Raw genomic sequence first — 57671 nt, 5'->3', positions numbered from 1 at the left:
TCGTCGAACGGCAGACCCGGCACCGCGACGCCGCGGTAGCCGACCGAGGTGAGCACCAGGCCCGCGTCGAGCCGATCGGTCTGCCCGGTGGCGACGGCGCGAACGCGGCCGTCCGGATCGGTGACCAGCTCGGTGCGATCGATTTCCAGTCCGGTCACCCGGTCGGTGCCGAGGATCTCGGTGGGCGCGGCCAGATAGCGGAACACGATGCGTTTGCGCTCCCCCACCGGCCGGGTGCGCGCGCTGTGCAGCAGCCGCAGCTTCTGTTCGACATGGAACGGCAGTTCCGCACCGAGTTCGGGCAGCTCGCCCTCGATCACGATGTCCACGTCGCACCCGAGCAGGCCGACGAATTCCGGCACGGTGAAGGCGGATTCGAGCGGACCGCGCCGGCCGAGCACGACCACCTCCTCCACCTTGCTCTCGCGCAGCGCCCGCAACGCGTACGGCGCGATGTCGGTGCCGGTGAGCGTCGCGGGGTCGCTGGTGAGCATGCGCGCGACGTCGAGCGCGACATTGCCGTTGCCGACGATCACCGCACGCCTACCGGACAGATCGAAGGTGTGGTCGGCGTAGTCGGGATGGCCGTTGTACCAGGCGACGAAGTCGGTGGCCGACACGTTGCCCGCCAAGCCCTCACCCGGGATGCCGAGCTTGCGATCCGACGACGCTCCGACCGCGTAGATCACGGCGTGGAAGTGGTCGAGCAGCTCGGCGTGCGAAACGTGCGCGCCCACCTCGACGTTCAAGTATGTGCCGAATCCCGGCTGCGCCGAGATGACGTCGAACAGCTCGCCGACCTTGCGGGTCTTGTCGTGGTCCGGCGCGACGCCGTGCCTGGCCAGCCCGTAGGGCACCGGCAGCCGGTCGAACACCGTCACCGACACCTCCGGCTGGGTCAGCAGTTCGTCGGCGGCGTACATCGCCGACGGACCCGATCCGACGATCGCCACCCGCAGCGGCGAGCGCTCGGTGTGGATCCGCGCCGCGAGCACCGGTCGCGCCAGCAGGGGTCGCGGCCGCGCCTGCCGGTAGAAATCGGCGTTGATCTCGATGAACGGCTTCTGCTCAGCGGTCAGCTTCTTCGCTGACACGATGGCGTCGACCGGGCACGCGGTGGCGCAGGCGCCGCAGTCCACGCACGCCTGCGGGTCGACGTACAACATCTCGGCGGTCCGGAAGTCCGGTTCGTCGGGCGTGGGATGGATGCAGTTGACCGGGCAGGCGTAGACGCAGGACGCGTCGCTGCAACAGGATTGGGTGACGACGTACGGCATGCGACTCAGGCGACCTTGTTCGCGGCGCGCAGCGGTTCGGACCGGTACCGGGTGCTCGGACCGTCGATGCCGAGCGCCTTCCACACCGCCTTCGCGACCGGGTTCATCAGCCCGATGTCCTTGGCCAGCGCGCGCACGTCGCAGAAGTAGTCGCTGAAGACCTGCTTGGCCTCCTTCGAGCCGTAGAACAGCTCCTTGCGGACCTTCTCCGGAATGTCGAACTCGGCGAAGAACGAGCGCGGCGGGGTGACGATCGCGCGGCCGAGGATCCACATCACGATCGGCATGGCCAGCGAGAGGATGAACTTCTGCGCGGGCTTCGCCTCCGGCACATGGTTCTTCAGGAACTCGTGCGCGAAGGAGATGTGCCGCGCCTCTTCGGCGACGTGGATGGCCATCACGCCGCGCATGATCGGGTGCACCTCTTCACCCGAGCGCAGGATCTGCTTCTGGATGTGGTCGATCGGCTCCTCACCGGCCAGCACGGCCATGAAGAACAGGTTCGGGAACCAGGCCGCCACGGGCGCGCCCAGGTACTTGAACTTGCTGACCAGCGGGCCCATGCCCGGCACGTCCAGCCCGATCCGGTTGACCATCTCCTGGAACATCAGGGTGTGGTTGTGCTCCTCGATCATCTCGTGGGAGCAGTACCGGAACTCCGGCGAACCGTTGGGCAGGCCGAAGTTGTGGATGACCATGCCGCTGATCAGGATCGACTCGAATTGCAGCCCGACCTTGGCGATGTTCGCCTGCCGGTATTTGCCGACCGCGATCTTCTGCTCGGTCGACAGCGCCTGATACCAGGGGTGGCGGGCCACGGTGTCGGCGGACACGGGCAGGATCCAGCGCTCCTCACCGGCGTCGGCGGCGAAGTCGGGATTGTCCCAGTCGATGTCCTCGAAGGGATCGAAGTGCTTGTTGACCGATCCCTCGGAGAGCAGCAGCAGCTTCGCGGCGTACTCCTGTGCCTTCTCCAGATCGGGATCGACGGCTGGTGTCACGGCTGCGGACATCGTCGTCACTGCCTCTCCTCGATGGAACCGTTTAACTGTATCCCATAGTTACACCAACGGAGAGTCACGTCAACCCAGCAATTGCTAGGGCCGTCCGGCGATGCGCGCCCTCATCACGCGCACCGCCGGACGGCCCCTGTTCATATCGCAGGCCGTGCCGGGGCTAACTCACCAGCACCCCGTCACCGACCGCCAGGATCGAGGTCCCGAAACCGAAGACCGCCGACATACTGGTGACGACGACCACCCGGCCCAGCCTGCGCCTGGTCCGGCGCGACAGCATCAGCGCCCGCGTAGCCGCACGACGACGGACGCGGCGACGCCTGACCCTGCGCAGTTCGGCCGTCGCCTCCGCCGCGGCCGCCGCTCTGCGTCCCAGGATCGCGGCGCCGTCCGCGGTGGTCCGCTCTGGATCGGCGGCGACGATCACCGGCCTGGCCAGCTCCGCGGCCAGGACCTCGGCCACCTCCGCCGGTCGCGCCGCACCGCCGACCACCAGGACGCGGTCGACATCGGCCATGGTGACGTCGGCCACCCGCAAGCAGCGGTAGACGAGTTCGAGCGACTCCCGGACATGCCGCACGCGCAGTTCGCCCGCGATCGTGTCGGCCACCGACTCGGCGACCGAGGACGCGGACAGCCCCGGCCCGGCGTGCTCGGCGATCAGCGCGCCGAACGCGCGTCCACCGAATTCGGTGGAACGCAGCGAGACGCCGACGATCGGATTGCGCGGACAACCCGCCCCCACCCGGACCAACGTGACGTCGAGCCCGGCGCCGCCGAGGTCGTAGACGAGGGCGAGGCCGGGCGTGAGCGGACCGCGGTCGGCCTCCAGCCAGGCCGCCGCTGCCACGGGCTCGGCCACCAGCGCGGCCTGCGTGAGGTCGGCGCCGTCCAGCGCGGCACGCAACGCGTCCACCTGCTCGTCGGCGTAGCGAGCCGGATACGTGACCGCGATGCCGAGACCGCTTCCCCCGTCGGCACGGTCCTGCCGCACCTCGTCGATCATGCACTTCGCCACCGTGGCGACGAGATCCGCCGGCGCGAGCGCGCGGTTGCCTACCCGCGCCCACGTACTGGAACGCTGCGTGAGGTCGGCGAATTCGGTGACCGCGCGGCCGTGCCGTGGAATCATGCCGACCCTGGCCACGCCGGTGCTGTCGAAGGTCAGCGTGGTGCGGCGCGTGATCGTCTGCGCCCGCTGCGTTTTGCGTCGCCCCGGCGGAGCCTTGGCCGAACCTTCCTCCGCGAGAACCGAAACCGTGTTCACCGTACCGATGCTCAACCCGAGACCAACCGCCATCGCAATCCACCCGATCGCCGTGCCGATTTGCTTCGAACGCCGTTTAGGCAACCACTCCGCGATCTTCGTGCCAAGCCCGGACAACCGATTGTCCGCAAGCCGCCTGTGCCGCGCCGCACCCGTTCCCGCGATCTTCGACGCCCTCACCTGGCCGACCAGTGTTACACATGCCGTCCAGTCGGATTTCCTTGCGACACGCGGGGATCGATCGTGCCCGGTGGAAGTTTGCCGGATTCCGGCCGCCGGCCCGCATTGCGCCCAGCGTTAGCGCTCCACATGGGGAGACTCCCCTTGACAGCTCCGCCCGGCGCGATGCCGCTGATTAGCCGAGCGGGTGGGTCTGCGGACAGGAGACGACCGTGGACATCCACACCGCCTCCCGAGTCCGTCCTGGCGCCGTGATGACGGGCGCATCAGCGCACACCCGCCGGAACCCTTCCAGAGCGCGGCGGGATGGCAGCGGCCACAGCAACGTCAGGGAGTGCAGCAATCTTTCAGCGCCACACTCCTTCGCCGGCCGGGTCGATCAGCTCCCGAAACTCCTACTGCGCGGGCAGTTCCGGGATCCGAGTGGCGCGCACGTAGACCGTCTCGCCGTCCGACAGCCGCAGCGCTTCGGCGTCGCCGCGGGTGACCTGCGCGGCGAACAGGTCGCCGGTCGCGGCGTTGCGCAGTTCCACGCGGACCTCGAAGCCGAGATGCACCACGCGCTCGACCGTCGCCCTGGTGACGCCCGCGGAGTCGGCGGTGCCCTCGTGCTCGGCGAGCGCCATGCTGGGGTCACGGCCGACGCGAATGTCGTGCGGCCGCACCAGATGCCCGTTGAGCCGGGCCACCGCGCCGAGGAACGACATGACGAATTCGTTGGCAGGCCGGTCGTACACGTCCTCCGGAGTGCCGATCTGCTCGATGCGGCCGGAGTTCATCACCGCGATCCGGTCGGCGACGTCGAGCGCCTCCTCCTGGTCGTGGGTGACCAGCACGGTGGTCACGTGAACCTCTTCGTGCAGCCTGCGCAGCCAGGTCCGCAGATCGGCGCGGACCTTGGCGTCCAGCGCGCCGAACGGCTCGTCCAGCAGCAACACCTGCGGATCGACGGCCAGGGCGCGGGCCAGCGCCATGCGCTGGCGCTGACCACCCGACAGCTGGGCCGGGTAGCGGTGCTGGAAGCCGTCCAAGCCGACGATGCCGAGCAATTCGTCGACGCGCTTGTTGATCTCGTTCTTCGGGCGCTTGCGGATCTTCAGGCCGAACGCCACATTGTCGCGCACGGTCATGTGCTTGAACGCCGCGTAATGCTGGAAGACGAACCCGATGTCGCGCTTCTGCGGCGGCACGCGGGTGACATCGCGGCCCGCGATGGTGACCACGCCGGAGTCGAGCGACTCGAGTCCGGCGATCGAGCGCAGCAGCGTCGACTTGCCCGAACCCGACGGGCCGAGCAACGCGGTGAGTTCGCCGGAGGGGATCTCCAGGCTGACGTCGTCGAGGGCCGCGAACGTGCCGTAGTTCTTGTTCGCGTTGGTCACGGTGATCACTTTGCGCCCCGCTTACGTTCGAGGAGGGTCATCAGCAGAAGGGTGACGAGGGCGATGCCCATCAGCAAGGTCGCGGCGGAATACGCGCCGAAGGTGTTGTGGTCGTTGATGTACCGGCCGTGCACGAGCAACGTCAGCGTCTGCGACTTGCCCGGCAGCGCGGAGGACACCATGATCACCGCGCCGAACTCGCCGAGCGCGCGAGCCACGGTGAGCACCACACCGTAGGTCAGGCCCCACCGGATCGCGGGAAGCGTGATCCGCCAGAAGGTCTGCCACTTGGACGCGCCCAGGGTGGCCGCGGCCTGTTCCTGGTCGTCGCCGATCTCGTGCAGCACCGGCTCGACCTCGCGCACCACGAACGGCAGCGTGACGAAAATGGTGGCGATCACCATGCCGGGTAGGTTGAAGATGACCTTGAAGCCCAGGTCTTCCAGGCCGCCGAACCAGCCGCCCGCGCCCCAGAGCAGGATCAGCGAGACGCCGACCACCACGGGCGAGACCGCGAACGGCAGGTCGACGATGCCCTGAACCAGGTTGCGTCCGGGGAACTTTCCGCGCACCAGCGCGAGCGCCGTCACGATGCCGAAGATCACGTTCACCGGGACGGTGATCGCGACGATCAGGATGGACAGCTGGAACGCCGAGATCGCCGCGGGCGTGGTGATCGAGTCGACGAACGCACCGATCCCCCGCTCGAACGTGCGCCACAGGATGATGATCAGCGGCAGGACCAGCAGCACGAACAAGTAGCCCAGCGCCACTGTCCGCAACGAGATGCGGGTCAGCGGATGCAGTTTCATCTGCCCTGCTCCGTCCCGGGGGAAAGCCCGCGCCCCGGCGACCCGGGGAGCGCTGCGCGATTGTTTCTCATCGGGTCGCCTGCTCCTTGCGCGCGCTGCGTTCGGCGAGCAACCGCAGCGCCAGCAGCGTCGCGAACGAGATGGCCAGCAGCGCGACCGAAACGGCCGCCGCGTTCACCGGCCGATCGATCTCGATCTGCTTCTGAATGTACTGGGAGGCCATCTCGGTCTTGCGCGGGATCGCGCCCCCGATCAGCACCACCGAACCGTATTCGCCGATCGCGCGGGCGAAGGCCAGACCGCCGCCGCTGATGATCGCGGGTGTCAGGGCGGGCAGCACGATCCTGCGGAAAGTGGTCCAGTTGTTCGCGCCCAGCGAGAGCGCGGCCTGCTCCACCTCGCGGTCGGCCTCGATCAGCACCGGCTGCACCGAACGCACCACGAACGGCAGCGTGACGAACGCCAGCGCCACCACCAGGCCCGGCTGGGTGGCGTTGAGGTGCACGTCGATCGGGCTCTGCGGACCGTACAGCGACAGCAGCACGATGCTGGCGACGATGGTCGGCAGCGCGAACGGCAGGTCGATCAGCGCGTTGACCACGCCTTTGCCGGGAAACCGGTCGCGGACCAGCACCCAGGCGATCAGCGTGCCCATCACCACGTTGACCACCGCGACCACCACCGAGACCAGCACGGTGATGCGCAGCGAGTCCAGCGCGGCGGGCGCGGTGACGGCGTCCCAGAAACCGGACCATCCGTCCTCGAAGCTGGTGACGGTGAGCGCCGCCAGCGGCAGCAGCACGATGATGCTCAGCCACAGCACCGCGGTGGCGATGCCGAGCGGACCCACCGAGCCGGTCACGCGCAGCCACGACCAGTTCCTGCGGCGTTCCTTGCGCGCGGGTTCGGAGACGCCGGGAGCCGCCGCCTGCGCGGTCCCGGCGTTACTGCTCGTAGTCACAGTCGTCCAGTATCCCGTGTAACGGGGGTCACCCGGTCACTTGGTCGCTTGGTCATAGATCACCGCTACCGAGCCGGTGTTCGGGGTGAACAGTTCCTTGTCCACGGTCTTCCAGCCGCCGAGGTCGGCGATGGTCCACAGCTTCTGCGGAGTCGGGAAGTCCGTGGCGTGATCGGCGGCGACCTTCGGATCGACCGGGCGGAAACCGGCGGCGGCCCATGCCTTCTGCCCCTCCGCGGTGAACAGGAAGTCGCGGAAGGCGACGGCCTTCTGCGCGTTCTTGCTGTTCTTCAGCACCGCGACCGGGTTCTCGATCTTGAACGTGACCGGCGGGACGAAGTGCTCGATCGGATCGCCGTTGCGCTCGGAGAAGATCGCCTCGTTCTCGTAGCTCAGCAGAACGTCGCCGGTGCCCTGCAGGAAGGTCTCGGTCGCCTCGCGGCCGGACTTCGGCTGCACCTTCACGTGCTCCTTGGACACCAGCTTGCTCAGGTAGTCCAGGCCCGCCTGCGGGTTCTTGCCGCCGTCGCTCTTGGCCGCGTACGGCGCGAGCAGGTTCCACTTGGCCGAACCGGAGCTGAACGGGTTCGGGGTGACCACCTCGACGCCCGGCTTCAGCAGGTCGTCCCAGTCCTTGATGCCCTTGGGATTGCCCTTGCGCACGACGATCGCGACCACCGAACCGAACGGCACGCCCTTGGTGGCGTCGGCGTTCCAGCTCGCGTCGACCAGCCCGGCGTCGACCAGGCGGGTGATGTCCGGCTCGACCGAGAAGTTCACGACGTCGGCCTCGGCGCCGTCCTTCACCTTGCGGGACTGGTCACCGGAGGCGCCGTAGGACTGCTGGATCTGGACGCCCTTGCCCTGCTCGGTCTTGTTGAACTCGGGGATCACCTTGTCGAAACCGGGCTTCGGTACGGCGTAGGCGTAGAGGTTCAGGGTGCCGCCGCTGCCGTCGGAAGCGTTTCCCCCGACCGTGTCGCTGGCTCCGCCGCCGCACGCGGTCAGCGCGACCGCCGCTAGGGCGGCTAGGGCAACGGCGCTGTAGCGTCGGCGCGGCGAAAGCCAGGATTTGCGAGCCATCGGGGTGGACCTTTCTTGCGGACCGCCATTTCTCCGGTAACACATCGGTGGCGGCGACCATCTTTTCGAAGCAGCAGACCCGCCGATCGACTGATACGGCAGCGGCGCGACTAGCGGCCACAACGGGCCGTCGGGGAAGCGAAAAGCACATCTGCGAGAAGCGCGCCAGTCTGCGGACAAACGAGACGCGGACGTGCCCGGTCGCCGATCAGCGACAGTAGACGTCCGCGACCGCGAGGTCACCGACAGCAATCAACGCCAATTCATGGCGGACCTGCGGGACTGCGCTCGAAGACACGGGCAGACTGTAGCAGAGCACAAGGCGGAGTTCGAATCGAAGAGCCCAGGAAGAGGGCGGTTTCATCCGATGACCAGCAGTCCGGATCGCGTCCGAACGGCATTTCCCGGCATCAGCACGCGCACGTGGGAGCACCCCGCCGGCCGCACCGCTCTGGTTACCTCGCGGTCACTGGCGGGGTTCGACGTGGTGCTGCACACACTCCGTTCTCCGTTGCCGCGCGCGACCGCACTGCGCCGCCGGATCCAGAGCGGCGACTACGACCGCGCGCTCGTGGGCGACTACCCGCGCGTGACCAGGATCGCGCCACCCGGATCACCGACGAAATGCACCTACCGCACGAACGTCGACCAGTCCGAGGACCCGTTCATCCGCACCGTGCGCACGCTGGGCCGGGATGTCGGCGCGGCGGCGAAACCGCCGCCCACGAGGTCGATGACTCCGTCGCCGAACTCGGCAAGCGGTCCGGCGACTGGCGCGGCGGCGGCAACCGACCGTCAGCGGGTGAGCAACCAGGCGACGACGATCAGCACGAGCAGGGCGATGAGGGCGAGCTGCACCCGGGAACGAGGCATCAGCGCGCCCCGCTCTGCACGGGGGTGCGCACCTCGGCGACCGGCTCGGGTTCCAGCACCGGCGCGCCTGCCGGAGCGGGCCGCACCGGCGCGGGACGGGCGCCGTAGCGGCGATCCAGGATGCGCAGCACCGCACGCAGCACGCGATCGAGCCCGTAGGCGATGGCGAAACTGATCGGGACCATGCCCACGAGCACGACGAGGAACTGCGGGATGAACGGGAGTCCCGCCACCCACAGCTCGAAGCCGTCCCACCACCCTGCGATGCGATGCACGGCTCCAGCCTAGTCGGTACGCCGGCCGGCTCCACGAGACCGTCGGTCACATCGGCCGACCGGGGAAGCGGGCGGTGGACGACGGACGCCCATCGGCCCGAAGATGGGGTATGGCGTCCACCGATGACCTCACCCTCAACGACTCCGACGGCCTGCCGACCAACCTGGCCGAAACACATCGCCGCGGCGCCTACCCGCCGATCGATGACTACGCGTTCCTGTCCGACTGCGAGACCAGCTGCCTGGTCGCCAGCAACGGCGCGGTGGAATGGATGTGCGTGCCGCGACCGGATTCGCCGAGCATCTTCGGGGCGCTGCTCGACCGCAGCGCGGGGCACTTCCGGGTCGGGCCGTACGGCGTCAACGTGCCCGCCGCCCGCCGCTACCTGCCCGGCGGGATGATCCTGGAGACCACCTGGCAGACCGGCACCGGCTGGCTGGTCGTGCGCGACGCGCTGGTGCTCGGCCGCTGGCACAACAACGATCAACGCAGCAAGACCCACCGGCGCACCCCGATGGACTGGGATGCCGAGCACTTGCTGCTGCGCACGGTGAAATGCGTGAACGGCACCGTGGAGCTGGAGGTGAGCTGCGAGCCCGCGTTCGACTACCACCGGGCCAGCGCCCGCTGGGAGTACACCGGCAAGGTGTACGAGGAGGCGACCGCGGTGCGCGGCGACGATCCCAGCGCCGGGCCCACCCTGGTGCTCACCACCGATCTGCGTCTGGGGCTCGAGGGCCGCGAGGCGCGCGCCCGTACCAGGATGAAGGAGGGCGACGAGGTCTTCGTCGCGCTCACCTGGTCGGAACTGCCCGCGCCGCGCACCTTCGACGAGGCCGCCGAGAAGATGTGGCAGACCACCGAATGCTGGCGCCAGTGGATCACGCTCGGCAAGTTCCCCGATCACCCGTGGCGCAACTATCTGCAGCGCAGCGCGCTCACCCTCAAGGGCCTCACCTACGCGCCGACCGGCGCGCTGATGGCCGCCGCCACCACCTCTCTCCCGGAAAGTCCTGGCGGAGAACGCAATTGGGATTACCGCTACACCTGGGTGCGAGACGCCAGCTTCGCGCTGTGGGGTCTGTACACACTCGGCCTGGACCGGGAGGCCGACGACTTCTTCGCCTTCCTCAACGACGCGACGACCGGTGAGGACGGCGAGCCCGTTCCCCTGCAAGTGCTCTACGGCATCGGGGGCGAGCGGCAGCTCGACGAGATCATCCTCGATCACTTCGGCGGCTACGACCAGTCCCGTCCGGTGCGCATCGGCAACAACGCCTACAACCAGGACCAGCACGACATCTGGGGCACCATGCTCGACGCGGTGTACCTGCACGTGAAGTCGCGCCAGCAGGTGCCGGAGACGCTGTGGCCGCTGCTGGTCCGCCAGGTGCGCGCCGCCATCGAGCACTGGAAGGAGCCCGACCGCGGCATCTGGGAGGTGCGCGGCGAGCCGCAGCACTTCACCTCATCCAAGGTGATGTGCTGGGTGGCGCTGGACCGCGGCGCGAAACTCGCCGAACTGCACGGTCAGTACGAGCACGCAGAAGAGTGGTACGCGATCGCGGAGGAGATCAAGGCCGACGTCCTGGCCAACGGCGTCACCTCCGAAGGCGTGTTCACGCAGGTCTACGGCGGCGACACGCTGGACGCCTCACTGCTGCTGGTGGTGCTCACCCGCTTCCTGCCGCCCGAGGACGACCGCGTGCGCGCCACGGTGCTGGCCATCGCCGACCGGCTCACCGAGAACGGCTTGGTGCTGCGCTACCGGACCGAGACCACCGACGACGGCTTGAGCGGTACCGAGGGCGCCTTCACCATCTGCTCGTTCTGGCTGGTCTCCGCGCTGGTGGAGATCGGGGAGATCCAGCGGGCGCGGCATTTGTGCGAGCGCCTGCTCGGCTTCGCCAGCCCGCTGCGGTTGTACGCCGAGGAGATCGATCCGCGCAGTGGACGCCACCTCGGCAACTTCCCCCAGGCGTTCACCCATCTGGCGCTGATCAACGCCGTGACCCACGTGATCCGTGCCGAGAATTCCCAGCACGCGGGCCGCTTCCAGCCCGCGCACACGCCGCAGGGTCATCCGGTCTGACCGGGGGACCCGCCTACGCGGGAAGGAGGCCGTCGGCCTCCTCGCGCAGCACGCGCACTTTGCCGAGCTGCGCCTCGAGGTCGGCGATCCGCTCCGGCCTGCGGTCGCCGTATTTCCCGTAGTTCTCCTCGGCCGAGCGCAGCGCCTCGTCCGCGGCGCGCGAGACCTCGGTCGCGATGTCGGTGAAGTGGTCGCGCAGCACCCGCTGCACGGCGCGCAAGCGGTTGCGCGACTCCTTGCCGACCTGGAAGATCACGTCGTCCATCAGGCGGGCCACCGCCACCTTGGCCTCGGCCCTGCGGCGCAGCTTGCGGTTCTTGCGGTCGTCCCACAGCGCGTTCACGCCCAGCAGCACGCCCGCACCCGCCGAATACCAGTTCACCAGCGACATGCCGAGCAGGCTCGTGGCCAGACCGACCATCAGGATGCCGCCGTAGGAACCGCGCAGACCGGTCAGGAACTGCTGGGTCACCCCGGCCTGCGCGCTTTCCAGCGGCTCCAGCGGCTGCACCGCTTCGAGCACCTCACCGGGGTCGGCCAAGCGCAGGTCCGGCAGGGGCGGCGTGCGGTTGTCGGCCGGGAACTTGGCGGCCACCTGCTCGCACAGCTCCATCGAGCGGTAGTGCGCCACGGCGAAGTTCTCCTCGACCGCCTCGCAGATGCGCGCGTCCAGATCGGCGCCGAATTCCTTCCAGCGGCGCGCGGGATCGGTCTGGGCGATCTCGGCCTCGGCGTCGCGGATCAGGCTGCGCAGCCGGTGGCGCAGGTCGTGCTCGATGTCGGCCATCAGCTCCGTCGCGCCGTCGACCAGCGTGACCTGCCAGTTCGCGGTGCGCTGGCGCAGCTGGTCGGCTTCGTCGCGCGCGCGGGCGAGCTGGTCGGTGATCTCGGCGCGGCGGCGGGGGTCGCGCAGCGCCTCGACCTCGGTGCGCAGGGTCAGCGCGAGGTGATCGCAGACCAGGCGGATGTCACCGACCGCGGCTTCCAGCGCCACCGCGTCCGCGCGAGCCACCACGTAGTCGCGCAGATGGTCGATCAGCTGCGGCACGCCGGATTCGATGTCGCGCTGGTAGTCGCCGGTCGATCCGGCCTGCCGGTGCAGTTCCGCGGAGACCGGGGCCACCGCGAAGCCGAGGCCCGCCGAGTCGAGCAGTTCCCGGTTGCGCTGCTGAGTGTGCGACCAGTGCGGAAACAGGTCGATCTTGTTCAGCACGCAGATCACGGTCGGGCAGATCTGCTGGATGCGCTGCAACTCGGCGATCTGCTCCACGGTCAGCTCGGCGCCCGCGTCGCCGACGTAGAGCACGGCGTCGGCCGCGGCGATCATCGACCAGGTGGTGCGATTGTCGCCCAGCGCACCGGGCGCGTCCATGACCACGACACCGTCGGCGAGCAACGGGCTCGGCTGGGTGAACTCGGCGCGGACCACACCCTGGGCAGCCAGCGCCGGGCCGGGATCCAGCGGGTCGACCGACTGACGTTCGGTACGGCCGTACTCGGTCTGCCGCACCAGCGTCGCGGTCGGCTCCGGCCCGTACTCGACGATCACCGGGACGCTCAGATCGCTGTTCGTCGCGCTGACCGAGGCGCCGACCAGGCTGTTGACCAGCGTGCTCATGCCGTTCTTCGGAGGACCGACGACCACGAGCCGCACCCGGGGATCGCTCACCCTGGCACGGACCATGCCCAGCCTGCTGCCCAGGTCGTCGCGTCCGGAGGATCGGGCCGTCTCCCGCAGCTCGTCGAGAATCCGAATGAGCGGGGCCATCGCGTCCGGGTGTTTCACGGTCGCGGCCTTCAGCCCGGCAGCGGCAGACAACCCTCCTCCTTACTTCTCGGTGACTTTCGTTCCGGTACCCCCTGCGGCCACTCCGCGGTCGTCGGAACCTCCGCGGCCCTGCTAGAGCAGGGAGATGTCCGAGACATCGGACGCATAGTGGTGCGTATCCACTATGCCCGACTCCGGTAACAGGGCGCCCGAGAGGCTGCCCCCGGAGGACAACGCCAGTGTGGAGTGGTCGTAGGTGTAGTCGGCGACCGGGTAAGCGGAATCGGCGGGGTGGTCGAGCGCCAGCGGCGCCGAGATGCCGTGCGGCTTGGGGTCGATCACCTGCGGCTTGATCGGCGCCTGGGTGGGCACGGGGGCGGTGTACGTCGGCGCGGACGGGGCGTGCGGCTCGATGGTGGGCGCCTGCGCGGGGGCGCTGTAGGTGGGGTCCGGCGCGTCGTATGTCGGCTGCGACGGCCTGCTCACCGTCGGCACGTCACCGGTGGGCAATTCGTGGGTCGGTACGTCGTTGGTGGGATGCGTGCTGTTCGACGTGCCACCGGTGCTCGGCCGTCCGGTGACGCCACCCGGCGTGGTCACGTCGTCGTCCGGGGTGGTCGGCGCGTGCGTGGGCGCCGGGGTCTGGGTGACCGTCGGGACCTTGGTGGTGGGCACGTCCGGCGCGGTGGTGACGCCGCCGTGCGGCACCGTGGTGGCGCCGGGGAGCTTCGTGACGTCCTGATCCGGCGTCTTCGGCACGGACGGGGTGGTGACGTCGCCGGGAACGGTCGGCGTCGGCGTGGTCTTGACGATCGTGGTGGGCGCGGTGACGCTCGACGCGGGCGACTGCGTCGGGTGCGACGGCTGCGGGTCGGTGACCGGGGCGGGTTTCACCGCGGGCGTCGGCCGAATCGCGTCGAACAACGCGGGGACGGTCGCGGCGGGAGCGGTCAGCACGGACGGGCCCTCCGGCGCGGCGATCACATTCGCGATCGGAGTGGAGGCGGCGTCGGGCTGGATCGTGGTCTGCAACGGGGTGGCCGCGACCACCGGCGCCGCCGCGACCGCGGCAGGCGCGGGCGCGGGCACCGCGGCGGCAGGGGCCACCGGCGCGACCGGCGCGACCGCTGCCGCGGGAGCGACCGGCGCCGAGGCGGCCAGCGGCTGCGCGACGCTCGTTGCCGCGGGCGCGCCCGCGGCAGGCGCGGACTGCGCCACGCCGGACGCCGCCGACGATTGCGTGGCGGACGCTCCCGACGACGTGAGCCCGCCGAGCAGCCCGGAGGGGCCGTTGCTCAACGCGTTCGGCTGCGCGGCCGCGCTGTCGGTGCCGTCCGGCACATGGATGCCGTCGGCCAGCCAGTCGGTGTACTCGTCGAGCTGGTCGCCGACGTGCCCGACCCCGACGTCCACCTTCATCTCGGAGGTGAAGTAGATCCCGTTCGGGCCGAGCCCGAAATCGACCGACCACTGGGTGCCGACGAACATCCCGAGATCGCCGCCCTGACCGACACCGTCGAACGGATCGCCCGCCGCGTGCGCCGCACTCGCGCCGCCGCTGCCGGGCAGGTCGAAGACGGTGGAGCCGGGCGCGACGAAGCCGTTCGCGCCGGGCAGGCCGAAGCCGTGCCCGGCCTGGCCGAGCCCGTGGCCGGGCAGTCCGAACCCGTGCCCGCCGGGTGCGTCGGATTCACTCACGGCGTCGGACCGGACGCCGGGCAGCGAGAAACCGTGGGATCCGTGGCCCTCGGTCCCCGGAATGGACAGTCCGCTGCCGGCCTCCTCGTCCACGCCGGGAATGCCGCCGAGCCTCGGGACGCCGCCGCCGGAGTGTCCGGGCAGTTGCATCCCATGCGCCCCGGACTCGCCGGGCAGCGTCGGCAACGGCATGCCCGCGTCGGTTCCGCTGTACTCCCCGCCGAGCGTGGGCAGCGATGGCGCGGAGTCCGCGCCCGGCAGGGCGAACCCGGGCGCGGGGCCGACCGGATTGGGAGCCGGATTGCCGTGCGCCACCGGAACGTTGGAGCCGTGCGAGGAGAACGGCGCCGGCTCGACGACCGGGTCGGGGAAGGTGATCACCGGGCTCGGTTGGTCCGGATCGGGATCGGTGCTGTGCGCCCAGCCGGTGTGCCAGCTGTCGAGACGGGATTCGCCGGGCTGTGCGGGAACGCCGCCGCCGTTGGCGGCCACCAGCGCCCCGCCGGTGACATAGGCGCCCGCCCGCGCGACCCGCGCGACGCCGGTGGCCACACGGTAGGCGGTGTCGCCCGCGCGCTCGGCGCCTTCGGTGTCGTCGTCGAAGGGCAGATCCCGCGTCATAGAAGCTCCACTCTCGGTTCGTCCAGCATCCTCACCGCGCCGGTCCGAGCAAGTGAAGATCACCCAACAGTATTTCGGGAATACCAACCTGTCACATTCTCCAGGTCTGGAGACAACGCGACTGTGGTGGGCAACACAACCCTGCCATCCGGATTACCGGATCGGAAGCCCTATTTCCGGCGGCTGTCCGGACCGCACGCAGTCTCGAATAGGCACCGCCACCTGGCCTGATCGAGCACGTGCCGAGCACACGGCAGCGGAACTGATGGAGCTGTAAAGGTTGCCGGCGGAGTGCCGAAGTCACGCTTTCCACCGTCGGACTCGACAAACCAGCCGTTCGGCGATACGGACGTGCAGGGAGCGGACGCATTAACCGGACGGCTGCCGAACCCGGTCGACTCCCGCTGCGCCACTTTTCGGCTACGCCAGGGCCCGTCGGCGGGTGCACGTCCGTTACATGATTTCGCCGTGGTCAATGCCTCACTTTTCGGTCCGGCGCATCGCGTCACTGCCCAGCCGGGCGGTGGCCTGCCGGGCGCCGCCTGACCCGCGAATCTTCCGCCGCCGCGTTGCTCGGGTTCACCGCCCGGTATCGGGCCATTTCGCGCCTACACCCGCAGCCACCGTCGCGATCTCAGATTGTGGGATTAGATTGACCCCATGGCCGGACACCGAATCCTGGTCGTGGACGACGAGGTTCGCGTGCTCGCGTCGCTGCGGCGGGGACTGGAACTCTCCGATTTCGAGGTCGTCACCGCGGCCGACGGCGCCGCGGCGCTGAGCATGGTCCGCACCGCCACGCCCGACGCGATGGTGCTCGACGTCAACCTGCCCGAGCTGGACGGCGTCGGCGTGGTCACCGCGCTGCGGGCGATGGGCAACGACATCCCGATCTGTGTGCTCAGCGCCCGCACCGCGGTCAGCGACCGGATCGCCTGCCTGGAACGCGGAGCCGACGACTACCTCACCAAGCCGTTCGATCTGGGCGAGCTGGTCGCCCGGTTGAACGCGCTGCTGCGGCGCAGGCGCCGACCGGTGGACCGCCCCGACCGGGCGCGCACGGTCGGGCAGGTGCGGATCGACCCCGCCGGACGCCGGGTGCTGGTCGCGGGCGGGCCGGTGGAGCTGACCAAACGGGAATTCGATGTGCTCGCCCTGCTCGCCGAGCACATCGGGGTCGTGCTCGACCGCGAGCAGATCCTGTCCGCCGTGTGGGGCTACGACTTTCCCACCGACACCAATGTCGTCGACGTGTTCGTCAGCTACCTGCGACGCAAGCTGGAAGCGGACGGCGTACCCCGGGTGATCCACACCGTGCGCGGCGTCGGCTTCGTCCTCCGGGAGGAACCATGAGCGGATCGCCGTCGCTGCGCACGCGGGTAGCGGTCGTGTCGGGGGTGGTCGCGGCACTGGTCGCGCTCACCTTGACGATCACCTTCGCCGCCCTGCTCGGCGCCACCGGTGAGCGTCAGCTGGACGAGACCGTGTCGTCGATGGCGGTGCGGGTCGCCGGGCCGCGCGAAGCCGCTCCCGCGCAACCGGTTCCGCCGTCCGCGGCCACGTTGTCCCCCGAGCAGGCGCCCGTGGACGCCGGCAGGCCCGCCGACGCGGCGATCGCCCGGGTCGACGGGCTGCCCGGCGTGCTGGTCGCGCTCGATCCCGACCGCGACGTGGTGGAGGCGGCCATTCATCGCAGCCAGCGCGTCGGACTCGGCATCGGCGTGGCGGGCGCGTTGCTGGCCGCCCTGCTCGGCTGGTTCCTCGCCGGCTTCGCCGCACGCCCGCTACGTCGTCTGGCCGACGCCACCCACCGTATCGACACCCTGGAGGAACTGCCGCCGCTGTCCGGGCGCGGCGCGCGGGAAGCCGAGGAACTCTCCGACGCGATCACCCGCATGCTCGCCCGGCTGGAAGCCGCCCACCGTGCCACCCAGCGGGCGCTGACCGGCGCGCGCGACTTCGCCGCGGTCTGCGCGCACGAGTTGCGCACGCCGCTCACCGCGCTGCGCACCGACCTGCAAGTATTGGCCACCAAAAAGATTCCCGAACAGCAGCGCGGCGCGATCCTGTCCGAGATCCTCCTGGCCGAACGGCAGATCGAGAACACGCTGACCGACCTGGAACGTCTCGCGGTCGGCGAACTCACCGAACCGGACGTCTTCGAGCCGTTCGACCTCTGCGACACCCTGGACCGGGCGGTGCACGACGCGCGGCGCAGGCATCCGGGGGTACGGGTGGAACTCGCCGAATGCGCGCCGATCACGATGACCGGACTGCCGGGCGGGGTCATGCTCGTCGTCACCAATGCCGTCGCCAACGCCGTGCAGCACGGCGAAGCCGCGACCGTCACCGTCAGCGCACGCTCCGGCCCGCGGGACACGGTGGAGATCACCGTGGACGACGACGGTCGCGGCATTCCACAGGCGTTGCGCGGCGACGCCTTCGACCGGTTCGTCAAAGGCCCCGGCTCCCCCGGTTCCGGCCTCGGCCTCGCCCTGGTCCGCCAGCAGGCCGAACTCCACTCCGGCACAGCCGAACTCGACAGAAGTCCGCTGGGCGGCGCCCGCCTGCGCGTGCGGCTGCGCGCGGCGGGCTGACCCCTACTTCTTGTCCTTCGGCTTGTCCGACGCGGCGTCCGAGGACAGCGCGGCCACGAAGGCTTCCTGCGGGACGTCGACGCGGCCGATCGTCTTCATCCGCTTCTTGCCTTCCTTCTGCTTCTCCAGCAGCTTGCGCTTGCGGCTGATGTCACCGCCGTAGCACTTGGCCAGCACGTCCTTGCGGATGGCGCGGATGTTCTCGCGGGCGATGATCTTCGACCCGATCGCGGCCTGGATGGGCACCTCGAACTGCTGACGCGGGATCAGCTCGCGCAGCTTGGTGGTCATCTTGTGGCCGTAGGCCTGGGCGGCGTCGCGGTGCACGATCGCGCTGAACGCGTCCACCGCCTCGCCCTGCAACAGGATGTCCACCTTCACCAGCTGCGACTCCTGCTCGCCCGCCTCCTCGTAGTCCAGGCTCGCGTAACCGCGGGTGCGCGATTTCAACGAGTCGAAGAAGTCGAAGATGATCTCCGCCATCGGCATGGTGTAGCGCAGCTCGACGCGGGTCTCCGACAGGTAGTCCATGCCGCCGAGCTCGCCGCGGCGGGACTGGCACAGCTCCATGATCGAGCCGATGAACTCGCTCGGCGCGATGATGGTGCACTTCACCACCGGCTCGTAGACCTTGCGGACCTTGCCCTCCGGCCAGTACGAGGGATTGGTGACGACGTGCTCGGCGCCGTCCTCCATCTCCACCCGGTACACCACGTTCGGGGCGGTGGAGATCAGGTCGAGGTCGAACTCGCGCTGCAGGCGTTCGCGCGTGATCTCCATGTGCAGCAGGCCGAGGAAGCCGCAGCGGAAGCCGAACCCGAGCGCGACCGACGTCTCCGGCGTGTAGGTCAGGGCGGCATCGTTGAGCTGCAACTTCTCCAACGCGTCGCGCAGGTCGGGATAGTCGGAGCCGTCCACCGGGTACAGGCCGGAGTACACCATCGGGCGCGGCTCGCGATATCCGGTGAGCGGTTCGCTCGCGCCGCCGCGCGCACCGGTCACCGTGTCGCCGACCTTGGACTGGCGCACGTCCTTCACGCCGGTGATCAGGTAGCCGACCTCGCCGACGCCGAGCCCCTGGGTCGGTTTCGGCTCGGGCGAGACGATGCCGATCTCCAGCAGCTCATGGGTGGCGCCGGTGGACATCATCTTGATCTTCTCGCGCGGGGTCAGCTTGCCGTCCACCACGCGGACATAGGTGACCACGCCGCGGTAGGTGTCGTAGACCGAGTCGAAGATCATCGCGCGGGCCGGCGCGTCCGCCTCACCGACCGGCGGCGGCACCTGGGCGATCACCTGGTCCAGCAGATCGGCCACACCCTCGCCGGTCTTGCCGGAGACGCGCAGCACGTCCGACGGGTCGCAGCCGACGATGTGCGCCAGTTCGGCGGCGTAGCGCTCCGGGTCGGCGGCGGGCAGGTCGATCTTGTTCAGCACCGGGATGACCGTCAGATCCTTGTCCAGCGCCAGGTACAGGTTGGCCAGCGTCTGCGCCTCGATACCCTGCGCGGCGTCGACCAGCAGGATCGCGCCCTCGCACGCCTCCAGTGCCCGCGACACCTCGTAGGTGAAGTCGACGTGGCCGGGCGTGTCGATGAGGTGCAGCACGAAATCGGTGCCCGCGTGGTCGCCCGTCCGAGGCGTCCAGGGCAGCCGCACGTTCTGGGCCTTGATGGTGATCCCGCGCTCACGCTCGATGTCCATCCGGTCCAGATACTGCGCACGCATCTGCCGCTCCTCGACCACACCGGTCAGTTGCAGCATCCGGTCGGCCAGCGTCGACTTGCCGTGGTCGATGTGCGCGATGATGCAGAAGTTCCGGATCCGGGCAGGATCGGTGAACGTCGTGTCGGCGAAGCTGGCGGGCACTCCACTCCTCATGGGTATCGGCAAACTGCCGTCTATCGTCCCATGGTGCTGTGTTGGTTTTTGCAGCGCCTTCGGCGCTGCGTGTCCGCGGCCCCGGGGAGTCTCGCGTCCGAGCGACCGAGACTCGCGACTGCGTCGCATGCGCTTCGGTCACTCGGACGCGAGACGGGCCGCGAACGGTGCTCGTAAGACTCGCACCCTGGCGGGTCGAGAGTGTGGTCGAGCTGCGGATGCTTCGGGCGCGCTGCGCCGTCCTCCGCTGCGATCATCACGCTCGGCCTCGGCGCACCTTGCCGGCGGGCAGGGAGCCGGACATGTCCGATCGGTCCCGGATCGGCGGGCACATCCGCTTCCATAGCTCGCTCGCGGACGAATGGCCCCCGCGACACAACGAATCCCACGCGGGTGATAAGCGGCAGGTGCGCCGTTATCCTCCTGAGATGGCCCGAAGTTGGAACTCTCTCGGCAAGCAGATCGGTCTCATCGCTAAGCAACAGGGGCCCAAGATCGTCAAGCAGCAGGGTCCCCGGTTGGTCGACCGGCTGGTGGGGTCGCTGGCCCAGCGGCGCACCGCCACCGGTGTCGCGGTGCGGCCCGCCGCGTCCACGCCGGTGCCGACCGCCGAGCGGGCGCGGCAGATCGTCTACTCGCCGCAACTGGACGGGCGGGCCGACCCCGGGGAGATCGTCTGGACCTGGGTGCCGTTCGAAGAGGACCCGAGCAACGGCAAGGACCGGCCGGTGCTGGTGGTGGGCCGGGACCGGCGCACGCTGCTGGGCCTGATGCTGTCGTCGAATCCCGAACGGGCGTACGACCGCAACTGGATCGGGATCGGCAGCGGGTCCTGGGACCACGACAACCGGCCCAGCTGGGTACGGCTCGACCGGGTGCTCGACGTACCGGAGGCGGGCATCCGCCGCGAGGGCGCGATCCTGCCCCGCAAAACCTTCGATCTGGTCGCCCACCGGCTCTGCGCCGAATACTCCTGGCACTGACCGCCGATGTCGCGCGTGCTCGGGCCGACCAAGATCGCCATGCTGATCACCGACGTCGGTTTCCTGCTCTACTGGGCGATCGCGTTCGCCCACGTGATCCCGCCAGAATGGGCGTACAAGGATTACACCGACCCGATCATCAGCGACTGGAACTATTCGTTCGTCGTGCTCGACCTGGCCGCGAGCGCCACCGGCTTGGCCTGCCTGTGCCGCTCGCCCGGTCGACGCACCCTGATGACCGTGTCGCTGACCCTGACCAGCGTGGCGGGGTTGCAAGCCATCGCGTTCTGGACGCTGCGCGGTGATTTCAGCCCTGTGTGGTGGGTGCCCAACCTCTTCCTGCTGCTGTTCCCCATCCCGGCGCTGGTCACCTTGGTGTGCACCGCACCGCAGGAGCGCGCCGCGAGCTGACCGCCGCGGGACGCGTTCGTTCAGGAGATCATGTCCCGGGAACGGCCGAACAGCAGTCCGTACAGCAGCGCGCCGAGCGCGCCGCCGATCAGCGGGAAGACGATGAACGCCCAGACCTGCCCCATCGCGCCGTGCTGATAGGGCGCCACGGCGAGGCTGCGGGCCGGGTTGACCGAGGTGTTGTCCACCGGGATCGACACCAGGTGGATCACCGCCAGCGTCACGCCGATGGACAGACCGGCCAGCGGCACGTCGGAGAGCTGGTCGGTGGACGACAGCACCACGAAGACCAGCAGCGCCGTGAGCATGACCTCGACGATGATCATGGCGGCGATGCCGAAACCGTTCTGCACCACCACCTCCCCCAGCGGCCCGCGGATCGCCGACGGACTGTGCTTGCCCCATCCGTTCGCCCCGAGGCCGTCGACGGACCGGTCGTACGACGGCAGGTTCTTGGCCAGCGCGAACAACACCAGACCGGCCAGGAGCCCGCCGATGAGCTGGGAGATCACATACCCCGCCGCGGACACGCCGCTGAGCCGGCCGAGCAACAGATGTCCCACGGTGACCGCCGGATTGACGTGGCAGCCCGAGATCGGCCCGATCGAGTACACGAGAAACATCAGCGACAGACCGAAGCCCAGCGCGATGCCGAGCGGACCGACCTTCTCCCCCGCCAGCACCGCGGTGCCGACGCCGCCGATCACCAGGACGAAGGTGCCGAGCGCCTCCGCGCCCCACTTCTTGCTCTCGGGCACCGGCTTGTTCTCGACAGCCTCTTCGACTACTTCCTGGGCCGTTGGAGACATCTGTCCACCTTCCGCGTTCCAGACATGCACTCGGACGAGTCGTGGTACCGCTTCGACAGCCAGCCGCATGAAAGCAACGGTTGCTAGGAGGACGCTACGCGAGTCGGATGATCTCTACAACGACTTCGATGCCGGTCGAGTCACACCTCCGGCCTGCTTAAACGGTCACGTGAGACAGGGAGCTGGCAGATTGCCGGGTGCCGCGACCGCATACCGTGGTGGCGTAGGTGGCGTTCCGAAGCACGGCGGTGCGCCGTGCGCCCGCCGACTCGGACGTCGCCCGGAGACGCCGCGGCTGGTCGGGTGTCGATTTCGCGAGCCGAAGGGTGACTGGTACCCTCGACCTTCGGCGCTGCGTTACCCGTTCTCCTCGGGTATGTCGCGCGCCCGACGAACTTTTCCAGGACAGACCAACCAGACAGGAACACGAGGAACCGGCGTGGCCAACATCAAGTCCCAGCTGAAGCGGATCCGCACCAACGAGGAAGCGCGCAAGCGCAACCAGTCGGTCAAGTCCGCGCTGCGCACCGCCATCCGCAGCTTCCGCGAGGCCGCGGCCGCCGGTGACAAGGAAGCCGCCGCCGCGCGCCTGCAGTTCGCCAGCCGGAAGCTGGACAAGGCCGCCTCGAAGGGCGTCATCCACGCCAACCAGGCCGCCAACAAGAAGTCGGCCCTGGCGCTGGCCTACAACAAGCTCTGATTCACCCGGTACCGCGCGCCGGTACCGAGTTCGTGGTGTGACGCAGCCGTCGTGGCCTCGATGACCACGGCGGCTTTTGTCGTGCCCGGACGGCAACCGAGGCGCCGAAGCCGTTCCAGCTGGTGTTTCGACGTTCGGCCCGCGCCGTGTCGGAGGTTCCAGCTACCATTCCGCGCATGGTAACCGTGTATGCCAATCAGACGGTCGTTCGCGCCGAGGATCTGCCCGACGTGATCCGCGCGGCCGAGGTGCTCGGCTTCGGACTCAAGATCGAGAATGTGCTGGTTCCCGACGACGACGGCGGTTACTCGTTGGAGTGGATCGTCACCAGGGACGAGGATGTGCCCGCCTACGAGGAGTGGGAAGGCCGCTACGAGGACGCGGACGACGACGGCGAACTGGTATTGAGTTCCACCACGGAATAGCCCCAGGTCACGGCGCGGCGAGCGCGGCGGTGAGCCGGTCGAGCGCCGCCTGGGAGTCCGCGTCCGCGGCGCGGTAGATGATGATCCGCTGGTCGGGATCCTGTACGGGCATGAGTACCTCGTAGCTGACGACCAGCGGACCCACCACCGGGTGCCGCAGCGGCTTGTTCCCCCGTCCCTGCACCCGCACGTCGTGGCGCGCCCAGGCCTGTTCGAACTCCGCGCTGTAGGCGGTGAACTCGGCGATCAGGTCGGCCAGTGCCCGGTCGTCCGGATGCGCAGCCCATGCCGCCCGCAGATCGGCGATGCCCTCGCGGATGATGCGTTCCCGCTCGACATAGAAATCCCGCATGCCTGGGTCGAGCAGGCACAGCCACATGGAGTTGCGCTGCCGTTCCGGCAGCGCGCCGAAATCGGTGATCAACGCCGCCATCTCCCGATTCCAGGCCAGGATGTCGTAGCGGTGGTTGACCAGCATCGCGGGCAGCGGGGACAGATCGCGCACCAGCATGGCCAGTGCGGGCGCGGGCGCCGTGCTCGGCTTGCCGCTGTCGGGCTGCCGTTGTCGCGCCAGGTCGAACAGGTAGGCGCGCTCGTCGTCGTTCAGGCACAGGGCCCGTGCCAGCGCGTTCAGCACCTCCACCGACGGCCGCAGGCCCCGCCCCTGCTCCAACCGCACGATGTAGTCGGTGCTCACGCCGGCCAGTTCGGCCACCTCTTCGCGCCGCAGCCCCGGCGTCCGGCGCGCCTGCCTGCGCTGCGGCAGGCCGAGATCGTCCGGCGTCAGCCGCTCCCGGCGGGCCCGCAGGAAGGCGGCCATCTCCTGCACTCGATCCGCGCCGTTACCGGACACCGCTCGACTGCGCGGGTTCCGACCTCCGGGTCCGAGGTCGCGGGGCTTGCTCGAATCCGCGCTGCTACCGGCTCCGCTGTGGTTGCGCGGGCTGCCGCCACCGGAGCCGAGGTCGCGCCGCTGGGCCGACTCCGCGCCGCTCCCCGGCCCGGCCTGGTCACGCGGGCTGCCGCCGCCGGACCTGGTGTCGCGGCGCTGTGTGGGGTTCACCGTGCCAGTCATCACCGTCGATCCTACGGCTGCCTAGGACTGGCCTTCCCAGGATGAGACTTCCCTTACTGACCTGCGCACGACGCTGAAGACTGGCTTCCGGCAACAAGGCATCGCGAAAACACAAGGAGCTGGACATGTCCGGAGCTCGCACCCTCGACACCTACCGGCTGCTCGGCCGATCGGGCCTTCGGGTGTCGCCCCTGTCCCTGGGAACCATGACCTTCGGCGCCGATTGGGGCTGGGGCGCGGACCGGGACGAGGCCCGCAAGATCTTCGACACCTATGTCGATCGAGGCGGCAACTTCATCGATACGGCCAATCAGTACACCAACGGCACCTCTGAGCAACTGCTCGGCGAATTCACTGCGGACAACCGCGAAAGTCTGGTGCTGGCCACGAAATACACCATGCTGCGCCGTCAGGGCGACCCGAATTCCGGTGGCAATCACCGCAAGAGCATGGTCGGCTCGGTGGAGGCCAGCTTGCGCAGGCTGAACACCGACTACATCGACCTGCTCTACTTGCACGCCTGGGATTTCCTGACTCCCGTCGAGGAGATCCTGCGCGGCATGGACGATCTGGTCCGCTCGGGCAAAGTGCTCTACGTCGGCATCTCCGACGCGCCCGCCTGGCAGATCGCGCGGATGCAGACCATCGCCGATCTGCGCGGCTGGTCGCCGCTGATCGCGCTGCAGATCGAATACAGCCTGATCGAGCGGACCGTCGAGCGCGACCTCATCCCGATGGCGCGGGAGCTGGGCCTCGGCGTGATCCCGTGGTCACCGCTGGCCAGCGGTGTGCTCACCGGCAAGTACAGCCGCGCCGACCTCGACCACCAGGCGGACGGCTCACCCGAAGGCAGCCGCAAGAACGTGGCCGCCGCCAACGGCTCGCTCACCGAACGCGGCCTCGCCATCGCCGACGTCGTCAAACAGGTCGCGGCCGAGATCGGCAAGACGCCCTCGCAGGTAGCGCTGGCCTGGACGCTGCGCGAGCCCGGAGTCACCTCGCCGATCATCGGCGCGCGCACGGCGGCGCAGTTGGAGGACAACCTCGGCGCGCTCGAGGTGGAGTTCGACGCCGCCCAGCTCGCCAGGCTGGAACAGGCCAGCGCCGTGGACCTCGGCTTCCCGCACGAGTTCCTGAACCGCCCGATGACCCAGAGCGTCACCTTCGGTGATCTGAAGATCGAAGGGCGCGCCTGAGCGACGCGCGCTCTGCGGCGGTGCGAGGGAAAACTCGCACCGCCGCATCGGTCTGCGCAGGCACGGGCGTCTACGTGGATCCAGCCGAGGTGCACCACATCGCGGATCGCCACAGGCACTGCAGGTGCCGGGCATTCACGCTGCCGGAGCCGTCGCCACGGCGCACGCCGGTGATCTGCCCGCCGGGAGCATCACCGCGGAGCCCAAAAATGCTCGAGCCGATCTCATCCGCGATCCATAGAAGCGCGTTCTCGCGCAGACTGCCCGTCTTCGGTGAGCTGACGCGCGGACGGCTCAGTGATCCGTCCGTTCCACTGCGGACCGAACGGATCGACGGCACGCGGTGGAACGCCGCTCCGGCCGAACGATCCGAACCGACCCCGCTCGACATGCGCCGCGCACTCCAGCCGAACGATCCGAACCGACCCCGCTCGACATGCGCCGCGCACTCCAGCCGAACGATGCCAACCAGCCCCGCTCGACATGCGCCATGCGCTCCGGCCGAGCGATCGGAACGGGCGTGGCTCAATCCGCGCCGTGCAGGTCGAGGATTCGGGTGAGGGCGTGTTCCAAGGCGTAGCCGGCGTCGGCGGCGCCGCCTTTCACGTCGGCGTTGAGGGTCGCGACCACCTGGAGAGCGGAGCCGATGGTCGCGGGGGTCCAGTTGCGGGCCTGCGCTTGCGCCTTCTTCACCTTCCACGGCGGCATACCGAGCTGCTGGGCCAGCTTGAACGGGTCGCCGCGCCCGACCGAACCGACGCGCGCGATGGTGTGCACCGAGTCGGCGAGCGCGTCGGCGAGCAGCACGTGCGGCACGCCGCGGTCGTTCGCCCAGCGCAGCGCCTCCATCGCACCGGGACGGTCCCCCGCCACCGCGAGTTCGGCCACGTCGAAGCCGGAGACCTCGGCCTTGCCCGAGTAGTAGCGGCGCACGGCCGCCACGTCGATCTTCCCTCCGGTGTCCGCGGCAAGCTGCCCGCACGCCGCCGCCAGCTCACGCAGGTCCGAGCCGACCGCCTCCAGCACCACTTGGACGACCTCGCCGGACACCCGCACTCCGGCGTTGCGGAACTCGCCACGCACGAACTCGACGCGCTCGGCGGCCTTGGTCAGCTTGGCGCAGTCGTGGGTGACGGCCCCGGCCTTCTGCAACGCGGGCGCGAGTGCCTTGGCCCGGCCGCCGCCGGAGTGCACGACGGCGAGCACCACGCCATCGGGCGGGCTCTGCGCAGCCTCGGTGATCACCGCGACCGCGTCTTTACCCGCTTCGGCCGCCGACTCGAGGATGATCACCCGGTCCTCGGCGAACAACGACGGGCTCAGTAGTTCGGCCAGCTCCGCGGTACTCGCGTCCCCCGCGCGCAAACGATCGACCGGCACCGCGTCCGGGTCCGCAGCCAGTGCCCTGACCTGCGCGGTGAGCGCGGCCAGCGCCCGCTCGATCAGCAACTCTTCTTCCCCGAGCACCAAGTGCACCGGCGCGGGCCGCTCGCTCACGACAGCGCCTCCCCGTTGCCGGAGGGCGTCGTGCTCGCGGGCTCTGCCGCCTTGCTCCATTCGCCGTGCTGGTTCACAGCCCGATCCTACGATCCATGACCGACACCTCACCCCGCCACGGGTAGTCGCGGCACGCGAGACGAATCGGCGATCGTGGCTGTCCTAGCATCCTGATGAGGGCGAACCTCGGCGGGTGCCAGCTCATCTGCTCGACCCGGCACCGAAGAGATCCCGCGCTGGTACACCCCGGCGCCGGGCGAGCGCACGCGGAGTACTGCGAGGTGCCGCGGGCCTCCTTCACAGTGGCCGATCGCGGGGCTGCCGCCATCGCGCCAGTGGCGAGCCGTTCCGGTGCGGTGCACGTGAGCGAATCCCGCCTGCGATCCGGGCGTCCGCCGCTCATCGAGAACTCGTCATGCGCAGCTGCCCGCCGCCGCCCGAGACCACGATGTCGCCTTCCTGGTCGGTTCGGACCACCGTCGCGCCGAGGGCGGACAGGTCGGCGAGGACAGCGGGGGCCGGATGCCCGAAGGCGTTGCCCGCGCCGACGCTGACCAGCACCAGCCGCGGGCGCACGGCGTCGAGGAATTCCCTTGTGGTGGTGCGCGATCCATGGTGCGGAAGTTTGAGGATCTCCGCCTGGATGGGAATCCCGGCATGCATCAGAGCCCGCTGCGCGGAGGCTTCGATATCCCCGGTGAGCAGGATCCTGCCCGCGGGTGTGCGGGCGGTGACGACCACCGACCGGTTGTTGGCGTCCTCGGTTTCGGCGCCGGGGACCGGTCGCGGACCGTTCCGGCCTGGCGCGAGCACCTGGAGTTCGATCGACCCGAAACTCAGAACGTGTCCGGCCGACAATTCCAGCAGCGGCACTCCCGCGCTCCTGGCGATGGTCGCGACCTGCGCGAGACCCGAGCCAGGGGCGCGCGCGTCACCCGAACGCTCTTGCCTTCCGATCCCGTCTTCGCCGGGACGACAGCCGGGCGCATGTCGCGGTACCCGGCCAGGATGATCGGCACCACCCGCCGAACGGCCATTCGCGCCTCGCCACTCCGGTAGAGAAGCTGGGTCGCTGCTCGCATGGCCTTTGACGGCACCGGTGAAGCCGTCGGGATGCGCGGCCGGGGCGGCTGTCGGCACGGGAACGCACCCCAGCGCGGCTTCGGGAGCACCGCCTCCGGATGGAGCCCGCGGTGCGAGTGCCTCGAGTTCGTGGATGCCGACGGCGATCGCGTCGACCGCGCGGTCGTGCAGCGCGCCGCTGAGCCCGTCGATGTGGTCGGCGTGCGGATGGGTGAGGATCAGCAGGGGGATTCGCGAAACGCGCAACCGATCCAGGCAGGTGCGGATCGGACGCGGATCCGGCCCGACATCGATGACCACGGCGGCGCCGGGACCGACCGACAGTGCGAGACCATCACCCTGCCCCACATCGCACGCCGCGAGGACCCAGCCGGTGGGCGGCCAGCCTGGATGCCAGAGCCGTACCGGAACCAGGACCACCGCCACCCCGACCACGACCGCGGCGGCGATTCGCCGCGCGGCACGCGCACGCAATGCCACGATCACGCCGACCACGACGGCACCCGCGACCAGCCCGCCCGCCGGTCCGCCCGGGACCGCGAGGGACGCGCCGGGCAGGGCGGCCGCGTGACGGGCCACCCACAGCAACCACCACAGTGGCGGAACCGCGCAGCGCAGCACCGAGTCGGCCGGCGGCGACCACAGGATCGACAGCACCGCCCCACCGGCCCCCGCGACGGTGATCGGTGCGATGACCGGGGCGACCAGCACGTTCGCGAGCACCGCGACCAAGCTGAGCCGCCCGGTGAGCGCGATCATGATCGGCGTCGTGACCACGAAGGCCCCCGCGGACACGGCCACCGTCTCGGCGGGCACCCGCCACCATCCCCTGGCCCGCAGCCAATCGGCCCAGCTCGGCGCCAGCAGGATCAGACCACCCGTCGCGACGACCGACAGCGCGAACCCGGCGTCGACGGCGAGTCCCGGCCACAGGGCCAGCAGCGCGATGATCGCGGCGCACAGCGCGGGCAGCGCCTGCTTGCGGCGGCCGGTGAGCACGGCCAGCAGGGTGATCGCGCCCATCGCACCGGCGCGCAGCACGCTCGGGTCCGGCCGGGCGACGACGACGAACATGAGCAGCGCCGCGGCGGCGACGGCCGTCGCGCCCCGCGGCCCGAGCGTCAGCAGGCGTACGGCGAACAACACGACCGACAGCAAAATGGTGAAATTCGCGCCGCTGACCACGGTCAGGTGTTGCAGCCCGGCGACCTTGAAATCGTCACGCAACTGATCCGGCAGCATCGAGGTGTCACCGACGACGAGCGCCGGTAGCAGTCCAGCGGCGTCGGGCGGCAGCGCCCGCTCAGCCGATGCCGCGAAGTCGGCGCGCACCGAATCGGCGGCGCGCTGCCACCACGGCAGCGGCCCGGCGGAGGTGGGCGCGCCCTGCGCATGCAGCGTGACGACCGTGAGGTCGGATCGGCGCGGCTTTTCCACCCGAGCACGGAACTCGATCGGCCCTCCCGGCGACAAGCCGCCCCATTCCGAGCCGGACGCAAGGACGACCACCGCGCCACCGGCGCGCACCGTCACCCCACCGCGCCGGTACTCGCGCAGATCTGCCCGGACCACCCACTGACGATCCGCACCGGACACTGTGGTGCGCAACGGTTTCGGGTCGCTTGCCGGAATGACCACCACACGCAGGGACTGCCCTGTCACCGTCCGCAGCGGATGCGTCGCCACGCGATGTTCCCGCCATGCGGCCGCGGCCGCGAATCCCGCTCCGAGCACCACGGCGGCGAGCGCCACCATCGCCACCGCGCGCCTGCGTTCGCCGCGGGCCGCGATCGCCCACAGCAGCAGCATCCACAATCCGATGGCCATCGCCGTCAACGCGACCGCCAGCGCGATCCCCGCCCGCCACCCCGCCGCCACCGCCACGATGGTCGCGCCCCAACAGCACAAGGCGGCGGGCAACAGGCGAGCGTCCAGTGCCGCACCTGCGCCGGGCTCCTCCGGCGCCGCGCCGTCCCCACGACCTCGAGCGGCTCCGACGCCTGTACCGGCCTTCGATCGCGTATCGGCGCCCGACTTCCGTCGGAGCAGTTCGAGCAACGCCGCGGCACTCATACCCGCACCAGATCACGCAGCCGGGCCAGGCGGGCGGGGCCGATGCCGTCGACCTCGCCGAGCTGCTCGACGGAGGTGAAACGTCCGTTGGTCGTACGCCAGCTGACGATGGCCCGCGCGGTGACCGGGCCGACACCGGGAAGAGCATCGAGTTCGGCCTCGGAGGCCGTGTTGAGATCGATCCGGCCCGCCGGGCTCGAGGGACGGCTCGGCGCGGCGGCGGACCCGGTGGACGGACGCCCGCCCGCGCCGATCGTGCCACTGCCGTGCTGCGGCGCGCCCGAACTCGGCACGACCGGCCCGACCAGCACTTGATCGCCATCCGACAACCGCTGCGCCAAATTCAGGCCGGTGGTGTCCGCGCCTTCGCTCGGGCCGCCCGCGGCGGCGAGCGCGTCGGCGACACGCGCACCTTCGGGGAGCCGAACCAGACCGGTGCGGTGGACCAAGCCGACCACACTGACGACCAGCTCGGCCGTCGGCGGAGCGGGATCGACTCGGCCCGGTTGCGCCCCGGCCGCAGTCGTCGGGGCGGCAGCGCCGGTGGTCGCCAAGGTGACGCTCTGCCCGACCGGCAACGGCGGCACCGGATGCGTGACCGGGCGCTCGCGGAACACGACCACCCCGGCGACGACCATCGCGGCGATGCCAGCGAACGCGAGCGTACGGACCCCGCGACGACCCGGATCGAGCCGGGCACCCCGGAATCGTTCCGGCACGAGGCGGTGCAGCCGATTCGCTGCGGGCGCCGAATCCTCCAGCCAGCCGGGCGACCGGACGCGACCGACGTCGTCCTCGGCTTGCGGGCCCGGCGCCGGACTGGGCAACCGCACGAGATCCCATTTCCCCGCCGTGCTCGAACGTGGTCCGGGCGGTGCTTGACCCGCCGCCACAGCAGTATCGGAGGCGTGACCAACCGTCCCCGACCGGCGGTCGTCGTCCTCGAATGCGGTTGTGCGGGAATCCACCACCGTTCCGACATCGGGTGCGAGTTGCGTCTCGCCAGCCGCGCGAGCGAAACGAACGTCAGGCGGAGTTGGGCTGGCCTGCCACCCGATTCCCCCTGGAGACGAGACCTTTTCATCGCGTGAGGTGTCCGCCGCCCGGACTGGGGCCGCGAGGCTGGGGCTATCGCGCTGTCCGGTCGCTCCCACGGGGACGCCACGCGGAGACGGTGTGGTCTCCCGCCCAGACGGTCCGTGCTCCGTTTCCGGCCCGCCCGCCCCGGCCGTCATGCTCGCGCCGACCCGGGCGGTCAGCTCACCCAATCGCCTTCGTACCCGCTCGCGTTCGTCCTGTCGTGACATGGCCGCGACGGTAGTGCGGGACCGCACCGGAAAGATCGGCCCGACCAGCGCGTTCGACGAATCTGTTGACAACCGCCGCCCTGTGCACAATTCGCACCGGAGCGTGGCGCCCTGCCAGGGACACGCCGTTACTCTTCACAGAAGAGCCTCGCCGAAGCGGAAACCGGGCAGTCGACAGCTATGCGCACAGCAGCATTCGGCGGTTCACCCCGATGATGTCGCGGCGGAGCGTCCGGCGACGCGCCTCAGCCCAGATCCTTGGCGAAGCAGTTCGACAACGGCAGTACCTCGTACGGCGCGAAGATCGGGATTCGGTGGTAACCGCTGCGTTCGTAGAAGCGGACGGCCTCCGGTTGCAGGTGACCGGTTTGCAGGATCAGGCGGGGGCGTCCGGCCGCGCGGGCGGCGTCCTCGGCGGCGGTGAGCAGCAGGGCCGCCGCGCCCGAACCGCGGTGCGCGGGACGGACGAACATGCGCTTGACCTCGAGTTCCTCCCCGTTCCACCGCAGCGCGGCATGGCCGACCGGGCCGTCCGAATACGCTACGAAAGTGCTGTGCACAGTGGCCGGATCCACCGCGTTGGGATTCGTGGGCAGCTGCCTGGCCAGATGCGCGTAACGCGGCCCGACCTCGGCGGCCATCTCCGCGCGCAACGTCACCGCGTCGGGATGGTCCCAGTCCACCGAGGTGACGGTGAGCGGCGTGCGGACCGGTGGCTGCGCGGAACTCATGCTCCGACGCTAGCCGTACGCCGGGCGACACACCCGCATTCGGATCACCGAGATCATTGGCGGCCTGGAACTCTCGCCTGATCAGTGACACCCGCCGGGGACGACGAGCACGCCGAGCGCCCCCAACCCCAGGTGCACCGCCAGCGCGGGCCCGAACTCGGCGACGACCAGTTCTTCCAGGCCGGGAACGAGTTCGCGTAACTGACCCGCGATGGTCTGTGCCGCGTCCTCGGCGCCAAGATGCTGCACGGCCACCGCGGCGCCGTCCTCGCCGGCCGCGTCGACCGCCGCGGCGACGAGTTTCGCGTACGCCTTGGAACGCGTCCTGACTTTCTCCCGCAACTCCAACCGGCCCTCGACGATGTGCAGCAGCGGCTTGGTGACCAGCTCGCTGCCGAAGAACGACGCCGCCGAGGACAACCTGCCGCCGCGGCGCAACTGTTCGGTGCGATTGACCAGGATGAACGTGCGGGCGCGCGCGGCGGCGGCGACGGCCGCGTCGTAGACCACGTCCAGTGGCGCCCCGGTCTTGGCTCGCCGCGCGGCGGCCAGCGCGGGCAGCCCGGTGGCCAGCCCGGCCCCGAGCGAGTCGACCAGCCGGACGCGGTGGGCGGCGTCCATGTCGCGCACGGCCTGCCGACCGGCCTCCCAGGTGCCCGACAGCTGGCGGGAAATGTGCACCGCGACAACGCCGTCCCCGCCGCTTCGCTCCCAGGCCCGCTCGTACACCTCCCGCAGCTCGCCGGGCGATGCGGCCGAAGTGGTCACGGTGTCGGAGGCATAGTCGATCTCGACCGGGTCGACGCCTTCCCGCATCGCCCGGTCACCGACCAGGACGTGCAGCGGGACGACGGCGATATCCAGCTCGTCGAGGTGTTCGGCAGGGAGGCTGGCGGACGAATCGGTGACGACCACGACTGCCACGGACTACCGGACCTCCTGCAGGGTCTTGACCATCGCGTTGGCCACCGCCGTGTGACCGTCCCAGCCCCAGTGGATGCCGTCGGGGTTCGCCTCGCCGGAGAAGATGTTGTCGCGCACCGCCTCGCCCAGGTCGACCAGCGGCACCGAGGTCCGGCCGGACCAAGCGCGCAGCGCCTCGACCGCCCGAGGCCGGCCGGAGTGCACGCGACCGTAGGCCGCGCAGTCGTGCACCGATGGCAGCACCGCCACGACGGGCAGGTCGGGCCGCAATTGCGCCAGCGCCGTACGGCACTGCTCCAGATAGTCGACGCTCACCTTGGGCGGAAGCGCCACGGGCCTGCCGAGTTTCGAAAGCTTGGGTTGCAGCCAGTTGTAGGTGGCGCGGACGACGCGGCGCAGAGCGGGCGGGCGCACATAGCGGATCAGTTCGCGCAGGGCGGTGGGCAGCGGGGAGGGCAGCGTGTCCATGCCGCCGACGGCGAAGACCACCGCACCCGCGCGCGGCACCGCGGCCCATACCCGGGGATCGCCGATCAGCGCCCAATAGGCGTCGCGACAGGTCCAGCCGATCCGGGCGACCAATTCGACATCCCAGTCCAGCTCGGCCCCAACGAGATTGGGCCAGATGCGCGGATGGTCGGCGGGCAGCCCGCCCTTGGGCCCGAAATAGGCCAGGGAATCGGCGATCACCAGCAGCACCGGGCGCGCGGCTTCCCGCGTTTCGACGGGCTGGTCCGCGGCAGCGGAAGCAGGCTCGCCCGAACCGAGTCCCGCTTCCCCGGTCACAGCGGACCGAGTCGTCGTGGCGGACTCGAACACAAGGTCGGCCGGCGCTGGCGATGCGGGGATCGCGTCTGCCACCGACCGGTCCGCCACCGAGGCGACCGATTCCTCGGACACCGCGAGGAACCGATCCGCCACTGTGGCAGCCGATTCGGCGATCGCGTCGGCCGCCCAAATGACCGATTCCCCCGGCGCTGCCACGGAACCATCCGCCGCCGGAGCAACCGATTCGCCGGGCGCTACCGCAGACCGATCCGCCACCGGAGCAACCGGTTCCGCCAGCTCTGCCACAGAACCATCCGCCGCCGGAGCAACCGATTCGCCGAGCGCTACCGCAGACCGATCCGCCCCTGTAGCAACGATTTCCCCCACCGCTGCCACGGAACCATCCGCTACCGAAACGTCGTTCGTAATGCCGACAGGCGAGGGAGCGCCGCCGACGTGCACCTGGGGCGGTACCTCGGTGACGATATCGCCGGAACCGTCGTCCTCCGCGTCGGATTCCTCTCCGGACGCCGACCCGCCGCCGGATTCGCCTGCCGCGCCGGAAGCTTCGCCGGAGGTGGCCTCGGGTTCGCGGGAAGCCGGTGGCGGACCGCCGAACAACGCGTCGGGCAACTGCCGTTCCGGCCGCGCCGACACCTTACGGAACAGTTCGTCCGGGACCGATCTGATCGGCTCTTCAGAGGACATCCGGTGCTACCTTCGCCGCTGCGTTCCACACATCCAGACGCCAGCCGGGCTGTTCGATGCTCGGGCCGTGGCTGCTGAGCTGCACCCAGCTGGTGTTGGCCAGTCCTCCGAGGATCGGCCAGTTCTGCGGCGGCAGATCGAGCAGCGCGGCCGTGAGGGCGGCGATCAGCCCGCCGTGCGCCACCAGGATGATAGTCCGGCCCGGCCAGTCCTGTCGCTCGGCCAGCAACTCCTGCACCACCGGCAGCGACCGCGCTCCGACCTCGAGTTTGCTCTCGCCGTTGGGCGGGGTGTAGCGCGCGTCCAGCCGCCACGCCATGCGCGCGCCCGGATAGTCGGCGTCGACTTCCAGGTGGGTCAGTCCCTCCCAGTCACCGAGGTTGGTCTCCCGCAATCTGACGTCCGGCACGACGGTGAGCCCGGTGTGTTCGGCCAGAGCCGTCGCGGTGTCGAAGGCGCGGCGCAGATCCGAGGAGTGGATCGCGATGGCGTTGCGCGAAACGAGTTCGCGCGCCGCCTCTTTGGCCTGCCTGCGGCCGAGTTCGGTGAGATCGGTGTCGATCTGGCCTTGCATGCGGTCGGTGGCGTTCCACTCGGTTTGCCCGTGGCGCAACAGGATCAGGGTGCGCACGCCGGCATGTCTGCTCACGATCGCGCCTCGTCCTCCGTCGCCGTGGCGCGCGAATCCGGCGCAGCACCGGTGATGCCTTCGACCGGCACCACGGGGCAGTCCTTCCACAGACGTTCCAGCGCATAGAAATTGCGCTCGTCGTTGTGCTGGATGTGCACGACGACGTCGACGTAGTCCAGCAGCGCCCAGCGGCCCTCTCGGGTGCCCTCGCGCCGGACCGGCTTGTGCCCGGCCGCGCGGAGCTTCTCCTCCACGTTGTCGACGATGGCGTTGACCTGACGCTCGTTGGGCGCGGACGCGATCACGAAGCAGTCGGTGATCACCAGTTGCTCCGACACGTCGAGCACCACCACGTCGGACGCCAGCTTCTCGTCCGCGGCCAGCGCGGCGACCTGCGCGATCTCCACCGACTCGGTCGACGCGGTCATGCCAGCACCTCCCGGGCGCTCGGCGCGGCCGCACGCGCGGCTTCGTCGATCGTCGGCTCGCTCATGCCCGCACCTTCGCTGCGCTCGCTCACGCTCAGCTACCTTCCGCTGCTCCGGGCACATACAGGTGCCGCTTCGATATGTACTGCACCACGCCGTCGGGGACGAGGTACCACACCGGCCGGTTCTCGGCGGCGCGGCGACGGCATTCGCTCGACGAGATCGCCAGCGCGGGGACCTCGACCATGGTCACCGCATCCGGCGGGAGATCCCGCAGATGCTCCTCGAGATGATCGATGTTCAGCTCGTACCCCGGACGGCTCACCCCGACGAACTTCGCCAGTTCGAACAGTTCTGCCCAATCCTGCCATGTCAGGATGCTGGCCAGCGCGTCAGCACCGGTGATGAAGTACAGCTCGGCGCCGGGATGGGCCGATCGCATCTCCCGCAGGGTGTCCACGGTGTAGGTGACCTTGCCGCGGTCGATGTCCGCGCGGCTCACCGAGAACCGAGGGTTGGACGCGGTCGCGATGACGGTCATCAGGTACCGGTCCTCGGCCGGGCTGACCTGCTTGTGCGATTTCTGCCACGGTTGTCCGGTCGGGACGAAGATCACTTCATCCAGGTCGAACCGGTGCGCGACCTCGCTGGCGGCGACCAGATGCCCGTGGTGGATGGGGTCGAACGTGCCGCCCATCACCCCGAGCTTGCGGCCGCGCCGACCTCTCTCGTGCATGACTGCCGAGCTTAACGGGTGGCGCGGGGCCGGTGAGCGGGGGCGGGAACCGACTGGAGACACCCGCCCGCACTACGCTCGCCGCGAGGGTCCGGCGGCGACGCCTCAGACGGTGGTTTCGGCGCCGCCCCCAGCCGCGCGGCGCGGTGGTAGGCCGCCACCGCCTCGGCGTCCTGCCCGCAGCGCTCCAGCGCGGTGGCGGCCGCCCACGCCAGCTCGGCGTGCAACTTCGTCCGCTCCGGGTCGCGCTCGACCAGTCGCGCCCCGGCGAGGAACTGCCGCGCGGCCTCGCGATGACGGTCGAGTGCGTCCAGCGATCGGCCGAACTGCGCGCGCACCACCGCCAGTTCACCGGACGGATACGGAATCGCATCGCTGAGCAGCGCCTGTTCGAACAGGGCCGCGGCCTCGCCGTGCCGCCCGGCGCGATGGAACGCGCGTGCGGCGACCAGGGTGTGATGCAGCGCGTCCGGTTCCGACAGCCCCTCCCAGCGCGCCGCGGCGCGCACCGCGGCGTCGGCGAGATCGAGTTCCCGGTCGGGCTGGCTCGCGATGGCGATGACCAGCTGGGCGCCCAACCGGGCGGCCTCCTCCGCCGCCAGCACCGGTGCGCCGAGCGCCAGCGCTTCGCGCAGGTGCGCTTCGGCCTCGTCGGGCGTATCGGCGAGCCGGGCGGCGCCGAGTTCGCCCAGCCTGCGCACCTCCGCGGCCCGGTCACCGGAGAAGTCGTCGGCCACCGAAACGCTGTCCGGCCGGCTCCCCGCGCGCGGCAGTGTGCTGCGTAAACCGAGCGGCAACCGATCCACCAGCGGTTCGGCGGCGAGCCGGGCCGCGGTGCGCAGGCTGACCGCGCTGGTGCCGTTGCGGGCGTCGTAGCGGGCGCACAGCGCGCCGATCTGCACCTCCAGCCGGGCGCGCACCGATTCCACCGTCCCGTCCGCCAGCGGAAGATCACCCAGCCGCAGCGTCACCAGCCTGCGCAGCAGCACGCACACCCCGGTGGCGAACGCCAGGCGCGCACCCACGACCGCGCCGGAATCGGCCAGCGCGCTCGCGTGCTCGGTGAGGATTTCCAGCCCCCGTGCCTCGTTGCCGGTCAGCGCACAGAATTCCAGGTGCAGCGCCACCGACGGACGTAGCTCGGCGGTGTGGCGGACCAGCGGATATCCGGATAGGTGCGCGCCGCGGGCCGCCGCGACGCGGCCGGTGCGCACCAGCGGGAGCAATGCGCGCGCCAGCACGCGGTGCGGCTCGTCGGCACAGGTTCGCTCGCCGTCCAGCACGGGTTTCCACTGTGCGAGCCCGCCCTCGTCGTCGCCGCGCGACACGCTCGTCACGCCCCATTCGCCGCGCTCACACACTTCGCAGTCGGACATGCTGTCGCGCGGAGCGGCCATCGCCCGGTCCAGCCACGCGGCGGCGGCCGCGCCGTCCCCGATCGCGCGGCTGAGTTCGGAGCGCAGCGCCAGCACCGGACGCGGGCTGTAGCCGCGCTGCCGATAGCGGCTGTCCAGTTCACCGAACCAGCGATCGATCGTGGACAGCGGTATCGCGGGGTTGTCGATCATGCCCCGAGTCACCCGTTTCAGGTACCAGTGCACCGAATGTGTCATCGAGCCCAGCTCGGCGGGGTGATCGTCGTAGATCCGAAGCAACCTGCCATAGGCGCCGGGCACCAGGTCGGATTCGCCCGCAGAGATGTAGGACTGCGCCAGTTCCAGCAACACCCTGCCTTCCAGCGCGCGATTCGTTCCGGTTCGCGCGGCCGCGGCGAGGGTCTCCAGTCGCTCGGTCCGCGTCCGGCCGTGCGGCAGCGCGCCGATCTGTGCCAGTGCCGCGCCGATCTCGGCGGAGTCCATGCTCACTCCGTCTCTACGCCGCGGGCGGCGGCGCGTTGGCCGAGGAAGCCGCCGCAGGCACGATCGCCCGCGCTCAGCGGGCGGTGGATCATCAGCGGGGCGCGCGAATCGACTGGGAACGAATAGTTCATGGCCGCCGATCTTTTCTGCGTACGCCAAAGATCCGCTTAACGAACGCTTTTCAAGCGGTCGGGCGCTTGCTCTTCGGCAGCTTGCTCACGACCGCCTCGTAGGAGATATCCACCAGCTCGTACAGTTCGTTATCCGAGACCGCGCCGCCGAACCGGATGACGTTCCAGCCGTAGCGCCCGATGTAGGCCGACGCCGACACGTCCTCGGGATACACCCGGACCAGTTCGTCGGCCTCCTCGCGGGTCCGCCCGCATTTGAGTCCGACCGACGTCGCGCCGAGAAACGCGAAGATCTTGTCGCCGACCTTGGCGACGACGTCGCCCTCCCACGGTTCGTCCTGCCAGGCGCCCGGCTTGGCCAGGCAGTAGCTCAGCAGCGCGGCATCGTCCATGCCGCCTTCCTACACCGGCAGCAGCCGCGAGACCACCGCGGTGAGCTGTTTGGCCGAACGACATTCGTGCATCTCGATCACGTCGCGGTACTTGTCCGCCGCGGAATCGCCGGAACCCCACTGGCTGCGCGGTTCCGGATTCAGCCAGTGCGCGTGTTTGGCCACCTCGACCAGCGACCGCAAGGTGTCCAGCTCGGGGTCACGGTAGTTCGTGCGTGCGTCGCCGAGGATGAGCAGCGAGCTGCGGCTGGTGACGGCGTCCGGGAAGTCCCTGGCGAACCCGGCCAGCGCGTTGCCGTAGTCGGAGTGCCCGTCCAGGCCGACGACGTTCGCCTCACCGAAGATCCGTGCCATCGCCCGGTCCAGCTGGGTGTGCGGGTCGAAGAACCGGGTCACCTCGTCGATCTGGTCGACGAACGCGAAGATGCGCACCCGGGAGAACTGCTCGCGCAGCGCGCTCACCAGCAACAGCGTGAAGTTGCTGAAACCGGCGACCGAGCCGGAGACGTCGCACAGCAGCACCAGCTCGGGACGGCCCGGCCGCGGCTTGCGGTTCACCAGATCGATGGGCACGCCACCCGTCGACATCGACGCGCGCAGCGTGCGGCGCAGGTCGATGGCACCGCGGCGGGCATGCCTGCGGCGGGCGGCAAGCCGCGCGGCCAGGATCCGGGCCAACCGCTGGGTACTGCGTTTGAGTTCGCCGAGTTCGGCTTCGGAGGCGCGCAGGAAGTCGACCTCCTCGGCCTGCCGGGCGACGCCGTAGCTCGCCACGCGCTCGCGGCCGATCCGTTCGGCGACCCGCCGCCTGGTCTCGGCCTCCACGGTCGCACGGAAACCGGCGATGCGCTGCCGGGCGGCGCGGCGGGCGATCTCGGCGTCGAACTCGCTCGCGTCCGGCCCGAGTGCCATGCCGGCGAGAATCTTCGCCAGCAAGGTCTGCGGCTGCACCTCTTTCAGCGCCTGATACGACGAGAAGGACGGACCGCGGGCGGATTGATACTGGCCGAGCTGTTCGACCAGCTGCGCGGCCAGCGCCGCGAGCTGCGGGGTGGCCGACTCCTGCGCCAGCAGTTCCGCGAGCAGTTCGCGCAGCGCCGGGATGTCCACGTCCCCCGAAGGCGTGTGCGGGATCTCGAGCTCGTCCTGGTCCGCGGCGCGTTGCCCGACGGCGACGGGGAACCACAGGTCGAACAGCCCGTCGAAGGTCGCGCGGTGGGTGGTGCGCCGCAGCAACGCGCACGCCAATCCCTCGCGCAGGACCTCACGGTCCATCAGGTCGAGCACGGTCACCACACGGCCCGCGTCCACCGTCTCCGAAGGTCCGACCGGTATCCCGCGCGCCCGCAGCGCCTCCACGAATCCGACCAGATGCCCCGGAATGCCGTGCGGCGCGCTCAGCGCCGCGACATCGGCGGGGACCGGACCGGTCGCCATGACTCAGGCCAGCTTCAGTTCGGCCAGCGCGCGCTGATGGTCGCTCTGGTGTTTGAGGACCACGCCGAGCGTGGCCCGGACGGTGGTGTCGTCCAGGTCGCGCAGGCCGAGCGCCAGCAGCGTGCGGCCCCAGTCGATCGACTCCGCGACCGAGGGCAGCTTCTTCAACTGCATGCCGCGCAGCACGTGCACGATCCGCACCAGCTGCGCCGCGACCGCCGCCGACAGTTCGGGCACCCGGCTGGCCAGGATGCGCCGCTCCAGCTCCTCGTCCGGGAAATCCAGGTGCAGGTACAGGCAGCGGCGCTTGAGCGCCTCGGACAGCTCGCGGGTGGCGTTCGAGGTGAGCACGACGAACGGTTTACGGCTCGCGGTGATCGTGCCCAGTTCCGGCACCGTCACCGCGAAGTCGCTGAGCACCTCGAGCAGCAGGCCCTCGATCTCGACGTCGGCCTTGTCGGTCTCGTCGATCAGCAGCACCGTGGGATCGGAACGCCGGATCGCGGTCAGCAGCGGGCGCGACAGCAGGAACTCCTCGGTGAAGACGTCGGCCTTCGTCTCTTCCCAGTCGTTCTCGCTGGATGCCTGGATGCGCAGGATCTGCTTGGCGTGGTTCCACTCGTACAGCGCGCGGGCCTCGTCGACGCCCTCGTAGCACTGCAGCCGCACCAGCTCGGCGCCCGAGGTCTGCGCGACCGCGCGCGCCAGCTCGGTCTTGCCCACACCCGCCGGCCCTTCGATCAGCAACGGCTTGCCCAGGCGATCGGCGAGGAACACCGAGGTGGCGGTGGCCTTGTCCGCCAGGTAGCCCGTGCTCGCCAACCGTTCGATCACATCGTCCACCGACGTGAAGATCGGCTCCTGTACTGCGCTCTCCGACACCACCCGGCACCTTCCTTCCGAACCATCCCCCACGCTACGGCAGCGCGCCGCCGACGCCGACTCGGCATCGGCCGCGGCCACGCACGCGGGTCAGACGGGCCGGATCTGCCCTTCGCCCCAGACGATCCACTTCGTGGAGGTCAGCTCCGGCAGGGCCATCGGCCCGCGAGCGTGCAGCTTCTGGGTGGAGATCCCGATCTCGGCGCCGAAGCCGAACTGCTCGCCGTCGGTGAACGCGGTGGAGGCGTTCACCATCACCGCGGCGGCGTCCACCCGGCTGGTGAATTCGCGGGCCGCGGCGAGGTCGCCGGTGACGATGGCCTCGGTGTGGCCGGTGCCCCAGGTGTTGATGTGCTCCACCGCCGCGTCCAGGCCGTCGACCACTTTCAGCGCGATGTCCAGGGTGAGGTACTCCTCGCCCCAGTCGGCGTCGGTGGCAGGAACCTGGCCGGGCAGGTCACCGTGGATGGTGACGCCGGAACGTTCCAGCGCCGCGGTGAGCCGGGGCAGCGCCGTGTCCGCGATGCCCGCGTCGATCAGCACGGTCTCGGCCGCGTTGCACACGCTGGGACGGCGGGTCTTGGCGTTGATCAGGATCCGCTCGGCCATGTCCAGGTCCGCGGCGGCGTGCACGTAGACGTGGCAGTTGCCGGTGCCGGTCTCGATGGTGGGCACCTGCGCGTCGCGTACCACCGCGTTGATCAACCCGGCGCCGCCGCGCGGAATGACCACGTCGACCAGGCCGCGCGCCTGGATCAGATGGGTGACGCTGGAACGGTCCTCACTCGGCAGCAGCTGCACTGCGTCGGCCGGGATGCCCTGCGCCGCAAGCGATTCACGCAGCACCGCGACGAGCGCGGCATTGGACCGGGCCGCCGAGGACGAGCCGCGCAGCAGGGCGGCGTTACCGGATTTGAGCGCGAGCCCGAACGCGTCGACGGTGACGTTCGGCCTCGCCTCGTACACCATGCCCACCACGCCGAGCGGCACGCGCACCTGACGGATCTCCAGACCGTTCGGCAAGGTCGAGCCGCGCACCACCACACCGACCGGATCGGGCAGCCCCGCGACCTGACGCAGACCGGAGGCGATGCCGTCGATGCGCGGCTTGGTCAGCCGCAGCCGGTCCAGCAGCGATTCCTCGGTGCCCGCGGCCTGCGCCGCGGCGATGTCCTCGGCGTTGGCGGCCAGCACCCGGTCGGCGGCGGCCAGCAGTGCGTCGGCGGCGGCGTGCAGGGCCTCGTTCTTCTGCGCGGTCGTCAGCTGGGCGAGCGCCCGCGACGCGACCCTGGCCTTGCGCGCGGCCTCGTGCACCACCTCGCGGACATCGGGCTGGGTGGTCGTTCCTACCGTCATGGGTACAGCCTACGCACCGGGTACACCGCCGATCCCACCCGCTGCTACGCGTGCGCGACGCGGCCACGGCGACTACCGTCCGGCGATATGACGGCCGAATCGGACGCTCCCGCGATCGTGGTGCTCGGCAGCATCAACATGGATCTGATCACCACGACCGCACGCAGACCGGTCCCCGGCGAGACCGTCCTCGGCGGCGGCTTCGCCATGGTGCCCGGCGGGAAAGGCGCCAATCAGGCCATCGCGGCCCAGCGCGCGGGCGGCGAGGTCCGCTTCCTCGGAGCGGTCGGCGACGACGTCTTCGCCGGTGAACTGCGCGGCGCGCTCACGGACGCCGCGGTGCGCACCGATCTGCTGCGCACCGTCGCCGGGCCGAGCGGCATCGCCACGATCGTCGTGGACGACGACGGCGAGAACAGCATCATCGTCGTCGGAGGCGCCAACGCGCGGATGACCGAGCTGACCGAGGACGACATGGCCGCTATAGCGGACGCCGATATCCTGTTGTGCCAGTTGGAGATTCCGATCGAGACGGTGACCACCGCCGCCGGCCACGCCCGCGCGAACGACACCACCGTGCTGGTGAACCCCTCGCCTGCCCGTCCGCTGCCCGCCGAACTGTGGGCGAATATCGATGTGGCCGTGGTGAATTCGGGCGAGGCCGAGCGGCTGGGCGCGGACCTGGACGCCGTCGCGCACCTGGTGGTGACCCGGGGGGCGGCGGGCGCGGACTATCGCGGGCCCGGCGGCGTCCGCCTGTCCCGGCCCAGTCCGCGGGTGGATGTCATCGACACCACCGGCGCGGGCGACGCCTTCACCGGCGCGCTGGCCGCGGCCTGGCATCGGGGTCCGGAATGGGCCTTGAACTGGGCTTGCGCCGCCGGAGCGCTGGCGACTACCCGGTTGGGCGCGAGCAGTTCGATCCCGGCCCGCGAGGAGATCACCGCCGCGTTGGTCGCGCAGTAGCGCCGCGGCGGCTCCCGGTGCGCCAGGGCCGATATCGTGATGGGCATGGCCACCACGCCGGATCGCATCCCCGCCGAGGGCGACCCCGCGCCGATCGAGCGGCTGGACGCGTCCATGGTCGCGCTGAGCTTCGTGGACAACGCGGGCATCACGCGCGTCAAAGCCGTCCCCAGGCAGCGGCTCGATCCGGCGTCCCGGTACGGCGTCGGGGTGTCGCCGTGCTTCGAGACCTTCGCCTTCGACGACCTGATGGCGATCGGGCGCTATCTCGGCGGGCCCGACGGCGATCTGCGGCTCGTCCCCGATCTGAGCATGCTCACCGAATTGGCCTGCCAACCCGGCTGGGCGTGGGCGCCCACGGACAAGTACAACCAGGACGGCACCCGATTCGCCGCCTGCCAGCGCCACTTCGCGGCCCGGCAGACGGCGGCGGCGCGGGCGGCAGGGCTGCGGTTGTCCATGGCGTTCGAGACCGAATGGGCGGTGGGCCGCGCCGACGACGCCGACGGTTTCACACCCGCGATCGACGGCCCCGCCTACGGCCTGGTGCGGCTCGGACAGGTGGCCGACTACGCCGCCGACCTGGTCGCGGCGCTCGAGCGGCAGGGCGTCACCGTGGCGCAGTTCCATCCGGAATACGCGCTCGCGCAATTGGAGTTGTCCGTCGAACCGTCCGAACCGGTCACGGCCGCCGACCAGGCGGTGCTGGTGCGGCACACGATCCGGCAGGTGAGCGCGCGGCACGGCTGGCGTGCGCTGCTGGCCCCGTGCATCGAACCGGGAGGAGCCGGTTCCGGAGCGCATCTGCACCTGTCGGTGGCCGACGCGGAGGGACCGTTGTTCGCCGGCGGCGACGGTCCGCACGGCATGCGGCCGTCCGGCGAGGCGTTCCTGGCCGGGGTGCTGCGGGAACTGCCCGCGCTGGTCGCGGTCGGAGCGGGCAATCCGGCCAGCTTCCTGCGGTCCGAGCCGTCGCGCTGGGCGGGGGTCTGGCAGTGCTGGGGCCACGAGACCAGGGAGGCCGCGCTGCGCTTCGTCACCGGGGTGCGCGGCACCGAGTCGTGGGCGGCCAACGCCGAGATCAAGTGTCTCGACGCGACCGGCAATCCGTACCTGATCGTCGGGGCGGTGCTCGCCGCCGGGCTCGCCGGTGTCGCCGAACAGTTGCGTCTTCCGCCCGAGATCGTCGGCGACCCCGCGACTTTCGACGCCGAAGCCCACAGGATGTCGGAGGTGCGCCGCCTGCCGACCACCCCGTCCGAAGCCGCCGGCCATCTCGCCGCCTCGAAGGTGCTCGCCGACGCCATGGGCGTCGAGCTGCACGACGCGCTGCTCACCGTGCGCCACGCGGAGGCCGAGCGGTACGCCGCCGCGAGCGCCGAAGAGCTGGTCGCCCTCACCCGCTGGCGGTTCTGACATGCTCACCGACGATGTCCGGCTCACCGACCACCACTGTCACGGGGTGGACACCGGCGATCTGGATCGGCCCGGCTTCGAGCGCTTGCTCGGGGAAGGCGCGCGCGGCAGTTTCGACTCCGCGATCGGGCTCGCCGTGCGCCGCTGGTGCGCCCCCGCGCTCGATCTGCCCGCCCATGTCGGCCCGGATGTCTACCTCCGTCATCGCGCCCGGCTCGGTGGCCGCGAGGTGGCCGCCCGGCTGCTGCGCGCATCCGGGGTGAACCGATGGTTCCTGGATACCGGAATCGGCGGGGGCATCGCTGATTTCGCGGCTCTCGTGGACGGAGAGGTGCGCGAGGTGATCCGGCTCGAGGAGGTGGCCGAGCAAGTCGTCGCGCAGGTCGGCGCGGTGTCGGGGGTGTACGAGCGGATCGAAGCGGAACTGCGTGCGCGGGCGGCGGGCGCCGTCGGGTTGAAGACGATCGTGGCCTACCGATACGGTCTCGACTTCCCGCTGCGGGATCACCCGCCGACCAGTTTCGCGCCCGAACACCGGCTCACCGACCCGGACGTCCTCGGCTGGCTGGTCGGCCTCGGCGCGCGCATCGGCGCCGAACTCGGTCTTCCGCTGCAATTCCACACCGGCTTCGGTGACCCCGACCTGCGCCTGCGGCACGGCGACCCGCTGCTGCTCACCGACTTCCTGCGCCGGACCGCGGGCACCGGCCTGTCGGTGATGCTGCTGCACTGCTGGCCCTTCCACCGCCATGCCGCCTACCTCGCGCACGTCTTCGAGCACGTCCATCTGGATCTCGGCCTGACCATCCCCTACGTGGGACAGCGGGCCGGTGCCGTGCTGGCCGAGACGCTGGAGCTGGCCCCGTTCCGGGCGCTGTGCTATTCCTCCGACGGTTACGGCCTGCCGGAGCTGCACTACCTCGGCGCGCTGCTCTGGCGGCGTGGCCTCGGAAAGCTCGTCGACGAATGGCTCGCCGACGACGCGATCACCACCGCCGACGCGAAAGCCTTGGTCGGCGCCTTCGGCCACGGGAATGCCGAGCGCGTCTATCCCGCGCGGTTCTCGCGGACGGTCGGCTGACCGGCACGACCGTGCGGTCGGATAATCGGGTGCGCCGGGTGTCCTCGATACCTACCGTTGATGGCGTACACCAACGGAAGGACCGAGACCATGTTTCCCGTCGAGCTGCGCGGCACCAAGGCGCAGACGCTGATGTGGGCCGATGAGCACGATGTCGAGCAGGCCGCGCTCCAGCAGCTGCGCAACATCGCCGCGCTGAAATGGGTCCACGGCGTCCGCGTGATGCCGGACGTGCACCTCGGCAAGGGAGCCACGGTCGGCTCGGTGATCGCGATGAAGGACGCGGTGTCACCCGCCGCGGTCGGCGTGGACATCGGCTGCGGCATGGAGAGCGTGCGCACCGATCTCACCGCGGCCGACCTGCCCGACAGCCTGCGTTCGCTGCGGTCGCGCATCGAGGCGGCGGTGCCGGTCGGCTTCCAGGCGCATCGCGACGCCGTGGACGTCACCCGGCTCGGTCACCAGGTCGCCGGGCTCGGTGCGAGCACCGCGACGCTGCGCGCGGGCTGGGACCGGTTCTGGGGTTCGTTCGCCGCGCTCGACCACGGGGTGCGGGCGCGCGAGTCCAAGGCGCACAAGCAGATGGGCACGCTCGGCGGCGGCAACCACTTCATCGAGATCTGCCTGGATACCGAAGACCGGGTCTGGATTCTGCTGCACTCGGGCAGCCGCAACATCGGCAAGGAACTCGCCGAGCGCCACATGGCGATCGCGCGCACGCTGCCGCACAACGCCGATCTGCCCGACCGCGACCTGGCGGTCTTCGTCTCCGGCACGCCGGAGATGGAGGCCTACCGGCGCGACCTCACCTGGGCGCAGGAGTACGCGGCGCGCAACCGCGCGGTGATGCTCGCCCTGGTCTGCCGCGCGGTCGCGGCCGAATTCGCCGAGCGCGGTGTGCGTTTCGAGCAGCCCATCAGCTGCCACCACAATTATGTGGCGGAGGAGATCATCGACGGCGTGCCCATGCTGGTCACCCGCAAGGGGGCCGTACGCGCGGGCGAGGGCGACCTCGCGCTGATCCCCGGCTCGATGGGCACCCGCTCGTATGTCGTCCGCGGCAAAGGGAATCCGGCTTCGTTCCAGTCGGCCTCGCACGGCGCGGGACGGCGGATGAGCCGCAATGCGGCCAAGAGGCAGTTCTCGGTCGCCGATCTGATCGCCCAGACCGAGGGAGTCGAGTCGCGCAAGGACGCGGGCGTGGTGGACGAGATCCCGGCCGCGTACAAGGACATCGATGAGGTCATCGCGGCACAGCGGGACCTGGTCGACGTGGTCGCGACGCTGCGCCAGGTGCTCTGCGTCAAAGGCTGATCGTCGCGTGAGCCGACTGCCGCCGGGCGATTCGCTTGGTCCGGCGGTCGGCATCGCCGCAAGGGCCGCGGCGAAGCGGCTCCGACGACAGCGGGCCGAGCCCCGCCCATCCCGATTTCCGCGACAGCGGCCTCTGCTCTCCAGGCGTTCGAGTTCCGGCGCTCCCGGCCGCTCCACCGTGGATCACCGCTGCCGGGCGCTCGACGCCTATCCCGATCGGTGGCGCCGACAAGCCGACGAGCGCGTCAGCCGAGATTCGTGTCGGTCTCGATGTCCTGGTGACCCGCTCGATACCATCGGATATGCGCTGGCGGCCTTCGTTCTTCTCGCCCCCTCCTGAGTCGGACCCCGCGGCCGGTCCGCCGGAGATTCCCGGCGTGCGGCGCTCCTACGTCACCGCCCGTGGGGTGCGTTTCCACGTGACCGAGGCGGGTCCGCCCGACGGACGCCCGGTGCTGGCATTGCACGGCTGGCCCGAGCATCACTACGCCTACCGTCATCTGCTCGCCGATCCGCCGGACGGGCTGCGGATCATCGCGCCGGACCTGCCCGGCTACGGCTGGTCCGGTCCCCCGCCGCACCGATGGGCCAAGGACGACGTCGCTTCCGACCTGCTCGCGTTGCTGGACGAGCTCGGCTGCGAGCGGGCCCTGCTGGCCGGCCACGATTGGGGCGGCTATATCGCCCACCTGCTCGTGTTGCGCGAACCGGAGCGATTCGACGCGCTGCTCGCACTCAACATCGCGCACCCGTGGCAGACGGCGCGTACCTTCCTCCCGCACGCGTGGCGGTTTCTGCTCTACCAGCCCGCCGTCGCGGCGTTCGGCGACTACTTGCACCGGCGAACCCGCTTCCTGGAGCTCGTCTTCGCCGGCTCGGTACGCGATCGCGCGACGTTCGGGCCCGAGGCGGTCCGCGTCTACTCGGACCGTTTCCGCGATCCCGTCTGCGCCCGCACCGCGACCGACACCTACCGCACTTTCCTGCTGCGCGAAGTCCCCCGTTCGGCCGGCCGCGGCGAACGACGCCGGGCGACGATCCCGATCCGCACGCTGTTCGGGGTCGAAGACGCGGCGATCCATCCAGCGCTCGCCGCCGAGGAAACCGCGCGTGCCGACGACTACCGCCTGGAATTGGTGCGTAGCTGCGGCCACTTCATCCTCGAGGAACGTCCGGAGCTGGTCCGGGCCCGGCTGGCCGAGCTGGCGGCCGCTACCACGCGGCCCGCCTGATCACGGCGCACGTCGAGGCCACCCGGGGTGGCGAGTATGTGGCCGGAAGGCGCCGCGCGCGGCTGACCGACCGGCGGCGCCCCGGCCGCCTGTCGGTGGCGTCGGGCACGATGGAGCCCATGACCACGGCCACCGACGCGTCTCCGCTCGACCTCACGGCCCCCGGCCTGCGCGAGCACGCCGAACAGCTGCTGCGTGAGCTGGCCGGGGCAGGCGCCGGGCTGCGGGAGGATCAGTGGACCGCGATCGAGGCGCTCGTCGTCCGGCGGCGCAGGGCCCTGGTCGTGCAGCGCACCGGCTGGGGCAAGTCGGCGGTGTACTTCATCGCCGCCAAGCTGCTGCGCAGGGCCGGGAGGGGGCCGACGGTGATCGTCTCGCCACTGCTCGCGCTGATGCGCAACCAGGTCGCCGCGGCGCACCGTGCGGGCGTGGTCGCCGCCACCATCAACTCCGGCAATGTCACCGAGTGGGACGATATCCACGCACAGGTCGCCGCGGGTTCGGTCGACGTGCTGCTGGTCAGCCCGGAACGGCTGAACAACCCGGATTTCCGCGATCAGGTGCTGCCCCGGCTGGCGGCCGACGCCGGGCTGGTGGTGATCGATGAAGCACACTGCGTGTCGGATTGGGGCCACGATTTCCGGCCGGACTACCGGCGCATCCGCACGCTGATCGCCGACCTGGGCTCGGACGTCCCGGTGCTCGCCACCACCGCCACCGCCAACGACCGGGTGGTCACCGACGTCGCCACCCAGATCGGCACCGAGACCCTGGTGCTGCGCGGCACGCTGGATCGCGAGTCGCTGCACCTGTCGGTGGTCCGCTTCGACGACGCCGTGGAACGCACCGCCTGGCTCAGCGGGCACCTCGACCGGCTGCCCGGCTCCGGCATCGTCTACACGCTCACCGTCGCCGCCGCGCACGATCTCGCCGACGTGCTGGCCTCGCACGGCCACACCGTGGCCGCCTACACGGGGCAGACCGACCCGGCCGAACGCGAGGCGCTCGAAGCGGCGTTGCTGAACAACGAGGTGAAGGCGCTCATCGCCACGTCCGCGCTCGGCATGGGCTTCGACAAGCCCGACCTCGGTTTCGTCGTGCACGTCGGCGCGCCCTCCTCGCCCATCGCCTACTACCAGCAGGTGGGACGGGCCGGGCGCGGCACCGACCGGGCCGAGGTGATCCTGCTGCCCGGCCCCGAGGACGCGCGGATCTGGAGCTACTTCGCCTCCGTCGCCTTTCCCCGCGAGCACATCGTGCGCGCGGTGCTCGACGCGCTGGACTCCGAGCGGGCGTTGTCCACCGCGGCGTTGGAGCCGCTGGTGGAGTTGAACCGCTCCCGGCTGGAGATGGTGTTGAAGGTGCTCGACGTGGACGGCGCGGTGCGCCGCGTGCGCGGCGGCTGGATCGCCACCGGCCGGCCGTGGACCTACGACACCGAACGTTACGAGCGCCTGTCCATCGCCCGCGAGGCCGAGCAGCAGGCCATGATCGACTACCAATCGACGGCCGAGTGCCGCATGCAATTCCTGCGCCGCCAGCTCGACGACCCGGGGCTGTCGGCGGATTCGCCCGGCTGCGGCCGCTGCGACAACTGCACCGGCCACCGCCCCGACCGCACCGTCGCCGCCGACGCGGTGGCCGCGACCAAGGCCAGGCTCGACCGTCCCGGCCTCGACCTCGCGCCACGCAAACAGTGGCCCACCGGTATGGCCAAGCTGGGAATCCCCTTGTCGGGCAAGATCACCGGTGGCGCGGAGACCGGTCGCGTGCTCGGCAGGCTGACCGACCTCGGCTGGGGGCAGCGACTGCGCGCGCTGCTCGACGGCCCCGACGCCCCGGTTCCCGACGCGGTCTTCGAAGCCTGCGTCGCCGTTCTGCGCGAATGGGATTGGACAACCCGCCCCACCTCGGTGCTAGCCCTGGAATCGCCGCGCCACCCCGTGCTCACCGCCACCCTCGCCGCCCGCCTCGCCGAGGTCGGCCGCCTGCGCGATCTCGGCACGCTGCGCACCCGCCCGGACCGCCCGCCCGTCTCGGCGGCCAACTCCGCGCACCGGGTCGCCGGCCTGTTCGACTCGTGGGAGGTTCCCGACCTGACCCAGGTATCGGGTCCGATCCTGCTGGTGGACGCCGTCACCGACACCGGCTGGACCTTCACCGTCGCCGCCCACGCCCTCCGAGCGGCGGGCGCCGACGCCGTCCTGCCCTTCGCCCTGGCCACACCGACATAACGACAACTGGGCGTGCCGCTGCTCCGCGTGCAGAGTTCGTCCCGCCCGCTGACCGGCATGATCGGCTTCGCCCATGACGCGCACCTGAGAATGTGCCTCCGCATGTACCGCACCGATGAATTCTGTGTGGATCCGCCGTCGGTACCTCTGGACGCACCGACAGCGGTGGCCGGTGCTGGAACCGTTCCAGCGCGGGAGGAAGCACAGGGAGGCACTGGATGCGGGAGTTGATTCTCGGCGTCGACGTCTCGCTCGACGGCGAAAGCGTCGACGAGCAGACGATCCGGACGGGTGAGTAGGTGGAGCGGTGAGTGGTATCAGGGTTTTGGTAGCGGGGGCGAGCATCGCGGGGCCCGCGCTGGCGCACTGGCTGCACCGGCGGGGCGCGGAGGTGACCGTGGTGGAGCGGGCCCCCGAGCTGCGTCCGGGTGGCCAAGCGGTGGACGCGCGCGGGGTTACCAAAGAGGTCATCGGGCGGATGGGGCTGGACGCGGCGGTGCGTGCGGCGCGCACCAAGACCGCAGGCGCCAACATCGTGGACGCCGACGGGAAGGTGCTGGAGACCTATCGCGCGGACGACGACGGCGGCGACGGGTTCATCTCCGAGATCGAGATCCTGCGCGGGGACCTGTCGCGGGTGCTCTACGACGACACCCGCGACGAGGTCGAGTACGTCTTCGGTGACCGGATCGCCGAACTCACCCAGGACGCGGACGGGGTCGACGTGGTCTTCGAGGGCGGTGACCGGCGGCGTTTCGAACTGGTGGTCGGGGCCGACGGGCTGCACTCTTCGTTGCGGACGATGGTCTTCGGGCCGCGTGAGCGGTTCGTCCGCCATCTCGGGCACGTGCTGGCCTTCTACAGTGTGCCCAACGAGTTCGGGCTGGACGGTTGGCTGATCGACTACCAGGAGTCCGGGCGCTCCGCGGGCTTGCGGCCCGTCCAGGACGCCACCCGGGCGATGGCCATGTTCTCCTTCCCCTCCGGGGACTTCGAGGTCGACTACCGCGACGTCGCGGCCCAGAAGCGCCTGCTGCGCGAACGGATGACCGGCATGGGCTGGTTGACCCCGCGCATCCTCGCGCACCTGGACGACACCCCGGACTTCTACCTCGACCAGGTCGCCCAAGTGGTGATGGACCGCTGGTCGCACGGACGGGTGGCGCTGCTGGGAGACGCGGCGTTCAGCTCGTCACCGATGTCCGGGCAGGGCACCGGGCTGGCCCTGGTCGGCGCCTACCTGCTGGCCGGAGAGCTGGCTGCCGCCGAGTGGGACCCGCAGACCGGGTTCACCCACTATGAGGCGCGGATGCGCTCGTTCGTCGAGGCCAACCAGGAGATCGGCCGGTTGCACGCCCGCAGCCGCGAGGTCCCCGGACCGGACACCGAACCGAGCCCCGATTTCACCGGCGAATGGTTCACCGAGCTGATCGAACGCGCGATCCATGGCGTCGAGCTGCCGGACTATGCAGGAGTACCGGACTCCAAAACCCCGGCCGATCCACCGATCACCACGTCGGCCAAACAGTAGGCGGCCAGAATCCACCACTTCGGACCTCCCACACCGAAGATCGACACCCGACGCGCCCAGCGCACCCCAACCACAGGTTTCGAGCGAAGCGAGACCGAGCCTGTTCCTCGTTCGCGCCGAAGGCGCGGCCGAAGTCACAGACTGAGCGTGGCCCGTAGGCGCGCGTCCAGGGATTCCGTTTCCTCCTGGGTGAGCACGCCGAGGTGTTCGGTGAGCCAGGGCCGGTAGGCGCGGTGCAGTTTCAGGGTGTCGGCCCAGCCGTGCTCGGTATGGGTGGCCAGTACGTGGCCGGGGTCGGCGGCGCGCAGCGGAACCACTTGCAACCAGCGATAGCGCGAAGTGATCACCGCGGAGTCGGACACCAGCACCACTGTCATGCGCCGCGGGAAGGGGGTGCCGTCACTGAGGGTCGGGGCGTAGCGCCAGACCTCACCGCGTCTCATGCGGCGCCGTCGGCGTCGTCGTCTGCGGCGGCCTGGGTGAGCGTCACGTCGTCGTAGGCGGCGGCCAGCTCGGCGTCCTCATCGATGGTCAGCGCGGTCAGGCTGTCGTGCACGAGCGTGGTGCGCAGCGCGGCGTTGATCACCGCCGAAAGACTGCGGTTCTGGCGATCGGCCGCCTCTCTGGCCCATTCGGCCACCTGCGGGTCCAGCGTGACGGTCACGCGCGTCGCCTTGCTCATACCGGTATGCATACCAGAGCGGTGCGGCGGCGGTGAGCGGTACGGCACATCCGTCGCGGCGGCTCGCGCTCGTGCACGGATATCCTTCGGTTCGGCCACTAGAGTCGACGCGTGGCAAGCAAATCCACCGGGTCGGCGATCGAGCTGGAGGTCGGTGACCACACGCTCCGCGTCTCCAACCCGGACCGCGTGTACTTCCCCGAGTCCGGCGCGACCAAGCTCGACTTGGTGCAGTACTACCTGAGCGTCGGTGACGGCATCGTCAACGCGCTGCGCGACCGGCCCTGCATGCTGCACCGGTTTCCCAAAGGACTGGCGGGCGACAAGGTGCATCAGAAGCGGCTACCTTCGGGCGCGCCGGAGTGGATTCCGACTGTGCGGGTGTACTTCCCGCGCTACGGACGGCACGCCGACGAGTTGTGCGTCGAGAAGCTCGCCGACGTCATCTGGGCGGTGCAGATGTCGACCGTCGAGTTCCATCCGTGGAATTCCCGCGCCGCCGACACCGAGCGTCCGGACGAGTGGCGCATCGACCTCGACCCGATGCCGGACTGCCCGTGGCCGCGGGTGCAGCGCGTCGCCGGGGTGGTGCGGGAGGTCCTCGATGAGATCGGCGCTGTCGGTTGGCCGAAGACCTCCGGCGGCAAGGGCCTGCACGTGTACGTCCGGATCGCGCCGCACTGGGGATTCCAGGAGGTGCGCCGGGCGGCGCTCGCGTTCGCCCGCGAGGTCGAGCGCCGCGCCCCCGATGACGTGACCACCACGTGGTGGCGGCGCGACCGCGACCCGAAGATGCTGTTCGTCGACTACAACCAGAACGCGCGCGATCACACCATCGCCGCCGCCTACTCGGTGCGCGGCGTCCCCGCCGCCACGGTCTCCACGCCGGTACGCTGGGACGAGATTCCCGACATCGATCCGCGCGACTTCACCATGTCCACCGTTCCCGCTCGCTTCGCCGAACTCGGCGATCTGCACGCGGGCATGGACGACGCGGTGTTCCAGCTGGATCCTCTCCTGGAGTGGGCCGAGCGGGACAAGGTGGACGTGGAGCTCGACGACGAGCAGAGCGGGGCCTAGTGCCGCGCCGACGCGGTGCTACGGTCGCAACGTCCACCCGCTCGCGACCACGTCCTACGGCTCCGAAGGAGGTCCAGCCATGAACCGGCAGGCAGTGACGATCGCGATCAGCCCCATCGATCCTCCTCCCACGTTGCTGGAGAAGGCCGTGATCGAGGCGGGCGCCGCCATCTCCGATCCGGACGAGGCGCGGGGACTGATCTGGGTCGGCGGTCCGGGCGAGTTCCCGGAGCAGCTGCCCGCCGGTGTGGAGTGGGTGCAGCTGCCGGCCGCCGGTATCGAGGAATGGTTCGCCGCGGGCGTCATCGCCAGACATCCCGGCGTCCGGTTCACCTCCGCGGCAGGCGCTTTCGCGGCGAGCGTGGCCGAGCACGCGCTGATGCTGCTGCTCGCGGGCGTCCGCTACCTGCCCGAGCACCTGCGCGCGGCGGACTGGCGGCAACAGGACTTCTTCCCGCACGTCGACACCCTGCGCGGCAAGACGGTGACGATCGTCGGCGCGGGCGGCATCGGCCGGGCGCTGATCCCGATGCTGACGCCGCTCGGCGCGCACATCATCGCGGTGAACCGTAGCGGACGGCCGGTCACCGGCCCCGGCATTCCGCCGTCGGTCGAGACGATCTCCACCGAGCATCTCGGCCGGGTCTGGCCGCACACCGATCACGTGGTGGTCGCCGCGCCCGCCACGCCCGAGACCAGGCACCTCATCGGCGCGGACGAACTCGCGCGGCTCAAGCCGTCCTCCTGGATCGTCAACGTCGCCCGCGGCAGCCTCATCGACACCGACGCGCTGGTGGCCGCGCTGCGCTCGGGCGCGATCGGCGGCGCCGGGCTGGACGTCACCGACCCCGAGCCGCTCCCGACGGGCCATCCACTCTGGTCGCTGCCGAATGCCATTGTCACTCCGCATGATTCGAATCCGCCGCAGCTGCGCTTGGCGGCCTTCGCCGACCACGTCCAAGCGAACGTCGAGCGTTTCATCGAGGGCCGCCCGTTCCTCGCGCCGGTCGATCCCGCGCTCGGGTACTGACGCAATCCGTTCGGGCGGCGCGGCATCCGAATGTCTCAGCCGGACAGTGCCCGCCCCAGGATTTCCTCGATGACCTCACTCTTGGCGTTGGCATAGTGCTGCACGAACTTCCATCGACGCTGCGCCAGTCGCCGTTTGGCGTGCTCGTAAAACGCTCGATCGTCATCGTGTGTGCGCAGCCGGTCGCGGAAAGCAAGGATCCGCTCGATCTCGTGCGCGCCCGATTCCGGCGAGAGCACGTGCAGGTTCACGCTCCATGGCGCACCGCTTTCCACACGGCGCACGAGACAGCGAGTCCGGTTGCCGGATACGCAACGCATATCCGGCAGCCTCGAGCGCGGGTAGATAGGCGGCCTCGTCGGCGGCATCCGGAACCAGGAGCAGGATGTCGATCAACGCCTTGGCCGCGAGTCCCGGAACCGACGTGGACCCGGTGTGCTCGATCCGCACGGCGACATCGCCGAGCGCCGCCCGTATCGCGGCTTCTTCTTCCGCGTACCAGACCGGCCACGCCGGGTTGTACTCCTCGAGCACCACCGTGACCGCATAGGGCTGCAGTGCGCCGACCGTCGCGGCCGCGATGCCGGCGTCGTCCAACGTGGCCATACCTCCACGGTAAATCGGGAGACAAATCAGCCTCCTATAAATGTGCCATTGACAACTGGCACATTCATCACTGATTCTTAGCGCATGACAAGGTCGACGAGGACCTCGGTCCCCGGTGTTCCCACCGCGCCCTCGGCACGCGCCACTCTGACCGCGGCGGCCACCAGGCTCACCCTGCGTCCGCTGAACTGCGCGGTTCCGATGAACGCGCCGGGCGTGTGGTTCGCACGCAAACTCATCGCCACTCTGATGGCCGTCGGTGGTCCCGTTCCGGCAGGCACTTCCGTCACCCAGATCCGGTCGGGCGCGGTGCGCGGCGAATGGGTTTGGGCGGCGGGCGTGCCGTTCGGAACGCGGGCCGTCTACTACATCCACGGCAGCGGATACGTGATCTGCTCGGCGCGCACCCATCGCGGGCTCGCCGCCCGGCTGTCGGCCAAGACCGGGCTCCCCGTCTTCCTCACCGACTACCGCCTCGCGCCCGAACACCGGTTCCCGGCCGCGGCCGACGACGTCGAGGCGGGCTACCGCTGGCTGCTCGGTCGTGGCATCGCCGCGGACGACCTGGTGATCGCCTGCGACTCCGCGGGCGGTCATCTCGCACTGGACCTGCTGGTCGAGAACGGACGGCACCGACGACCGCAACCCGCGGCCGTGGCGATGTTCTCCCCGCTGCTCGACCTCACCCTCGGCCTCGCGGCCGAACGGGAACGCGTCCGGACCGATCCGCTGATCTCCGCCGCCGCCGCGAGCAGACTGCCCGCGGCCTACACCAGCGGCCACCCGGCCGACGCGGCGCGCCTGCGACTGACCATCCCGGACGGTCTCGCGCTGCCGCCGATCCTGGTGCAGGTCGGCGGCACCGAGATGCTCGGCGCCGACGCGCAGGCGCTGTGCGAGATGGTCCGGCGCGCGGGCGGCAGCTGCGAACTCGAGATCTGGCCCGGACAACTGCACGTCTTCCAGGCCCTTCCCATGGTGGTGCCCGAGGCCGACCAGGCCCTCGCCCGCGCCGCCGACTTCCTGCGCGCGGCGCTGGTCGCTACCTCCGGCACGAAAAAGGTGAGCTGAGATGTTCGGATTGGACAAGTTGGCGGCCCTGGGCCGCACCCGGCGCACGCACGGCGCGCGAGCCGTCGTCACCGGCGCGGGCAGCGGCATCGGCCGCGCGTTCGCCCTGGAGATCGCCGCCCGCGGCGGCCGGGTGATCTGCGCCGACATCGACGAGGCACGCGCCGACGAGACGGTCGCCCTGATCGAACGCGATCACCCCGGCGCCGCGCACGCCTTCCGCTGCGACGTCGCGCAACGGGAAGACGTGGAGTTGCTCGCCCGCTTCGCCGAAACCCTCTTCGAGAGCCCGGTCAGCTTGGTGATCAACAACGCGGGCGTCGGCATCGGCGGAAAACCGGTGGGGAACATCGGTTTCGACGATTGGCAGTGGGCCCTCGGCATCAATCTGTGGGGCGTGGTGCACGGCTGCGAAGTCTTCGCCCCGCTTCTGCGCGCCGCCGGGCGCGGCGGCATCATCAACGTCGCCTCGGCCGCCGGATTCGCCGCGGCCCCCTCGATGGCCGCCTACAACGTGTCCAAGGCGGGCGTGCTGTCGCTGTCGGAGACCATGGCGGCCGAACTGAGCGGCTCCGGCGTCGCGGTCACGGTTCTGTGCCCGACGTTCGTCCGCACCAACGTCGCCCGTGACGGCCGGATCACCGAGGCGTCGGCGCAGCTGGCCGACTTCCTCATGCGCTGGACCGGTTTCTCCCCCGAGCGCGTCGCGCGCACCGCGCTGGACGCGCACGACCGCGGGCAACTCTACGTGCTCCCCCAGGTGGACGCGCACGTCGTCTGGCTGCTCAAGCGGTACTTCCCCGCGCAGTACACCTTCGCCCTCGGGCTCCTGGAGCGGCTGCTGCCCCAGGACGACTCGAGCCCCGCCGACCGCACGTCGGTCACCGACAAGACAGGAGTCTGACATGGCCGCCATCGCGATGGACTTCGAGGACATGCTCCGCAAGATCAAGGACCGCCAGTGGGCGCTGGCCGACATCGACTGGGACGCTCCCGGCGCCGAGACGATCACGCCGGAACTGCACGCCAAGCTCAAGCCGTTCATGGCCGATCTGATGTGGATCGAGAACGTGGGCGCGCGCGGCTTCGCGGCGATGGCCAA

General features: G+C 70.1%; 53 protein-coding genes (2 of these 53 running past the window's edge). 20 read left to right on the top strand and 33 right to left on the bottom strand.

Annotated elements, in window-relative coordinates:
* From ACWDMM_RS04315 to ACWDMM_RS04275, 9 genes are all read right to left on the bottom strand, one after another.
* On the bottom strand, positions 1 to 1277 hold the 5' portion of the coding sequence (locus ACWDMM_RS04315; protein WP_449935901.1) for an FAD-dependent oxidoreductase. The gene continues 310 nt to the left of window position 1, outside the view; 1277 of the gene's 1587 nt are visible here — the first part of the coding sequence; it begins with the start codon at positions 1275 to 1277; its stop codon lies off the left edge, out of view.
* Between the two features lie 5 nt (positions 1278 to 1282).
* Positions 1283 to 2290: an AurF N-oxygenase family protein gene (locus ACWDMM_RS04310; protein WP_357104734.1), complete on the bottom strand. Its 1008-nt coding sequence runs from the start codon at positions 2288 to 2290 to the stop codon at positions 1283 to 1285.
* A 163-nt stretch (positions 2291 to 2453) separates the two neighbouring features.
* On the bottom strand, positions 2454 to 3560 hold the full coding sequence (locus tag ACWDMM_RS04305; RefSeq protein ID WP_449935898.1) for an Hsp70 family protein: 1107 nt from the start codon (positions 3558 to 3560) through the stop codon (positions 2454 to 2456).
* A 575-nt stretch (positions 3561 to 4135) separates the two neighbouring features.
* The gene (locus ACWDMM_RS04300) at positions 4136 to 5131 is read right to left on the bottom strand and encodes a sulfate/molybdate ABC transporter ATP-binding protein (RefSeq protein WP_195077589.1); all 996 of its coding nucleotides are present in this window, start codon (positions 5129 to 5131) and stop codon (positions 4136 to 4138) included.
* Positions 5128 to 5934 carry a sulfate ABC transporter permease subunit CysW gene (cysW, locus tag ACWDMM_RS04295; RefSeq protein WP_195077588.1) on the bottom strand — a complete coding sequence of 269 codons (807 nt, stop codon included), beginning with the start codon at positions 5932 to 5934 and terminating at the stop codon, positions 5128 to 5130. Before cysW ends, ACWDMM_RS04300 begins: the two co-directional genes overlap by 4 nt.
* A 67-nt stretch (positions 5935 to 6001) precedes the next feature.
* Positions 6002 to 6802 (bottom strand): sulfate ABC transporter permease subunit CysT, encoded by an 801-nt coding sequence (gene cysT / locus ACWDMM_RS04290; protein WP_195077922.1) that lies wholly within the window; start codon positions 6800 to 6802, stop codon positions 6002 to 6004.
* Between the two features lie 129 nt (positions 6803 to 6931).
* A complete protein-coding gene (locus ACWDMM_RS04285; RefSeq protein ID WP_195077587.1) occupies positions 6932 to 7978 on the bottom strand; it encodes a sulfate ABC transporter substrate-binding protein in 1047 nt (348 codons plus the stop codon).
* A gap of 208 nt (positions 7979 to 8186) precedes the next feature.
* Entirely contained in the window at positions 8187 to 8342 is a 156-nt protein-coding gene (locus ACWDMM_RS04280; RefSeq protein ID WP_353963123.1) for an Ms4533A family Cys-rich leader peptide, read from the bottom strand.
* Positions 8343 to 8850: 508 nt separating this feature from the next.
* Positions 8851 to 9126: a hypothetical protein gene (locus tag ACWDMM_RS04275; protein ID WP_449935894.1), complete on the bottom strand. Its 276-nt coding sequence runs from the start codon at positions 9124 to 9126 to the stop codon at positions 8851 to 8853.
* A gap of 110 nt (positions 9127 to 9236) precedes the next feature.
* Here ACWDMM_RS04275 and ACWDMM_RS04270 point away from each other — a divergent pair, with 110 nt between their 5' ends.
* On the top strand, positions 9237 to 11219 hold the full coding sequence (locus ACWDMM_RS04270; RefSeq protein WP_195077585.1) for a glycoside hydrolase family 15 protein: 1983 nt from the start codon (positions 9237 to 9239) through the stop codon (positions 11217 to 11219).
* 13 nt (positions 11220 to 11232) lie between these two features.
* Here ACWDMM_RS04270 and ACWDMM_RS04265 read toward each other — a convergent pair whose 3' ends face one another.
* A complete protein-coding gene (locus ACWDMM_RS04265) occupies positions 11233 to 13038 on the bottom strand; it encodes a dynamin family protein (protein WP_449935891.1) in 1806 nt (601 codons plus the stop codon).
* Positions 13039 to 13119: 81 nt separating this feature from the next.
* Positions 13120 to 15306 carry a hypothetical protein gene (locus ACWDMM_RS04260; protein WP_449935888.1) on the bottom strand — a complete coding sequence of 729 codons (2187 nt, stop codon included), beginning with the start codon at positions 15304 to 15306 and terminating at the stop codon, positions 13120 to 13122.
* Positions 15307 to 15966: 660 nt separating this feature from the next.
* Here ACWDMM_RS04260 and ACWDMM_RS04255 point away from each other — a divergent pair.
* Together ACWDMM_RS04255 and ACWDMM_RS04250 are read left to right on the top strand one after the other, a co-directional pair.
* The gene (locus ACWDMM_RS04255) at positions 15967 to 16659 is read left to right on the top strand and encodes a response regulator transcription factor (RefSeq protein WP_195077582.1); all 693 of its coding nucleotides are present in this window, start codon (positions 15967 to 15969) and stop codon (positions 16657 to 16659) included.
* Positions 16656 to 17903 (top strand): sensor histidine kinase, encoded by a 1248-nt coding sequence (locus ACWDMM_RS04250; RefSeq protein ID WP_449935884.1) that lies wholly within the window; start codon positions 16656 to 16658, stop codon positions 17901 to 17903. Before ACWDMM_RS04255 ends, ACWDMM_RS04250 begins: the two co-directional genes overlap by 4 nt.
* Positions 17904 to 17906: 3 nt before the next feature.
* Here ACWDMM_RS04250 and lepA read toward each other — a convergent pair whose 3' ends face one another.
* On the bottom strand, positions 17907 to 19784 hold the full coding sequence (gene lepA / locus ACWDMM_RS04245; protein WP_067811521.1) for a translation elongation factor 4: 1878 nt from the start codon (positions 19782 to 19784) through the stop codon (positions 17907 to 17909).
* Between the two features lie 428 nt (positions 19785 to 20212).
* On the opposite strand from lepA, the gene ACWDMM_RS04240 reads away from it, so the two are divergent.
* Together ACWDMM_RS04240 and ACWDMM_RS04235 are read left to right on the top strand one after the other, a co-directional pair.
* On the top strand, positions 20213 to 20767 hold the full coding sequence (locus ACWDMM_RS04240; RefSeq protein ID WP_195077580.1) for a type II toxin-antitoxin system PemK/MazF family toxin: 555 nt from the start codon (positions 20213 to 20215) through the stop codon (positions 20765 to 20767).
* A gap of 6 nt (positions 20768 to 20773) precedes the next feature.
* On the top strand, positions 20774 to 21178 hold the full coding sequence (locus ACWDMM_RS04235) for a DUF5360 family protein (RefSeq protein ID WP_195077579.1): 405 nt from the start codon (positions 20774 to 20776) through the stop codon (positions 21176 to 21178).
* Positions 21179 to 21198: 20 nt separating this feature from the next.
* Here ACWDMM_RS04235 and ACWDMM_RS04230 read toward each other — a convergent pair whose 3' ends face one another.
* A complete protein-coding gene (locus tag ACWDMM_RS04230; protein WP_195077578.1) occupies positions 21199 to 21987 on the bottom strand; it encodes an aquaporin in 789 nt (262 codons plus the stop codon).
* 439 nt (positions 21988 to 22426) lie between these two features.
* Here ACWDMM_RS04230 and rpsT point away from each other — a divergent pair, with 439 nt between their 5' ends.
* Positions 22427 to 22687, top strand: coding sequence for a 30S ribosomal protein S20 (gene rpsT, locus ACWDMM_RS04225; protein ID WP_067810479.1), 261 nt, complete (start codon positions 22427 to 22429; stop codon positions 22685 to 22687).
* Positions 22688 to 22863: 176 nt separating this feature from the next.
* Positions 22864 to 23112, top strand: a complete 249-nt coding sequence (locus ACWDMM_RS04220) for a hypothetical protein (RefSeq protein WP_067810480.1) — start codon at positions 22864 to 22866, stop codon at positions 23110 to 23112.
* 7 nt (positions 23113 to 23119) lie between these two features.
* On the opposite strand, the gene ACWDMM_RS04215 is transcribed toward ACWDMM_RS04220, so the two are convergent.
* Entirely contained in the window at positions 23120 to 24187 is a 1068-nt protein-coding gene (locus ACWDMM_RS04215) for a helix-turn-helix domain-containing protein (protein WP_449935879.1), read from the bottom strand.
* Between the two features lie 125 nt (positions 24188 to 24312).
* Between ACWDMM_RS04215 and ACWDMM_RS04210 the strand changes: the two genes are divergently transcribed.
* Positions 24313 to 25383, top strand: a complete 1071-nt coding sequence (locus ACWDMM_RS04210; RefSeq protein ID WP_195077577.1) for an aldo/keto reductase — start codon at positions 24313 to 24315, stop codon at positions 25381 to 25383.
* Between the two features lie 525 nt (positions 25384 to 25908).
* Here the strand turns inward: ACWDMM_RS04210 and holA are convergent.
* The 15 genes from holA to ACWDMM_RS04135 form a co-directional block, all read right to left on the bottom strand.
* Positions 25909 to 26880: a DNA polymerase III subunit delta gene (gene holA / locus ACWDMM_RS04205; RefSeq protein ID WP_323123910.1), complete on the bottom strand. Its 972-nt coding sequence runs from the start codon at positions 26878 to 26880 to the stop codon at positions 25909 to 25911.
* Positions 26881 to 27279: 399 nt separating this feature from the next.
* The gene (locus tag ACWDMM_RS04200) at positions 27280 to 29883 is read right to left on the bottom strand and encodes a ComEC/Rec2 family competence protein (RefSeq protein ID WP_449935875.1); all 2604 of its coding nucleotides are present in this window, start codon (positions 29881 to 29883) and stop codon (positions 27280 to 27282) included.
* 149 nt (positions 29884 to 30032) lie between these two features.
* Complete coding sequence (locus ACWDMM_RS04195; protein ID WP_449935872.1) at positions 30033 to 30869, bottom strand: ComEA family DNA-binding protein; 837 nt, start codon at positions 30867 to 30869, stop codon at positions 30033 to 30035.
* A 719-nt stretch (positions 30870 to 31588) separates the two neighbouring features.
* Positions 31589 to 32074: a GNAT family N-acetyltransferase gene (locus tag ACWDMM_RS04190; protein WP_449935870.1), complete on the bottom strand. Its 486-nt coding sequence runs from the start codon at positions 32072 to 32074 to the stop codon at positions 31589 to 31591.
* 81 nt (positions 32075 to 32155) lie between these two features.
* On the bottom strand, positions 32156 to 32998 hold the full coding sequence (locus ACWDMM_RS04185) for a DegV family protein (protein ID WP_195077573.1): 843 nt from the start codon (positions 32996 to 32998) through the stop codon (positions 32156 to 32158).
* Between the two features lie 3 nt (positions 32999 to 33001).
* Positions 33002 to 33697, bottom strand: coding sequence for a diglucosylglycerate octanoyltransferase (gene octT / locus ACWDMM_RS04180; RefSeq protein ID WP_195077919.1), 696 nt, complete (start codon positions 33695 to 33697; stop codon positions 33002 to 33004).
* Between the two features lie 766 nt (positions 33698 to 34463).
* The gene (locus tag ACWDMM_RS04175; protein WP_067810516.1) at positions 34464 to 35126 is read right to left on the bottom strand and encodes a histidine phosphatase family protein; all 663 of its coding nucleotides are present in this window, start codon (positions 35124 to 35126) and stop codon (positions 34464 to 34466) included.
* Entirely contained in the window at positions 35120 to 35533 is a 414-nt protein-coding gene (gene rsfS, locus ACWDMM_RS04170) for a ribosome silencing factor (RefSeq protein ID WP_195077572.1), read from the bottom strand. Before rsfS ends, ACWDMM_RS04175 begins: the two co-directional genes overlap by 7 nt.
* Positions 35534 to 35627: 94 nt before the next feature.
* Positions 35628 to 36269: a nicotinate-nucleotide adenylyltransferase gene (gene nadD, locus ACWDMM_RS04165; RefSeq protein ID WP_084823829.1), complete on the bottom strand. Its 642-nt coding sequence runs from the start codon at positions 36267 to 36269 to the stop codon at positions 35628 to 35630.
* Positions 36270 to 36280: 11 nt separating this feature from the next.
* Positions 36281 to 38128 (bottom strand): hypothetical protein, encoded by a 1848-nt coding sequence (locus tag ACWDMM_RS04160; RefSeq protein ID WP_449935865.1) that lies wholly within the window; start codon positions 38126 to 38128, stop codon positions 36281 to 36283.
* Between the two features lie 2 nt (positions 38129 to 38130).
* Positions 38131 to 38259, bottom strand: coding sequence for a hypothetical protein (locus ACWDMM_RS04155; protein ID WP_323123913.1), 129 nt, complete (start codon positions 38257 to 38259; stop codon positions 38131 to 38133).
* Positions 38260 to 38309: 50 nt separating this feature from the next.
* Positions 38310 to 38651, bottom strand: coding sequence for an MmcQ/YjbR family DNA-binding protein (locus ACWDMM_RS04150; RefSeq protein WP_195077570.1), 342 nt, complete (start codon positions 38649 to 38651; stop codon positions 38310 to 38312).
* Positions 38652 to 38660: 9 nt separating this feature from the next.
* On the bottom strand, positions 38661 to 40088 hold the full coding sequence (locus ACWDMM_RS04145) for a vWA domain-containing protein (RefSeq protein WP_449935861.1): 1428 nt from the start codon (positions 40086 to 40088) through the stop codon (positions 38661 to 38663).
* A 3-nt stretch (positions 40089 to 40091) separates the two neighbouring features.
* Entirely contained in the window at positions 40092 to 40973 is an 882-nt protein-coding gene (locus ACWDMM_RS04140; RefSeq protein ID WP_157112116.1) for an AAA family ATPase, read from the bottom strand.
* Between the two features lie 87 nt (positions 40974 to 41060).
* Positions 41061 to 42326 carry a glutamate-5-semialdehyde dehydrogenase gene (locus tag ACWDMM_RS04135; protein ID WP_195077568.1) on the bottom strand — a complete coding sequence of 422 codons (1266 nt, stop codon included), beginning with the start codon at positions 42324 to 42326 and terminating at the stop codon, positions 41061 to 41063.
* Between the two features lie 87 nt (positions 42327 to 42413).
* Here ACWDMM_RS04135 and ACWDMM_RS04130 point away from each other — a divergent pair, with 87 nt between their 5' ends.
* The 7 genes from ACWDMM_RS04130 to ACWDMM_RS04100 all read left to right on the top strand — a co-directional run bounded on the left by ACWDMM_RS04130 (position 42414) and on the right by ACWDMM_RS04100 (position 52100).
* Positions 42414 to 43292: a ribokinase gene (locus ACWDMM_RS04130; protein WP_449935858.1), complete on the top strand. Its 879-nt coding sequence runs from the start codon at positions 42414 to 42416 to the stop codon at positions 43290 to 43292.
* Between the two features lie 45 nt (positions 43293 to 43337).
* On the top strand, positions 43338 to 44708 hold the full coding sequence (locus ACWDMM_RS04125; protein ID WP_195077566.1) for a type I glutamate--ammonia ligase: 1371 nt from the start codon (positions 43338 to 43340) through the stop codon (positions 44706 to 44708).
* A 1-nt stretch (position 44709) separates the two neighbouring features.
* On the top strand, positions 44710 to 45789 hold the full coding sequence (locus ACWDMM_RS04120; RefSeq protein ID WP_449935855.1) for an amidohydrolase family protein: 1080 nt from the start codon (positions 44710 to 44712) through the stop codon (positions 45787 to 45789).
* A 90-nt stretch (positions 45790 to 45879) separates the two neighbouring features.
* Positions 45880 to 47103, top strand: coding sequence for an RtcB family protein (locus ACWDMM_RS04115; RefSeq protein WP_195077918.1), 1224 nt, complete (start codon positions 45880 to 45882; stop codon positions 47101 to 47103).
* A gap of 377 nt (positions 47104 to 47480) precedes the next feature.
* Entirely contained in the window at positions 47481 to 48335 is an 855-nt protein-coding gene (locus ACWDMM_RS04110) for an alpha/beta fold hydrolase (RefSeq protein WP_324722343.1), read from the top strand.
* A 119-nt stretch (positions 48336 to 48454) separates the two neighbouring features.
* On the top strand, positions 48455 to 50569 hold the full coding sequence (locus ACWDMM_RS04105; protein WP_449935853.1) for a RecQ family ATP-dependent DNA helicase: 2115 nt from the start codon (positions 48455 to 48457) through the stop codon (positions 50567 to 50569).
* A 307-nt stretch (positions 50570 to 50876) separates the two neighbouring features.
* Positions 50877 to 52100: an FAD-dependent monooxygenase gene (locus tag ACWDMM_RS04100; protein ID WP_449935850.1), complete on the top strand. Its 1224-nt coding sequence runs from the start codon at positions 50877 to 50879 to the stop codon at positions 52098 to 52100.
* A 134-nt stretch (positions 52101 to 52234) separates the two neighbouring features.
* On the opposite strand, the gene ACWDMM_RS04095 is transcribed toward ACWDMM_RS04100, so the two are convergent.
* Complete coding sequence (locus ACWDMM_RS04095) at positions 52235 to 52543, bottom strand: hypothetical protein (protein WP_323123914.1); 309 nt, start codon at positions 52541 to 52543, stop codon at positions 52235 to 52237.
* Positions 52540 to 52782 (bottom strand): hypothetical protein, encoded by a 243-nt coding sequence (locus ACWDMM_RS04090; RefSeq protein WP_195077561.1) that lies wholly within the window; start codon positions 52780 to 52782, stop codon positions 52540 to 52542. The genes ACWDMM_RS04095 and ACWDMM_RS04090 overlap by 4 nt, the downstream gene beginning before the upstream one ends.
* A gap of 111 nt (positions 52783 to 52893) precedes the next feature.
* Here ACWDMM_RS04090 and ligD point away from each other — a divergent pair, with 111 nt between their 5' ends.
* Both ligD and ACWDMM_RS04080 read left to right on the top strand, forming a co-directional pair.
* The gene (gene ligD, locus ACWDMM_RS04085) at positions 52894 to 53862 is read left to right on the top strand and encodes a non-homologous end-joining DNA ligase (protein WP_449935848.1); all 969 of its coding nucleotides are present in this window, start codon (positions 52894 to 52896) and stop codon (positions 53860 to 53862) included.
* A gap of 79 nt (positions 53863 to 53941) precedes the next feature.
* Positions 53942 to 54892: a D-isomer specific 2-hydroxyacid dehydrogenase family protein gene (locus ACWDMM_RS04080; protein WP_449935846.1), complete on the top strand. Its 951-nt coding sequence runs from the start codon at positions 53942 to 53944 to the stop codon at positions 54890 to 54892.
* 35 nt (positions 54893 to 54927) lie between these two features.
* Here ACWDMM_RS04080 and ACWDMM_RS04075 read toward each other — a convergent pair whose 3' ends face one another.
* Together ACWDMM_RS04075 and ACWDMM_RS04070 are read right to left on the bottom strand one after the other, a co-directional pair.
* Entirely contained in the window at positions 54928 to 55131 is a 204-nt protein-coding gene (locus tag ACWDMM_RS04075; protein WP_449935990.1) for a GrpB family protein, read from the bottom strand.
* Positions 55055 to 55498, bottom strand: coding sequence for a GrpB family protein (locus tag ACWDMM_RS04070; protein ID WP_357462237.1), 444 nt, complete (start codon positions 55496 to 55498; stop codon positions 55055 to 55057). Before ACWDMM_RS04070 ends, ACWDMM_RS04075 begins: the two co-directional genes overlap by 77 nt.
* Before the next feature lie 84 nt (positions 55499 to 55582).
* Between ACWDMM_RS04070 and ACWDMM_RS04065 the strand changes: the two genes are divergently transcribed.
* The 3 genes in view from ACWDMM_RS04065 to ACWDMM_RS04055 are tightly spaced (at most 1 nt apart) and all read left to right on the top strand, a layout consistent with a single transcriptional unit that may run on beyond the window.
* Positions 55583 to 56569, top strand: coding sequence for an alpha/beta hydrolase (locus ACWDMM_RS04065; RefSeq protein ID WP_449935843.1), 987 nt, complete (start codon positions 55583 to 55585; stop codon positions 56567 to 56569).
* Between the two features lies 1 nt (position 56570).
* Positions 56571 to 57473: an SDR family NAD(P)-dependent oxidoreductase gene (locus ACWDMM_RS04060; RefSeq protein WP_195077557.1), complete on the top strand. Its 903-nt coding sequence runs from the start codon at positions 56571 to 56573 to the stop codon at positions 57471 to 57473.
* A gap of 1 nt (position 57474) precedes the next feature.
* Positions 57475 to 57671, top strand: the beginning of a protein-coding gene (locus ACWDMM_RS04055; RefSeq protein WP_397069926.1) for a ferritin-like domain-containing protein. The gene runs 733 nt beyond the window's last position; 197 of the gene's 930 nt are visible here — the first part of the coding sequence; it begins with the start codon at positions 57475 to 57477; its stop codon lies off the right edge, out of view.

Source organism: Nocardia sp. NPDC003726 (genome assembly GCF_053586955.1).
The sequence above is the reverse complement of the archived record's forward strand: the minus strand, read 5'-3'. Positions and strand labels throughout refer to the sequence as shown.

Excerpts from the sequence above, each read along its gene's own strand:
- lepA (WP_067811521.1), bottom strand. The coding sequence starts at position 19,784 with ATGAGGAGTGGAGTGCCCGCCAGCTTCGCCGACACGACGTTCACCGAT.
- rsfS (WP_195077572.1), bottom strand. The coding sequence starts at position 35,533 with ATGACCGCGTCGACCGAGTCGGTGGAGATCGCGCAGGTCGCCGCGCTG.
- ACWDMM_RS04080 (WP_449935846.1), top strand. The coding sequence starts at position 53,942 with ATGAACCGGCAGGCAGTGACGATCGCGATCAGCCCCATCGATCCTCCT.
- nadD (WP_084823829.1), bottom strand. The coding sequence starts at position 36,269 with ATGCACGAGAGAGGTCGGCGCGGCCGCAAGCTCGGGGTGATGGGCGGC.
- ACWDMM_RS04130 (WP_449935858.1), top strand. The coding sequence starts at position 42,414 with ATGACGGCCGAATCGGACGCTCCCGCGATCGTGGTGCTCGGCAGCATC.
- ACWDMM_RS04240 (WP_195077580.1), top strand. The coding sequence starts at position 20,213 with ATGGCCCGAAGTTGGAACTCTCTCGGCAAGCAGATCGGTCTCATCGCT.
- ACWDMM_RS04155 (WP_323123913.1), bottom strand. The coding sequence starts at position 38,259 with ATGAACTATTCGTTCCCAGTCGATTCGCGCGCCCCGCTGATGATCCAC.
- ACWDMM_RS04285 (WP_195077587.1), bottom strand. The coding sequence starts at position 7,978 with ATGGCTCGCAAATCCTGGCTTTCGCCGCGCCGACGCTACAGCGCCGTT.
- ACWDMM_RS04210 (WP_195077577.1), top strand. The coding sequence starts at position 24,313 with ATGTCCGGAGCTCGCACCCTCGACACCTACCGGCTGCTCGGCCGATCG.
- ACWDMM_RS04270 (WP_195077585.1), top strand. The coding sequence starts at position 9,237 with ATGGCGTCCACCGATGACCTCACCCTCAACGACTCCGACGGCCTGCCG.
- ACWDMM_RS04260 (WP_449935888.1), bottom strand. The coding sequence starts at position 15,306 with ATGACGCGGGATCTGCCCTTCGACGACGACACCGAAGGCGCCGAGCGC.
- ACWDMM_RS04150 (WP_195077570.1), bottom strand. The coding sequence starts at position 38,651 with ATGGACGATGCCGCGCTGCTGAGCTACTGCCTGGCCAAGCCGGGCGCC.
- ACWDMM_RS04120 (WP_449935855.1), top strand. The coding sequence starts at position 44,710 with ATGCTCACCGACGATGTCCGGCTCACCGACCACCACTGTCACGGGGTG.
- ACWDMM_RS04255 (WP_195077582.1), top strand. The coding sequence starts at position 15,967 with ATGGCCGGACACCGAATCCTGGTCGTGGACGACGAGGTTCGCGTGCTC.
- ACWDMM_RS04310 (WP_357104734.1), bottom strand. The coding sequence starts at position 2,290 with ATGTCCGCAGCCGTGACACCAGCCGTCGATCCCGATCTGGAGAAGGCA.
- ACWDMM_RS04230 (WP_195077578.1), bottom strand. The coding sequence starts at position 21,987 with ATGTCTCCAACGGCCCAGGAAGTAGTCGAAGAGGCTGTCGAGAACAAG.
- ACWDMM_RS04125 (WP_195077566.1), top strand. The coding sequence starts at position 43,338 with ATGGCCACCACGCCGGATCGCATCCCCGCCGAGGGCGACCCCGCGCCG.
- cysW (WP_195077588.1), bottom strand. The coding sequence starts at position 5,934 with ATGAAACTGCATCCGCTGACCCGCATCTCGTTGCGGACAGTGGCGCTG.
- ACWDMM_RS04095 (WP_323123914.1), bottom strand. The coding sequence starts at position 52,543 with ATGAGACGCGGTGAGGTCTGGCGCTACGCCCCGACCCTCAGTGACGGC.
- ACWDMM_RS04105 (WP_449935853.1), top strand. The coding sequence starts at position 48,455 with ATGACCACGGCCACCGACGCGTCTCCGCTCGACCTCACGGCCCCCGGC.
- ACWDMM_RS04135 (WP_195077568.1), bottom strand. The coding sequence starts at position 42,326 with ATGACGGTAGGAACGACCACCCAGCCCGATGTCCGCGAGGTGGTGCAC.
- ACWDMM_RS04160 (WP_449935865.1), bottom strand. The coding sequence starts at position 38,128 with ATGGACTCCGCCGAGATCGGCGCGGCACTGGCACAGATCGGCGCGCTG.
- ACWDMM_RS04070 (WP_357462237.1), bottom strand. The coding sequence starts at position 55,498 with ATGGCCACGTTGGACGACGCCGGCATCGCGGCCGCGACGGTCGGCGCA.
- ACWDMM_RS04190 (WP_449935870.1), bottom strand. The coding sequence starts at position 32,074 with ATGAGTTCCGCGCAGCCACCGGTCCGCACGCCGCTCACCGTCACCTCG.
- ACWDMM_RS04090 (WP_195077561.1), bottom strand. The coding sequence starts at position 52,782 with ATGAGCAAGGCGACGCGCGTGACCGTCACGCTGGACCCGCAGGTGGCC.
- ACWDMM_RS04215 (WP_449935879.1), bottom strand. The coding sequence starts at position 24,187 with ATGACTGGCACGGTGAACCCCACACAGCGCCGCGACACCAGGTCCGGC.
- ACWDMM_RS04060 (WP_195077557.1), top strand. The coding sequence starts at position 56,571 with ATGTTCGGATTGGACAAGTTGGCGGCCCTGGGCCGCACCCGGCGCACG.
- ACWDMM_RS04145 (WP_449935861.1), bottom strand. The coding sequence starts at position 40,088 with ATGGCGACCGGTCCGGTCCCCGCCGATGTCGCGGCGCTGAGCGCGCCG.
- ACWDMM_RS04065 (WP_449935843.1), top strand. The coding sequence starts at position 55,583 with ATGACAAGGTCGACGAGGACCTCGGTCCCCGGTGTTCCCACCGCGCCC.
- ACWDMM_RS04280 (WP_353963123.1), bottom strand. The coding sequence starts at position 8,342 with ATGAAACCGCCCTCTTCCTGGGCTCTTCGATTCGAACTCCGCCTTGTG.
- ACWDMM_RS04250 (WP_449935884.1), top strand. The coding sequence starts at position 16,656 with ATGAGCGGATCGCCGTCGCTGCGCACGCGGGTAGCGGTCGTGTCGGGG.
- ACWDMM_RS04235 (WP_195077579.1), top strand. The coding sequence starts at position 20,774 with ATGTCGCGCGTGCTCGGGCCGACCAAGATCGCCATGCTGATCACCGAC.
- ACWDMM_RS04220 (WP_067810480.1), top strand. The coding sequence starts at position 22,864 with ATGGTAACCGTGTATGCCAATCAGACGGTCGTTCGCGCCGAGGATCTG.
- ACWDMM_RS04115 (WP_195077918.1), top strand. The coding sequence starts at position 45,880 with ATGTTTCCCGTCGAGCTGCGCGGCACCAAGGCGCAGACGCTGATGTGG.